This is a genomic window from Burkholderia sp. WP9 (genome assembly GCF_900104795.1).
Classification (GTDB): domain Bacteria; phylum Pseudomonadota; class Gammaproteobacteria; order Burkholderiales; family Burkholderiaceae; genus Paraburkholderia.
Genome location: NZ_FNTG01000002.1, coordinates 1,083,787 through 1,140,655, shown reverse-complemented (window position 1 = coordinate 1,140,655; position 56,869 = coordinate 1,083,787). Strand labels below are relative to the sequence as shown.

General features: G+C 61.4%; 53 protein-coding genes (2 of these 53 running past the window's edge). 30 read left to right on the top strand and 23 right to left on the bottom strand.

Annotation, left to right across the window (positions count from 1 at the left end; genetic code table 11):
* Together BLW71_RS26400 and BLW71_RS26395 are read right to left on the bottom strand one after the other, a co-directional pair.
* Window positions 1-449 carry the start of a GMC family oxidoreductase gene (locus BLW71_RS26400; protein WP_091803732.1) on the bottom strand. 1,324 nt of this gene lie to the left of the window's left edge, so only the first 449 of its 1,773 coding nucleotides appear in the window; the start codon lies at window positions 447-449; its stop codon lies off the left edge, out of view.
* Window positions 450-511: 62 nt separating this feature from the next.
* Entirely contained in the window at window positions 512-1,219 is a 708-nt protein-coding gene (locus tag BLW71_RS26395) for a gluconate 2-dehydrogenase subunit 3 family protein (RefSeq protein WP_091803729.1), read from the bottom strand.
* 210 nt (window positions 1,220-1,429) lie between these two features.
* On the opposite strand from BLW71_RS26395, the gene BLW71_RS26390 reads away from it, so the two are divergent.
* From BLW71_RS26390 to BLW71_RS26375, 4 genes are all read left to right on the top strand, one after another.
* Window positions 1,430-2,152 carry a FadR/GntR family transcriptional regulator gene (locus tag BLW71_RS26390; protein ID WP_286162109.1) on the top strand — a complete coding sequence of 241 codons (723 nt, stop codon included), beginning with the start codon at window positions 1,430-1,432 and terminating at the stop codon, window positions 2,150-2,152.
* Window positions 2,153-2,261: 109 nt separating this feature from the next.
* Complete coding sequence (locus tag BLW71_RS26385; RefSeq protein WP_091803725.1) at window positions 2,262-3,029, top strand: SDR family oxidoreductase; 768 nt, start codon at window positions 2,262-2,264, stop codon at window positions 3,027-3,029.
* Window positions 3,030-3,126: 97 nt separating this feature from the next.
* Entirely contained in the window at window positions 3,127-4,419 is a 1,293-nt protein-coding gene (locus tag BLW71_RS26380; protein WP_091803722.1) for an MFS transporter, read from the top strand.
* A 53-nt stretch (window positions 4,420-4,472) separates the two neighbouring features.
* Window positions 4,473-5,720 carry an enolase C-terminal domain-like protein gene (locus BLW71_RS26375; protein WP_091803719.1) on the top strand — a complete coding sequence of 416 codons (1,248 nt, stop codon included), beginning with the start codon at window positions 4,473-4,475 and terminating at the stop codon, window positions 5,718-5,720.
* Window positions 5,721-5,743: 23 nt separating this feature from the next.
* Here BLW71_RS26375 and BLW71_RS26370 read toward each other — a convergent pair whose 3' ends face one another.
* Window positions 5,744-6,052 (bottom strand): hypothetical protein, encoded by a 309-nt coding sequence (locus BLW71_RS26370; protein WP_091803715.1) that lies wholly within the window; start codon window positions 6,050-6,052, stop codon window positions 5,744-5,746.
* 347 nt (window positions 6,053-6,399) lie between these two features.
* Entirely contained in the window at window positions 6,400-7,383 is a 984-nt protein-coding gene (locus BLW71_RS26365; RefSeq protein ID WP_091803712.1) for a GlxA family transcriptional regulator, read from the bottom strand.
* 1,071 nt (window positions 7,384-8,454) lie between these two features.
* Here BLW71_RS26365 and BLW71_RS26360 point away from each other — a divergent pair.
* On the top strand, window positions 8,455-8,640 hold the full coding sequence (locus BLW71_RS26360) for a hypothetical protein (RefSeq protein WP_091803709.1): 186 nt from the start codon (window positions 8,455-8,457) through the stop codon (window positions 8,638-8,640).
* Between the two features lie 109 nt (window positions 8,641-8,749).
* Here BLW71_RS26360 and BLW71_RS26355 read toward each other — a convergent pair whose 3' ends face one another.
* Window positions 8,750-8,947, bottom strand: a complete 198-nt coding sequence (locus BLW71_RS26355) for a hypothetical protein (RefSeq protein ID WP_091803705.1) — start codon at window positions 8,945-8,947, stop codon at window positions 8,750-8,752.
* Between the two features lie 556 nt (window positions 8,948-9,503).
* Between BLW71_RS26355 and BLW71_RS26350 the strand changes: the two genes are divergently transcribed.
* Window positions 9,504-10,037: a GNAT family N-acetyltransferase gene (locus tag BLW71_RS26350; RefSeq protein WP_091803702.1), complete on the top strand. Its 534-nt coding sequence runs from the start codon at window positions 9,504-9,506 to the stop codon at window positions 10,035-10,037.
* A 47-nt stretch (window positions 10,038-10,084) separates the two neighbouring features.
* On the opposite strand, the gene BLW71_RS26345 is transcribed toward BLW71_RS26350, so the two are convergent.
* Window positions 10,085-11,143: a response regulator gene (locus BLW71_RS26345; RefSeq protein ID WP_091803700.1), complete on the bottom strand. Its 1,059-nt coding sequence runs from the start codon at window positions 11,141-11,143 to the stop codon at window positions 10,085-10,087.
* The gene (locus tag BLW71_RS26340) at window positions 11,136-14,600 is read right to left on the bottom strand and encodes a hybrid sensor histidine kinase/response regulator (RefSeq protein ID WP_502686835.1); all 3,465 of its coding nucleotides are present in this window, start codon (window positions 14,598-14,600) and stop codon (window positions 11,136-11,138) included. The genes BLW71_RS26345 and BLW71_RS26340 overlap by 8 nt, the downstream gene beginning before the upstream one ends.
* Window positions 14,601-14,852: 252 nt before the next feature.
* Between BLW71_RS26340 and urtA the strand changes: the two genes are divergently transcribed.
* From urtA to BLW71_RS26305, 7 genes are all read left to right on the top strand, one after another.
* Window positions 14,853-16,118: an urea ABC transporter substrate-binding protein gene (urtA, locus tag BLW71_RS26335; RefSeq protein ID WP_091803694.1), complete on the top strand. Its 1,266-nt coding sequence runs from the start codon at window positions 14,853-14,855 to the stop codon at window positions 16,116-16,118.
* A gap of 74 nt (window positions 16,119-16,192) precedes the next feature.
* On the top strand, window positions 16,193-17,110 hold the full coding sequence (gene urtB / locus BLW71_RS26330) for an urea ABC transporter permease subunit UrtB (protein WP_091808902.1): 918 nt from the start codon (window positions 16,193-16,195) through the stop codon (window positions 17,108-17,110).
* A 60-nt stretch (window positions 17,111-17,170) separates the two neighbouring features.
* On the top strand, window positions 17,171-18,334 hold the full coding sequence (gene urtC / locus BLW71_RS26325) for an urea ABC transporter permease subunit UrtC (RefSeq protein WP_091803692.1): 1,164 nt from the start codon (window positions 17,171-17,173) through the stop codon (window positions 18,332-18,334).
* On the top strand, window positions 18,331-19,074 hold the full coding sequence (urtD, locus tag BLW71_RS26320) for an urea ABC transporter ATP-binding protein UrtD (protein WP_091803689.1): 744 nt from the start codon (window positions 18,331-18,333) through the stop codon (window positions 19,072-19,074). The genes urtC and urtD overlap by 4 nt, the downstream gene beginning before the upstream one ends.
* 72 nt (window positions 19,075-19,146) lie before the next feature.
* Complete coding sequence (gene urtE / locus BLW71_RS26315; protein WP_091803686.1) at window positions 19,147-19,836, top strand: urea ABC transporter ATP-binding subunit UrtE; 690 nt, start codon at window positions 19,147-19,149, stop codon at window positions 19,834-19,836.
* Window positions 19,837-19,872: 36 nt separating this feature from the next.
* Window positions 19,873-21,105: a formamidase gene (gene fmdA / locus BLW71_RS26310; RefSeq protein WP_091803684.1), complete on the top strand. Its 1,233-nt coding sequence runs from the start codon at window positions 19,873-19,875 to the stop codon at window positions 21,103-21,105.
* A 118-nt stretch (window positions 21,106-21,223) separates the two neighbouring features.
* Window positions 21,224-21,553, top strand: coding sequence for a zinc ribbon domain-containing protein (locus tag BLW71_RS26305; RefSeq protein WP_091808900.1), 330 nt, complete (start codon window positions 21,224-21,226; stop codon window positions 21,551-21,553).
* A gap of 41 nt (window positions 21,554-21,594) precedes the next feature.
* On the opposite strand, the gene BLW71_RS26300 is transcribed toward BLW71_RS26305, so the two are convergent.
* The gene (locus BLW71_RS26300; protein ID WP_091803681.1) at window positions 21,595-23,559 is read right to left on the bottom strand and encodes a sigma-54-dependent Fis family transcriptional regulator; all 1,965 of its coding nucleotides are present in this window, start codon (window positions 23,557-23,559) and stop codon (window positions 21,595-21,597) included.
* 440 nt (window positions 23,560-23,999) lie between these two features.
* On the opposite strand from BLW71_RS26300, the gene BLW71_RS26295 reads away from it, so the two are divergent.
* From BLW71_RS26295 to BLW71_RS26240, 12 genes are all read left to right on the top strand, one after another.
* Window positions 24,000-25,064, top strand: coding sequence for an ATP-NAD kinase family protein (locus tag BLW71_RS26295; protein ID WP_091803679.1), 1,065 nt, complete (start codon window positions 24,000-24,002; stop codon window positions 25,062-25,064).
* A gap of 40 nt (window positions 25,065-25,104) precedes the next feature.
* A complete protein-coding gene (locus BLW71_RS26290; protein ID WP_091803676.1) occupies window positions 25,105-26,088 on the top strand; it encodes a thiamine pyrophosphate-dependent dehydrogenase E1 component subunit alpha in 984 nt (327 codons plus the stop codon).
* A gap of 89 nt (window positions 26,089-26,177) precedes the next feature.
* Window positions 26,178-27,182 (top strand): alpha-ketoacid dehydrogenase subunit beta, encoded by a 1,005-nt coding sequence (locus BLW71_RS26285; protein WP_091803674.1) that lies wholly within the window; start codon window positions 26,178-26,180, stop codon window positions 27,180-27,182.
* 3 nt (window positions 27,183-27,185) lie between these two features.
* Window positions 27,186-28,298 (top strand): acetoin dehydrogenase dihydrolipoyllysine-residue acetyltransferase subunit, encoded by a 1,113-nt coding sequence (locus BLW71_RS26280; RefSeq protein WP_091803671.1) that lies wholly within the window; start codon window positions 27,186-27,188, stop codon window positions 28,296-28,298.
* Between the two features lies 1 nt (window position 28,299).
* Complete coding sequence (gene lipA / locus BLW71_RS26275; RefSeq protein ID WP_091803668.1) at window positions 28,300-29,298, top strand: lipoyl synthase; 999 nt, start codon at window positions 28,300-28,302, stop codon at window positions 29,296-29,298.
* A 107-nt stretch (window positions 29,299-29,405) separates the two neighbouring features.
* Window positions 29,406-29,852, top strand: coding sequence for an SRPBCC family protein (locus tag BLW71_RS26270; protein WP_091803666.1), 447 nt, complete (start codon window positions 29,406-29,408; stop codon window positions 29,850-29,852).
* A gap of 786 nt (window positions 29,853-30,638) precedes the next feature.
* Window positions 30,639-32,027, top strand: coding sequence for a class I SAM-dependent methyltransferase (locus tag BLW71_RS26265; protein ID WP_091803662.1), 1,389 nt, complete (start codon window positions 30,639-30,641; stop codon window positions 32,025-32,027).
* Window positions 32,028-32,048: 21 nt separating this feature from the next.
* Complete coding sequence (locus BLW71_RS26260) at window positions 32,049-33,383, top strand: sensor histidine kinase (RefSeq protein WP_091803660.1); 1,335 nt, start codon at window positions 32,049-32,051, stop codon at window positions 33,381-33,383.
* Window positions 33,384-33,390: 7 nt separating this feature from the next.
* Window positions 33,391-34,512: a hybrid sensor histidine kinase/response regulator gene (locus tag BLW71_RS26255; protein ID WP_091803656.1), complete on the top strand. Its 1,122-nt coding sequence runs from the start codon at window positions 33,391-33,393 to the stop codon at window positions 34,510-34,512.
* The gene (locus BLW71_RS26250; RefSeq protein ID WP_091803654.1) at window positions 34,512-35,513 is read left to right on the top strand and encodes a response regulator; all 1,002 of its coding nucleotides are present in this window, start codon (window positions 34,512-34,514) and stop codon (window positions 35,511-35,513) included. The genes BLW71_RS26255 and BLW71_RS26250 overlap by 1 nt, the downstream gene beginning before the upstream one ends.
* 763 nt (window positions 35,514-36,276) lie before the next feature.
* On the top strand, window positions 36,277-37,095 hold the full coding sequence (locus BLW71_RS26245; RefSeq protein WP_143048399.1) for a Solitary outer membrane autotransporter beta-barrel domain: 819 nt from the start codon (window positions 36,277-36,279) through the stop codon (window positions 37,093-37,095).
* 250 nt (window positions 37,096-37,345) lie between these two features.
* The gene (locus BLW71_RS26240) at window positions 37,346-37,846 is read left to right on the top strand and encodes a hypothetical protein (protein WP_091803649.1); all 501 of its coding nucleotides are present in this window, start codon (window positions 37,346-37,348) and stop codon (window positions 37,844-37,846) included.
* 327 nt (window positions 37,847-38,173) lie between these two features.
* Here the strand turns inward: BLW71_RS26240 and hutG are convergent, their stop codons facing one another.
* From hutG to BLW71_RS26215, 5 genes are all read right to left on the bottom strand, one after another.
* Window positions 38,174-39,142: a formimidoylglutamase gene (gene hutG, locus BLW71_RS26235; protein ID WP_091803647.1), complete on the bottom strand. Its 969-nt coding sequence runs from the start codon at window positions 39,140-39,142 to the stop codon at window positions 38,174-38,176.
* Window positions 39,139-39,915, bottom strand: a complete 777-nt coding sequence (locus BLW71_RS26230) for an amino acid ABC transporter ATP-binding protein (protein ID WP_091803645.1) — start codon at window positions 39,913-39,915, stop codon at window positions 39,139-39,141. Before BLW71_RS26230 ends, hutG begins: the two co-directional genes overlap by 4 nt.
* A complete protein-coding gene (locus tag BLW71_RS26225) occupies window positions 39,912-40,580 on the bottom strand; it encodes an amino acid ABC transporter permease (protein ID WP_091803642.1) in 669 nt (222 codons plus the stop codon). The genes BLW71_RS26230 and BLW71_RS26225 overlap by 4 nt, the downstream gene beginning before the upstream one ends.
* Before the next feature lie 17 nt (window positions 40,581-40,597).
* Complete coding sequence (locus BLW71_RS26220; protein WP_091803640.1) at window positions 40,598-41,353, bottom strand: transporter substrate-binding domain-containing protein; 756 nt, start codon at window positions 41,351-41,353, stop codon at window positions 40,598-40,600.
* Window positions 41,354-41,437: 84 nt separating this feature from the next.
* Window positions 41,438-42,187, bottom strand: coding sequence for an IclR family transcriptional regulator (locus BLW71_RS26215; protein ID WP_091808898.1), 750 nt, complete (start codon window positions 42,185-42,187; stop codon window positions 41,438-41,440).
* A 549-nt stretch (window positions 42,188-42,736) separates the two neighbouring features.
* On the opposite strand from BLW71_RS26215, the gene BLW71_RS26210 reads away from it, so the two are divergent.
* The 3 genes from BLW71_RS26210 (at window position 42,737) to BLW71_RS42355 (ending at window position 45,217) form a co-directional block, all read left to right on the top strand.
* Window positions 42,737-42,922: a hypothetical protein gene (locus BLW71_RS26210; protein WP_047897880.1), complete on the top strand. Its 186-nt coding sequence runs from the start codon at window positions 42,737-42,739 to the stop codon at window positions 42,920-42,922.
* 637 nt (window positions 42,923-43,559) lie between these two features.
* Window positions 43,560-44,030, top strand: coding sequence for a GFA family protein (locus tag BLW71_RS26205; protein ID WP_091803637.1), 471 nt, complete (start codon window positions 43,560-43,562; stop codon window positions 44,028-44,030).
* Window positions 44,031-44,251: 221 nt separating this feature from the next.
* Complete coding sequence (locus tag BLW71_RS42355) at window positions 44,252-45,217, top strand: bifunctional GNAT family N-acetyltransferase/NUDIX hydrolase (RefSeq protein WP_286162108.1); 966 nt, start codon at window positions 44,252-44,254, stop codon at window positions 45,215-45,217.
* A 299-nt stretch (window positions 45,218-45,516) separates the two neighbouring features.
* Here the strand turns inward: BLW71_RS42355 and gph are convergent, their stop codons facing one another.
* The 5 genes from gph to BLW71_RS26170 form a co-directional block, all read right to left on the bottom strand.
* Window positions 45,517-46,245, bottom strand: a complete 729-nt coding sequence (gph, locus tag BLW71_RS26190; RefSeq protein ID WP_286162107.1) for a phosphoglycolate phosphatase — start codon at window positions 46,243-46,245, stop codon at window positions 45,517-45,519.
* Between the two features lie 2 nt (window positions 46,246-46,247).
* Complete coding sequence (locus tag BLW71_RS26185; RefSeq protein WP_091803634.1) at window positions 46,248-47,012, bottom strand: HAD family hydrolase; 765 nt, start codon at window positions 47,010-47,012, stop codon at window positions 46,248-46,250.
* Between the two features lie 175 nt (window positions 47,013-47,187).
* Window positions 47,188-47,610 (bottom strand): ExbD/TolR family protein, encoded by a 423-nt coding sequence (locus BLW71_RS26180; RefSeq protein WP_091803631.1) that lies wholly within the window; start codon window positions 47,608-47,610, stop codon window positions 47,188-47,190.
* Entirely contained in the window at window positions 47,601-48,404 is an 804-nt protein-coding gene (locus tag BLW71_RS26175; protein WP_091803627.1) for a MotA/TolQ/ExbB proton channel family protein, read from the bottom strand. Before BLW71_RS26175 ends, BLW71_RS26180 begins: the two co-directional genes overlap by 10 nt.
* Window positions 48,405-48,431: 27 nt before the next feature.
* The gene (locus BLW71_RS26170; protein ID WP_286162106.1) at window positions 48,432-49,211 is read right to left on the bottom strand and encodes an energy transducer TonB; all 780 of its coding nucleotides are present in this window, start codon (window positions 49,209-49,211) and stop codon (window positions 48,432-48,434) included.
* A gap of 200 nt (window positions 49,212-49,411) precedes the next feature.
* On the opposite strand from BLW71_RS26170, the gene BLW71_RS26165 reads away from it, so the two are divergent.
* Window positions 49,412-50,542, top strand: a complete 1,131-nt coding sequence (locus BLW71_RS26165; RefSeq protein WP_091803622.1) for a YVTN family beta-propeller repeat protein — start codon at window positions 49,412-49,414, stop codon at window positions 50,540-50,542.
* A gap of 53 nt (window positions 50,543-50,595) precedes the next feature.
* On the opposite strand, the gene BLW71_RS26160 is transcribed toward BLW71_RS26165, so the two are convergent.
* Complete coding sequence (locus tag BLW71_RS26160) at window positions 50,596-52,968, bottom strand: TonB-dependent receptor (RefSeq protein WP_091803619.1); 2,373 nt, start codon at window positions 52,966-52,968, stop codon at window positions 50,596-50,598.
* Between the two features lie 219 nt (window positions 52,969-53,187).
* On the opposite strand from BLW71_RS26160, the gene BLW71_RS26155 reads away from it, so the two are divergent.
* Window positions 53,188-54,198 carry a histidine kinase gene (locus BLW71_RS26155; protein WP_091803615.1) on the top strand — a complete coding sequence of 337 codons (1,011 nt, stop codon included), beginning with the start codon at window positions 53,188-53,190 and terminating at the stop codon, window positions 54,196-54,198.
* Here BLW71_RS26155 and BLW71_RS26150 read toward each other — a convergent pair.
* The 4 genes in view from BLW71_RS26150 to pqqC are tightly spaced (at most 4 nt apart) and all read right to left on the bottom strand, a layout consistent with a single transcriptional unit that may run on beyond the window.
* Entirely contained in the window at window positions 54,168-54,830 is a 663-nt protein-coding gene (locus BLW71_RS26150; protein WP_091803612.1) for a response regulator, read from the bottom strand. The two genes, BLW71_RS26155 and BLW71_RS26150, sit on opposite strands and share 31 nt — an antisense overlap.
* 2 nt (window positions 54,831-54,832) lie before the next feature.
* Window positions 54,833-56,047: a pyrroloquinoline quinone biosynthesis protein PqqE gene (gene pqqE, locus BLW71_RS26145; RefSeq protein ID WP_091803609.1), complete on the bottom strand. Its 1,215-nt coding sequence runs from the start codon at window positions 56,045-56,047 to the stop codon at window positions 54,833-54,835.
* A 4-nt stretch (window positions 56,048-56,051) separates the two neighbouring features.
* On the bottom strand, window positions 56,052-56,342 hold the full coding sequence (gene pqqD / locus BLW71_RS26140) for a pyrroloquinoline quinone biosynthesis peptide chaperone PqqD (RefSeq protein ID WP_408302580.1): 291 nt from the start codon (window positions 56,340-56,342) through the stop codon (window positions 56,052-56,054).
* Window positions 56,339-56,869: the 3' portion of a pyrroloquinoline-quinone synthase PqqC gene (pqqC, locus tag BLW71_RS26135; RefSeq protein WP_091803606.1), read on the bottom strand. The gene runs 222 nt beyond the window's last position; 531 of the gene's 753 nt are visible here — the last part of the coding sequence; the start codon falls outside the window, past its right edge; the stop codon is at window positions 56,339-56,341. The genes pqqD and pqqC overlap by 4 nt, the downstream gene beginning before the upstream one ends.

The window sequence follows — 56,869 nt, the reverse complement described above, 5'->3', positions numbered from 1 at the left end:
TCGAGGTCGGCGTACGTTACGCCCCAATCCTGCACCTGCATGCCTTCGAGGAATTTGCTCTTGCCGTAACGCTCGACCGTGTTCGTATAGGTCTGGAAGTCGTTCGGCAGGAAGCGCCACGTCATGCCATTCCAGTGCGTACCGGCACCGCCCACGCCGATACCGAACTGGTAGGTGTTCCAGTCGCGCAGCGGCAGCGCGGTCTGATCCGACGTGTTGCGGAACGTCAGCGTTTCGACAGCGGGCGGCTGCATGAGCGCGCGGCGCGTGGCGAAGCGCAGTTCGTCGGTGTCGACCGTGGTGGGGAAATCGCTGCTGGTATCGCGCCATGCGCCGCGTTCGATCGCGACCACGTTCAGACCTGCCTGGGTCAATTCGTTCGCCATGAGCGAACCGGCCCAGCCGAGACCGACGATTACGGCGTCGGCCTTAGCACGTTTGAGTGCCATGTAATTCTCCGCTTGTTGCAGTGGGGTGCAGTGATGCAGTGATGCAATTGGATCCGCGCGCGTCAGCTCTTGCGGCTGATGAGGCTGATCGGAATGATCTTCAGGTCTTCGCCCTGACGGCCGATCACGTCGCGGAAATCGTATTGCGCGCCGGGGAAGCCGAGCATCTTCCAGCCGGCCATGTCCTTGTTGCCGCCGTAGATCGGATCGGCGAAGAACCCTTCGCGCACGTTCTGCAGAACCAGATTGAAGAAGGCCTTTGAATCGACTCTGCCGAGCGCGAGCGCGCCGGCTTCGAGCTGTTTGAGAAGACCATCCTGCTGCTCGGGCGAAAGCGCATTGAAGGCCTTGCCGCTGAAATTCTGCTTGCAGTGGTCGTCGAGCGACTTCAGGCCCGCGCGATAGCGCTCGGCGGGCGTGTCCTTGATCTGCGGACCCTGGCTCGGCGTGCCCGGCTTGAATTCTCCCAGCCGGTATTGCGTGGCTGCACGGCCGTAGTCGCCGCTCAACTGGCGATCGATGAAGAGCGCGCAGCCCGCTTCCTTGCCGCCGATGCTCAATTCGTCCGACGGAATCAGCCGGTCGGCGATTGCTTCGACAGCGGCTACCTCTTGAGCTGTGAAGAACTTCCAGCCGTCCGCCACCACTGGCTCCGGCAGCACCACCGGATCCTTGAACCACGGCATGCCGCCGAAAATCACACGGGCCTTGGCGACTGCGATGCCCGCAGCCATCAGGACCATTGACGATAAAAACTTACGGCGTAACACGTCGTTTTCCCCAGAAAATCATCGCAAATGCGAACAAAAATAGAAGGCTCGTGACTCGTCCCGAATCTCCGATTCCAATATATTCTAACTGGTTAGTTAAAATTGAGTCAAAACGTGGTCAGGGCGGAACGCACCCCGAGGGTCATCCCTGGTTGCAATGGAACCGATGCACGCCTATCTTCTACATCATACGTATGACCTAGAGAGTGAATGGTGGCGACGCTACATAGGCAGGTCCTGAACCAGATGGGCGAACAGATCTGTTCAGGCAAGTTCATGCCCGGCGATATCCTTCCCGCCGAGCCGATTCTGGCCGAGCAGATGCAGGTGAGCCGCATCACCATCCGCGAGACGATGAAGTCGCTCTCGGCCAAGGGCATGCTGCAGGTGCGCCGCCGCTACGGCACGATCGTGCTGCCGCGCTCGCAGTGGCAACTGTTCGATCCCGACGTGATCACCTGGCGCGCGCGCGCCGGCACGGTCGAGCCGGGTCTGATCGAAGACCTGATGGAATTGCGCCTGATCATCGAACCGAACGCTGCCAAACTCGCCGCCAAACGCGCAACGCCGGAAGATCGCGTGGCGGTGCGCCGTGCCTTCAAGGCGATGGAGCGCGCGGTGGCTGGCCACGGCGAGTACGTTCCCGCCGACCTCGCGTTTCACGGCGCGATCCTGGCGGCCTGTCACAACCAGTTCGTCCAGCAGATGCAGAACGCGCTGTCGGCGATTCTCCGCACGAGCTTCGAGCTCAGCTCGGAAATCGCCGGTGGTCCGGCCCGTTCACTGCCCATGCACGAGGCGCTGTGCATCGCGATCGAGCAGGGCGATCCGGAGGCCGCTGAACAGGCCGTACTCACGCTCATCAAACGCGCCGAGCAGGATTTCGAAGACCGCGCGGCATTGAACGACACCGCCAACGATCAACCGGCCTGACGCAAGCCTCTCTCGCGGACGGCCACCCCATGAACTTGAAACGCGACGCGCAGCGCCGTCGCGATGGGCGTACTCGCGCCTTTTCTCCCGATTGCACAGAGGATCCAGCATGACCCAACTATTCGATCTCACCGGCCGCACGGCGCTCGTCACCGGTTCCGCGCGCGGCATTGGCTTTGCGCTGGCCGAGGGGCTGGCCGCGGCGGGCGCGCGCGTCGTGCTCAACGGCACGCGCGCGGATACGGTTGCCGAGTCGGTCGGCAAACTTTCCGGCAAGGGTTACCAGGCACTGGGTCGCGCATTCGACGTCACCGACGAGACCGCTGTCGCCGAGGCTTTCGCGCAGTGGGACAAAGACGGCGTGCAGATCGACATTGTCGTGAATAACGCGGGCATCCAGTTTCGCAAGCCGCTCGTCGATCTCGAACTGAGCGACTGGCAGCGCGTGATCGACACCAACCTGACGAGCGCATTCATCGTCGCGAAGCAGGCTGCGCGACGCATGATCGCGCGCGGCACGGGCGGCAAGATCATCAACATCGGTTCGCTCACGAGCGAAGCAGGCCGCGCGACAGTCGGCGCTTACACCGCGGCGAAGGGCGGCATCAAGATGCTGACCCGCGCGATGAGCGCCGAGTGGGCCGCCTCGGATATCCAGGCGAACGCGATCGGCCCTGGCTACATCCTCACCGACATGAACAAACCGCTGATCGAGAACGCCGCTTTCGACGCATGGGTGAAAAGCAGCAACCCCTCGAAACGCTGGGGCAAACCGGAAGAACTCGTCGGCACGGCGGTCTTTCTCGCGTCGCCTGCGTCGAGCTATGTGAACGGCCAGATCATTTACGTGGACGGCGGATGGCTGGCCGTACTCTGAAACTTTATTGAATGCAGGTCCGCGCGAGTACAGCAGAACAAACAAACGACTCGCGCGCAGTCAACCGTTGTATGCGCCGTACCGATCCGGAGACATCATGGAAAGCGTCAAGCCCGTAGCAACTCAAAGATGGTGGTATCTGATGCCCATCATCTTCATTACATACAGCCTCGCCTATCTCGATCGCGCCAATTACGGCTTTGCCGCCGCTGCCGGGATCGACAGGGATCTCGGGATCACGCACGGCACGTCCTCGCTGATCGGCTCGCTGTTCTTTCTCGGCTACTGCCTGTTCCAGGTGCCCGGCGCGATCTACGCGCAGCGCAACAGCGTGAAGAAGCTGATCTTCTTCAGCCTGATTCTGTGGGGACTGTGCGCGGCCGCAACCGGCATGGTCAGCAATATTCCGATGCTGATGGTGCTGCGCTTTACGCTCGGCGTGGTGGAAGCCGCCGTCATGCCGTCGATGCTGATGTACATCAGCCGCTGGTTCACCCGCACCGAGCGCTCGCGCGCCAATACCTTCCTGATTCTCGGCAATCCGGTGACGGTCTTGTGGATGTCGGTGGTATCGGGCTATCTGGTGCGCAGTTTCGGCTGGCGTGAAATGTTTGTTATTGAAGGTGCGCCGGCGCTCATCTGGGCGGTGGTGTGGTGGTTCACGGTCAAGGATCGTCCGGCCGACGCGCCGTGGATGAGCGAAGCCGAAAAGACCGAACTTACCGCGCGCCTCAAAGCCGAGCAGGCCGACATTGCGCCGGTGCGCGACTACAAGACGGCGTTGCGTTCGTCGATCGTGATGAAGTTCTGCGCGATCCACGCGCTCTGGAGCATCGGCGTGTACGGCTTCATCATGTGGTTGCCGTCGATCCTCAAGGCAGCGTCCACGATCGATATCGTTTCGGTCGGCTGGCTCGCCGCCGTGCCGTACCTCGCGGCGATCATCCTCATGCTGCTCGCCTCGTGGCTCTCGGACAAGACACGCAATCGCAAGCTGTTCGTATGGCCGTTGCTGCTGGTGGGCACGGTAGCGTTCGTCGCGTCGTATCTGATCGGCGGCTCGCATTTCTGGATCTCGTTCGCGCTGCTGGTCGTGGCGGGCGCAACGATGTACGCGCCGTACGGTCCGTTCTTCGCGCTGGTGCCCGAGTTGATTCCGAGCAACGTGCTCGGCGGCGCGATCGGTCTCATCAACGCATGCGGCGCGCTCGGTGCTTTCGCGGGCTCGTGGGTGGTGGGCTATCTGAACGGCGCGACCGGCAGCCCGGCGGCTTCGTACATTTTCATGGCGGGCGGCTTGCTGCTCTCCGTGATCCTGATGATGACCGTGCCCGCGCATTCCGATCAGCGTGCGAAGCGTGAAGCGCCGCTCTCGTTGAATCGCACGTAATCCGCTGACCGTGCCGACTGGTTCTCTCTGATTCGTTTCTGGCAGGCTGAAAAATGGCAACTTTGATTACCGATGTAAAGGTCATTCTGACCGCGCCGGAAGGCATCAACCTGATCGTCGTGAAGGTGGAGACCAACCAGCCGGGTCTGGTCGGATTCGGCTGCGCGACATTTGCTTACCGCCACGTAGCGGTCAAATGTCTGATCGAGGAATATTTGCGGCCGCTGCTGATTGGACGCGACGCCGAGGCGATCGAGGAAATCTGGCAATTGATGCATCAGAACGCTTACTGGCGCAATGGGCCGATCGAGAACAACGCGATCTCCGGCATCGATATGGCGTTGTGGGATATCAAGGGCAAGCAGGCCAATATGCCGTTGTATCAGTTGTTCGGCGGCAAGTGCCGTGAAGGCGTGCCGATTTACCGGCATGCCGACGGCCGCGACCTCAATGAACTTTGCGAGAACATCCAGAAGTATCGCGAGCAGGGCATCACGCATATTCGCTGCCAGAGCGGCGGCTATGGCGGGGGCGGCTATGGCAGGGCGCCGTCGAGTGCGCCTTCGGGGTCGGCGGACGGTGTGTATCTGGACAGCAGAAAGTACATGCGCGAAACCCTCAAGCTGTTCGACGGCATTCGCAGCAAGATCGGTTTCGACGTCGCGTTGTGCCACGACGTGCACGAACGTCTCAAACCGGTTGAAGCGATCCGCTTTGCGTGCGAACTGGAGCAATACGATCTGTTCTTTCTCGAAGATGCGATCGCGCTCGAAGAGGGCGAATGGATGCGGCAATTACGCGCGAAGACCACCACGCCGTTGGCTCAGGGTGAGCTATTCAACAATCCGTACGAATGGCGCTTTCTGATCACCGAACGTCTCGTCGACTATATTCGCGTGCATTTGAGCCAGATCGGGGGCATCACGGCCGGGCGCAAGCTGCAGATTTTCGCCGAGCAGTTTGGCGTAAGGACGGCGTGGCACGGACCGGGTGACATGTCGCCAATGGCGCATGCGGCGAATATCCATATCGATCTGGCCGCGCGCAATTTCGGCGTGCAGGAGTGGTCCGGCACCGAGCCGCCCAACTTCGTGATCCAGGACCTCAAAGGTCCGCGGGCTGCGTTGCTCGACGTTTTCCCAGGGCTTCCCGAGTTCAGGGATGGCTACGTCTATGCGAATGACAAACCCGGTCTCGGCGTGGATCTCGATGAAGCCGAGGCGGCGAAATATCCGTGCGAGAACAGCGTTACGACGTGGACTCAGACAAGGTTGAAAGACGGGACGTTGCAGACGCCGTGAAGGGCCGAAAACTTGAAGGGCAACTATTCGTAGCCGAGCCTGTGACTCAGAATGGGGGCGAAAAAGAGGGCAATCGCAGAGCCGGCTGCTTTACCCTCGAGTTCCGCGGCCGCAGTCGCGGCCTGCATTCCATACGAGTACACGAACAGATCGAATAGCTGGGGAAGGCAGTAAAGCGCTGCGATCGCAATGCAATAAGCTTGCACGACGGATATGCGCCATCCCTTCTCGAAGGCGACGGCAGCGCAGACAATGCGCATAATGGCGAACAGAACGAGCGCACCCACCGCCGCCTGTTCGCGGATCAGATACTCTGGAATGAACTCGCCCATACTCCTATGCACTCGCTACGTTGAACCGTCGGAATAAAAAGCCATTCATTCAAACTTTGGGATCGAATGGCCAGTTGGTTGGGGCGATCGTCCTTGCGCATTGAAGAACGAATCGACAGGTTTGAATGTTACTGAAGCTCTATTAGCGCAACGAAAGCTCGGCTGAATGAACCACAATCTTGGCCGATAGAGTCAAGGGTCGCCGTCCGTCAAGCGGTTGCCCGGACCCGTCTTCGCAAGACTCGCAGTCTGTTAGCCGGGTCTGCGACTCATACGCCAGCACCTGTTCGTGGGCGAGGAGCGATTGAATCGCATCCCGTTGACCCCGCACCTTCGTGGGGAGACTTTTACGGTGCCACCTGGTTGCGCATCCGGTAATCAGTCGGTGTTGTCGCCAGATATTTTCTGAACAGCTTCGACAACTGCCCGCCGCTGCCAATACCGCAACGGCGCGCGATCTTGTCGACCGGCAGACGCGATTCGACCAGCATCCGGCAACTCATATTCAAACGCGCGCGAAGCAGATAGTCGGAGGGTGTGATGCCGATCTCGCTCTTGAAGCGGCGTAGGAAGTTGCGCTCGCTCATCGCCGCGACCTGCGCCGCGTCGTCGATTGAGATGGGACGATCGACGTTCGCTTCCAGCCAACGCGCCGACGCCAGAATTTTTTCGCTGATCTGGGGCGTCGCGCCAAGTGTGAGCGACGCGTTGAAGGGCGCTTTCGGCTGAGGCGCGATCGACCCGGCGACCTGTTGTGCCAGATCGGCGCCGAGATCCTCTTCGACGATGCGCAGCGCCGTCATGACGGCACTCGGCGCTTCTGTCAGCGATCGCGCCGGATGCAGGCCGTGGGCTTCGCTGCCTCCATAAAGAAGCGGACAGTAGCGACTAGGTAGCCCGGCCGCCGCGAGCAGCAACTGCCCTTCCGCGATCGGATGCACGATCTCGCTGAACGGATGCCTGCGGCGCAGCCAGTCACTCAATCGCTCGTCGCGACACGCCTGCTGCACGCCCGGACCGCCTGCAATGAACAACAGGTGTGACTCGTTCGTGCCTCGGTGCGACTGGACGTCGTCGGTCCAGACGAATACCGATGACGAACTGGCAATGCGCCCACCCGCCGCGGAGAGCAACGAGACGTCGTAGCGTGCGCGGCCCGATCGCTGTGTCGCGGCGAGCGAGTTAGCCTTCTGAAAAATCTCGATGATTGCAGCGACCTTAGGCAATGCGAAACCATTGAACAGTGCGATGTCGACGCGAGTCAGAGCGCTGGTTTGCATCGGCACGGCACTTTGCCGTGAATTGCGCGGCAGAGTATGTACCAAATCCATTTATTTTTCCCCGGAAATTTGTGGTCTGCAAAGTCTTCTCCCCAAGACCCTGTCTTTTTCTTATTGGCTCATGCTATACGTTTGATTCTGACGACAATATTTCATGGCTGAATTGGCCAACACGTTGGCTGTTTACGACACGGAATAGTCAGGTGGTCCACAGCCTTGCTGGGCGTCTGATTCGTCCCGGCAGGCGGGTAATGTTTCGAAATTGCCGGTGCAATTTTCAACAGAAGCGAGACGGAATGTATAGCGCATATATTTTTTCATTTATCAGCGATGCGGAATTATTGCTGTCCGATATTGGCGAAATGGCCAATATGGGCGAAATATATCGCGAGGAATGTATTTGCGGTTAGGTTTATCTCACTTGGGTGCTTCCGCTTCGTCGCGTGGTGCACTGTCACGAATGTCTGCCATTGGTATCGGGAAGTGGGTGCCTCAGCTCCTCGCGCATGGCGTCCCGAGGTTTGGTCTTCTCGGACAGAAGCTTTCCGATAACCGCCGCAAAGTGGTGCAACACATCGGGAGCGTTAGAATGACGTCCGGTCGGTCAGGCCGTGCGCTTGGAGATGGGACCATATAGGTCGTCGCCCGTCGCCGGCACTGTCCATCTGCCGAGGATGCTGCAACTCGATACGTCCCAGGAAACGACCACCTTCACATTTGTTCAATGTGACACCCTCGCAAGCCGACTCTCCCGTCACTGCGGAGCCTGGTCATCACGAGTCGGTGCGTTCGGCATCGGTCCGGGCACGAGCGTTGAGCGTGTCGATTTCCTTCCGGATCAACCAGAGCTACGAATTCGCGCCGGCTGCCCGCCTGGCAGTCTTTCCGGCGTGTGCGGCCTGTCGGTGTTCAGCAGGCGTGGCTTCGCGATCCGCGCGGGTTTTCGAGTAAGGAGTTTCCTGTCTCCTTGCGCACGGAACGCGCTTGTATCATGTGGAGCGCTATCTTCAACTCGTTCACCGCACATGCATCGTCTTGCGGCCGGGTCGAGGTGGAAAAAATTTTTAGCAAACGATTGCGCCTCAGGCTAAATAAGCTCTACGCGTGACCGTTAACGGATTCATGCACAAACAAGACATTCAGACAATTGTTTCCGCAGCTCGCGAAACGGCCAATTCCATTGTTGGTGCGCGCGAGTGGAAAACGGCCGAAGATGCCAGCGCAATGCGCGACGTGATCTTCTGGGACATGCTCGCCAAGCGATTGCCTGACGCTGACATTGCAGAACTGCTGTCAATGTTCGATTAGACCGCGGCGTCGGCACGGCGGCGTGTGCTCCCATTCGGCGCGCTTCGGAGCTATTGCCCAGCGAGACGTCACGCGCACGATCGCGGACGTGTCTGACACATCACGTCGGCTAAGGGTCCCCAAGGCCGATCACAGAGAAAATCTTGACAACCGATCCTTGCTTCGGTTGACGCTCGCCCTGTTGCTGAATGAAGACTTGCATCGCGCGCGCCATCTCCTGCCCTGAAAGTTTGCGATAGGCGCAGATGTTGTAGGTGACGCCGTGTTGCCAATCCTTGATGAAATTATCTACGTGCGGTAGTTGCATGCTTTCCTCGAAAGCGTCATGCGGTTTTGCAACTGGAGCGGGTCGTCTTTCACCCGATGGTGAGGCCGGCAGTCGTCATGCGTACGGCCTGATATTGAAGAGGTCCACGAAAAAGAGCCTGCCGCCCGAGGGAGCGGCAGGCCGAAAAATCGAGGGGTGGGGTTCGCTTGAGAGAAGCCCCCTCGAAAGACCGAAGCCCAGTTTAGTCGCTCGAAGGGGGCGGCGGACGCACACGGCGGATGAAGTCACGCTCTTGACCGAACAGGACATATGAAAGAGCTGATTCAGGCGGAATCGGTCCAAACATGCAATGGCGATGCCAAGGTTTCGCCCCAATCGGGGGGGCACAACTTTTGTTTTTGACCATCGGCCGGGAATAAAATCGCTTGAAGAGCTTTAGCAGAAAGTTGTTCTTTCAACAGGCGCTTGAAGCACTGAGGCACAACGGCTGATTACGGTACGGGCCATGCATACAGCCATGAATCGACAGTCGACGCAGGTTTCTGATTCCTCGACAATCGTAGACATATAGACGACGCTCAAAGGGTGGCGGCAGATGGTGCAGCGACAGACGGATATTTGGCTTGAATCAGCGCGGCTCTCGATCAGGCCGTTTTCGGTCGACGATGCGGACGCCGCCTTCATGTGCATCACCCCCTCGCTGACCCGCTACATGGGGTGGGAGCCTCCCGCTTCCCGGCATGATTTCAATGTTGTTTGGCGGTCCTGGATACCGAAGATAGACGAAGGATCGGACTACGTCTTCGTGGTGCGTCAACGCGCTGACGGGAGTTTTCTCGGATTGGCAGGGCTTCATCACGTAGGGACCGAGGCTCCGGAACTCGGCATCTGGATTCGTGAAGATCGCCATCGGCAGGGCTTTGGCCGTGAAGCTGTAACTTTGGTTGCACAATGGGCAACGCGCGCAATAGGCTGTAAGAGCTTTACGTATCCGGTTGCCGAGGAAAACCGACCCAGCCGCCGCATTGCCGAATCTCTTGGCGGTGTCATCGTGGAAGGCCGTGTAACGCCAAAGTACAAGTCTGTCGTGTACCGTATTCCTGGCCAATCGCCCACAAGCAAGGGATAGACAATTCTGGCCGGTGCGTCGACGGAACCCGCCGTTTTCCAGTTGCGTCAATACCGCGTGCTCGCCTTCGCCGCAATCGCTGCGGCAGCAGCGCGCGTCTCAACATGCAGCTTGCCGAACACATGTTCGAGGTGCTTGTTCACCGTGCGTGGCGCCATGCCGAGAATGTCGCCGATATCCCGGTTCGTTTTGCCGCGCGAGAGCCACAGCAGCACCTCCGCTTCTCGCGCCGTCAGGCCGAATTGGGAGGCGAGGGCGCTGGTATGAGCGGCGTCGTCGAATTCTTCCAGCAGGATCACCCATTCGCCGCGCGTCGCGGGTCCCAGTACACGCGCCACGCGGCGCACGCGGTCGGCGGCGGTCTCGAAGGCGGCTTGCAGGTCGCAGCCGGCTTCGATCCAGCGCGCGAGCCATTGCGCCAGCACGGCAGGCAGCCGCGGGCCGGCTTCGACGAGCGGGTGATGCAACAGCCTGGCTTCGTCGGCACGGCTGGGTGTCAACGAAGCCGAAACCAGGCAGCCTCCGTCATCATTTCCCCCTTCTGTCAGCTTGCGGCCCGTCTCATACCACGCGAGCCGTTGCCGCGCCAGATCGCTCTGCCATCTGATTTCGCCGCTCGCCGCCGCGATCAGCGCCGCGCGCATTCCGATCTCCAGCACCCTGTCCGCCTGACGCTGCTGGCGCGAACGCTGCACGTGCGCGGCAATCCGCGCGCTGACCTCGCTTGGCTTGACCGGCTTGGTGACGTAATCGATACCGCCCACGCGAAATCCCTGCACCACATGTTCGCTATCGGTCAGTGCGGTCATGAAGATCACGGGCAGATGCCGGTTGCGCGGATCGGCCTTGATCTGCCGGCAGGTCTCGAAGCCGTCGAGGCCAGGCATCAACGCGTCGAGCAGAACGGCGTCGGGCGTAATGCGCGCGAGGCGTTGCAGCGCGGATTGACCATCGAGCGCCACCAGTACCGCGTAGCCGGACGCCTGCAGCGTATCGGAGAGCAGAGCGAGATTGTCGGGCGTGTCGTCGACGATCAGCACCACCGGTTTGCCGTCGGGCAAGTCCGGTTGCGTGTCGGGCGGCAGGAGCAAAGTGTCGTCATGCATCGGGATTGACCTGCTGGGTAGGCGCGAGCAGATGCGCGAGTTCGGTCAGCCGGAAGCGGCGCGCAAGCGCGCGCAACGGTTCGAGCACGCTGGCGAGTTCCGGTGCGCCATGCTCGGCGGCGTCGAGTTGTTCGATAAAGCCCTGCACGTAGCCCATTTCCAGTTGCGCATGCAGTTTCTCGCGCAACGTGGCGGGCAGGCTCGCCGTTACGTCCGCGCGTGCAACGGGGGAGGCGCTCGCAGCGGTTTCGGTCGGCTCGACAATCCAGTGCAACTGCAGCAGCGCGGCCAGTTTGTCGAGCAGGAGCGGAATGTAGAGCGGCTTGGCGAGGTAGTCGTCGCAACCGGCTGCGGCGCCTTTGTCGCGATCGTCCGCGAATGCGTTGGCCGACAGGATCAGAACCGGCGCGGCCGACAGATGGTTGTCGCGAATCAGGCGGCTTGCCTCGAAGCCGTCCATGTCCGGCATCGACACATCCATCACGATCAGATCCGCGGACGCGGTCCCGAGCCATTGCAGCGCCTCCGGTCCGCTGGCGGCTTCCACGACGTGAAAGCCCAGCGGCGTTAGCGTCTGCACGACAATGCGGCGTTGCTCCGCGAGATCGTCCACGACCAGCACCGTGCGGCGCGGCCCATCGTAACCCTTCACGTTGAGCGGGCCGCTCGCCAGCAACTGCGGCGCACGCACTTCAGGCGCGAACAGCTTGACGATAAAGCGCGTGCCTTTGCCCACTTCGCTTTGCACTTCCAGGTTGCCGCCCATCAACTCCGTGAGCATCCGGCAGATGGTCAATCCCAGCCCGGCGCCATGATCGTGTTCGCGCGCCGCCGTGCCGCGCTCGAACGGCAGGAACAGCCGTTCCAGCTCGGTGGCCGGCATGCCGGGGCCGGTATCGGCGATTTCGAAGGTAATGGTCTCCCACGCATAGCTCGCGCGTACCTTCACCGAACCGTGAGAGGTAAAGCGGATCGCATTGCCGATCAGGTTGATGAGAATCTGCCGCACGCGCTTTTCGTCGATGCGCACCACCTCCGCCATGCGCCCGCCCGTCTGGAATTCGAACTGCAGTCCTTTGTCGGTGGCCTGCGGTTCCAGCATCGCCGAAAGTTGCGTGACGAAATCGGGCAGCGAAATCTCGGTTACGTTCAACTGCAGTTTGCCGGCCTCGATCCGCGCAACGTCGAGCAGCCCGTCCACCAGCGCCAGCAGATGCCCGCCGCTGCGATAGATGGTCTCCACGGCATTGCGCCGAGCCGGGGGCAGTTCGTCGGTGCCTTGCAGCAGCAGTTGCGCGTAACCGAGGATGCTGTTGAGCGGCGTGCGCAGTTCGTGACTCAGACCCGTCACATAGCGGCTCTTGGCACGGTTGGCGGATTCGGCCGCGGCGCTTGCGCGCTGAAGCGCGGCGTCGGTCTTGCGGTGCGCTTCGATTTCCTGCATCAGCAATTCGGCTTGCCGTTGCGATTCTTCCTGCGTGACCTTGCGGTTTTCGTTGGCGAGCACGAGCCACCACGCCGCAATACATCCGACCAGCGCCAGCGCGAAAAACGCCTTCAGATAGCCCTGCAGCAGCACCTCGTGGACGGTCGTGTCGAGATCGGGCAGGGTGCGCACGCTCTGATACCACTGCACCGCCAGCACGCCGCCGAGTAGCGTCAGCACGGCGATCAGCAACCCGGCGTACTGCGCGAGCCGCAAGCCCGCCGGCCCGAGCTTGAGCTTGGGAAAGAGCGTGCGCATCGAGCTGCCGAATTGCGCGGGCAGCCGCGCGTGCGGTTTGCAGGAGTCGTTGCAGCGGGAATCGAGCGAGCAGCACAGCGAACAGATCGAACCGGCGTAAGCCGGGCAGTGCGCCATGTCCTCGCGTTCGAAGGTGTTCTCGCAGATCACGCAGCGCAGTATCGCGCCCTGTTCGAGGTCGCGGCCGTCGCGCGCCAGATAGAAGCGACCGCGTGTGGCGATGGCCAGCAGCGGCGCGCAGATGAACGCGACCAGCAACGCAATGAACGACGACAGCGCTTCAGCCGTGGCGCCGAAGACACCCGCATGCGAGAGCGCGGCCATCAGCGAAGCGATCAGCATGGCGCCCACGCCGACCGGGTTGACGTCGTACAGGTGCGCGCGTTTGAACTCGACATGGCGCGGGCTATACCCGAGCGGCTTGTTGATGACGAGATCGCCCACCACCGCGCCAATCCAGGCAATCGCCACGTTGGCGTACAGAGCAAGCACCTTGCTGATGGCTTCGAACACGCCCATTTCAACGAGCAGCAGCGCAATCAGCACGTTGAACACGAGCCACACCACGCGCCCCGGATGGCTGTGCGTGAGCCGTGCAAAGAAATTCGACCACGCGAGCGAACCGGCGTACGCGTTGGTTACGTTGATCTTCAGTTGCGACACGATGACGAATAGCGTCATCGCGGCGAGCGCGCCTTCGGGTGAGTGGAACACGTACTGATACGCGACCAGATACATCTGCGTGGGCTCGACGGCCTTGACCGGATCGATCTCGTGCTGGATGGCGAGAAAGGCGAGAAACGCGCCTCCCAGCATTTTCATCGCGCCGGGCACGATCCAGCCGGGGCCGGCCGCGATCAGCGCGGCCCACCAGCGAAAGCGATTGGCGCGCGTGCGCGGCGGCAAAAAGCGCAGATAGTCGACCTGCTCGCCAATCTGCACGATCAGCGAAAACACCACGGTGCAGCCCGCGCCGAACGCGACGAGATTGAACTCGTGGCCGTTGCCCGAAACGCCGCGAAACGTCACCCATTGCGCGAGCACATGCGGCTCACGCCACAACACCACGACGTACGGTACGACCAGCAGCACGAGCCACAACGGCTGGGTCCAGCCCTGCAGACGGTTGATGAACGTAATGCCGAAGGTCACGACCGGAATGATCACGAGCGCGCTGATCACGTAAGCCACGGAAAGCGGCACCTTCAGATACAGCTCCAGCGCGAGCGACATGATGGCCGCTTCCAGCGCGAAAAAAACGAAAGTGAAGACCGCATAGATCAGCGAGGTCAGCGTCGAGCCCATATACCCGAAGCCCGCGCCGCGCGTGAGCAGGTCCATGTCGACGCCGTTGCGTGCGGCGTAATAGCTGATCGGAATGCCCGTCAGGAAGATCAGCAGCGAGACGGCGAGGATCGCGCAGAGCGCGTTGGTGAAACCGTAGTTCACCACCAGCGCGCCACCAATCGCTTCGAGCACCAGAAACGACACCGCGCCGATCGCCGTATTGGCGACGCGGAATTCCGACCAGCGCCGGAACGTGCGCGGCGTGAAACGCAGCGCGTAGTCCTCGAGCGTCTCGTCGCCGACCCACGCGTTGTAGTCGCGGCGGATCTTGACGATGCGCTGCGTGCCGCCTGCGGGCGGGCGCGATGCCCCAGCTTGGGTGGAGGGACCGGCGGGCAGAGGGTTCTGTGGTTGCGTTTGGTGCATCGAGGCCTTTCGTCGGCGGATTCCGTGGCTAGCGGTGCGGCCATGCAAATTGCATTCCATTCGCGCTCGCCTCCTTCCCCTCGCGCCATTGGGCACGCCACGCCGCCGCGATTATAGGGAGCGGATTTTCGTCGCGCCCTACGTCAACTGACGTATTGGGCCGCGCAAATTGGCTACCTACCTTTCGTGGCGTCGACACCGCCATCCGGTTCCCAGCGCGGGTCGCCCGATCACGACTACAAGGAGAATTCGATGTCACACGATGATCAGAACGAGTCCGGCATGCCCTCGGCGCTGCGCCGCAAACTGCTGATGGGGCTCGCTGCCGCGCCCGCGCTGGCCATGTCCGGCATCGCGCGGGCCCAGCAGTATCCGACCGCGAAGGTCAACACCACGCACCTTGCCGTCACCGATACCGAAGTGACGGTGGGGCAGTTGCACTCGGCGACCGGCACGATGGCGATCTCCGAAACCGGCTCGATTCAGGCCGAGCGGCTGGCGATCGAACAGATCAATTCTGCGGGCGGCATTCTTGGCCGCCAGATCAAGGTCATTCAGGAAGACGGTGCATCCGACTGGCCCACCTTCGCTGAAAAGTCGAAGAAGCTGCTGGAGAACGATCACGTCGCCGCCGTGTTCGGCTGCTGGACGTCGGCCTCGCGCAAGGCCGTGTTGCCGATCTTCGAACGCGACAACGGCCTGCTCTATTACCCGACCTTCTACGAAGGCCTTGAGCAGTCGCACAACGTGTTCTACACCGGCCAGGAAGCGACGCAACAGATTCTCTGGGGGCTGAACTGGGCGAACCAGACAAAGAAGGCCAAGAGCTTCTTCCTGATCGGCTCGGATTACATCTGGCCGCGCACCTCGAACAAGATTGCGCGCAAGCACATCGAGCAGCATCTGACCGGCTGCAAGGTGGTGGGCGAGGAGTACTACCCGCTCGGCACCACCAACTTCAATTCGCTGATCAACAAGATCAAGATCGCCAAGCCGGATTGCATCTACGCGATCATCGTCGGCGGTTCGAACGTGGCGTTCTACAAGCAGCTCAAAGCGGCCGGCATCACCGCGGACAAGCAGTTCCTGCTGACCATCTCGGTAACGGAAGACGAAGTGCTCGGCATTGGCGGCGAAAACTTCGCGGGCTTCTATTCGGCGATGAAGTATTTCGAATCGCTCGAGAACGACAACAACAAGAAATTCGTTGCGGCATTCAAGGCGAAATACGGACCGAAATCCGTGATCGGCGATGTGACCCAGGCGGCCTACCTCGGGCCATGGCTCTGGAAAGCGGCGGTGGAGAAGGCCGGCAGCTTCGACGTCGACAAGGTGGTGGCGGCCTCGCCCGGCATTGAATTGAAGACCGCGCCGGAAGGCTACGTGAAGATTCACGCGAACCATCACCTGTGGAGCCGCACGCGGATCGGTCAGGCGCAGGCCGACGGCCAGTTCAAGGTGGTCGCGGAATCGCCGGATCTGATCGAGCCCAATCCGTTCCCGAAGGGCTACCAGTAATCACCGCGGCAAGCCACGAGTGCAGCGCGCCCGCCGCAGTGCGAGCGCGCGCCGATCAATTCGAGGAGAGCGACATGTCGGCTTCGGACATTCTTAACATCACGCTGATGCAGGGTTTCGCGGGCTTGAGCCTTTTCAGCGTGCTGCTGCTGATGGGGCTGGGGCTGGCGGTGATCTTCGGCCAGATGGGCGTCATCAATATGGCGCACGGCGAATTCATGACGATCGGCGCGTACACGATCTATATGTTTTCGCAGCTGGCCGACAACTATTGGCACGGCTTCGCGCCCGTGTATTTCCCGCTCGCCATTTGTGCGGCTTTCGCGCTGGCGTTCGCGGCAGGCTGGGTCGCGGAGTGGGCGTTGATCCGTCATCTATACCGGCGCCCGCTCGACACCTTGCTGGCCACCTGGGGGCTGAGCCTCGGCATGCAGCAGGTATTCCGCTCGGTGTTCGGTCCGAAAGAAGTGAGCCCGACTTTGCCCGACTGGCTGATGGGCTCATGGTCGCCGAAGCCTGGCCTCGACATTCCGATCAACGGCCTCTTCGTGATGAGCCTCGCCGTGCTGATGACAGGCGGCGTGCTGCTGGCGCTATACCGCTCGCGCTGGGGCCTGCGTGTGCGGGCCACGGTGGCGAACCGGCAGATGGCGAATGCCGCGGGCATCGACACACGCAAGACCGACCGGTTGACCTTTGCGATCGGCTGCGGCATGGCGGGCGTCGCGGGCGCGGCGTTCACCGCGATCGGTTCCACCGGGCCGACTAGCGGCTCGCTCTACATCGTCGATTCATTCCTCGTGGTGACGTTCGGCGGCGCCGCGAGCCTGCTCGGCACGGTGGCGTCCGCGTTCGGCATTGCGCAGATGCAGTCGATCAGCGAGTTCTTCATGACGGGTTCGTCGGCGCGCGTGGTGACGCTGTTGACCATCGTGATCGTGCTGATGCTCCGGCCGCAAGGACTTTTCGCGTCGAAGGTGCGCCGTGCGTGATCTTTCATTGGGTGCGCCTCTGAACCGACCTATCAATTGCTTCAGCCCGGAGAAACGCATATGGACCCGCTGAACCCTTCCGCCGGCGTGCCCGCCTCGCCGGATCATGCAGCCGGGCGCGCCGGCCTGCGGCCCGCGCTGTGGCGCTGGCTGACGACCGATGGCTACGGCAGCATCGCCGTGCTGGCGGCGCTGATTCTCGTGGTGTTTCCGCTCGCGCTCGACGTGTTCCGTCTGAACCTGATGGGCAAGTATCTGACCTACGCGTTCGTCGCGGTCGGCCTCGTGATGGCATGGGGCTACGGCGGCGTGCTGAGCCTCGGGCAAGGCGTGTTCTTCGGCCTCGGCGGCTACTGCATGGCCATGTTCCTGAAGCTCGAAGCCTCCGACCCGGTCAGCACGAAAATCCAGTCGACGCCCGGCATTCCCGACTTCATGGACTGGAACCAGCTCACCGCTTTGCCGTTCTGGTGGAAGCCGTTTCATTCGCTGCCGTTCGCGCTTGCGGCGGTGGTGGTCGTGCCGTGCGCGCTGGCGTTCGTGGTGGGCTTTGCCATGTTCAAGCGGCGCGTGGGCGGCGTGTACTTCGCCATCATCACGCAGGCGGTGGCGTTGATTCTTTCGGTGCTGATCATCGGCCAGCAAGGGTATACGGGCGGCGTGAACGGCATTACGGATTTGCGCACGCTGCTCGGATGGGACATTCGCGGCGACGGTGCGAAGCTGATCCTGTACTTCGTCAATGCGGTCCTGCTGCTGGTGGCGATTCTCTGTTGCCGGCAAATCCAGCGCAGCAAGCTCGGCACGCTGCTGCTCGCCATGCGCGACAAGGAAGACCGCGTGCGTTTTTCGGGCTACGACGTGGCCATGTTCAAAGTGTTCGCGTTCTGCGTCGCCGCGATACTGGCCGCGATCGGTGGCGCGATGTTCACGTTGCAGGTGGGTTTCATGTCACCGTCGTTCGTGGGGATCGTGCCTTCCATTGAAATGGTGATCTATGCCGCTGTCGGCGGACGCATGTCGCTGGTCGGTGCGGTCTACGGCGCGGTGCTCGTCAATCTCGGCAAGACGTGGTTTTCGGAGAGCTTTCCGAACCTGTGGCTATTCCTGATGGCTGCGCTCTTCATTGGCGTGGTGATGGCATTTCCGAACGGGCTCGCCGGTCTCTACGACAGTCATGTGAAGCCGTGGCTCGCGCGCCGCGGCGCAAGGAGCGCCTCATGAGCAATACCGATTTCGTGCTGGCTGTGGAAGAGCTGAGCGTCTCGTTCGACGGCTTCAAGGCGATCGATTCGCTCAACCTGTATGTGGATCGCGGCGAGCTGCGCGTGGTGATCGGACCGAACGGCGCGGGCAAGACCACGCTGCTCGATCTCATCTGCGGCAAGACGCGTGCGACCCACGGCAGCATCAAGTTCCGCAACGAAGAGATGACGCAGTTGCCGGAGTTTCGCCGTGTGCGCAAAGGGATAGGCCGCAAGTTCCAGACACCGTCGATCTACGAAAACCTCTCCGTGTTTCAGAACCTCGAAGTGTCGTTCCCGCGAGGACGTGGCGTGTTCGGTGCGCTGGCGTTTCGCCGCACCGACGACGTGATGGACCGCGTGAGAAGCGTGGCTGGTGAGATCGGCCTCGCCAGTCAGCTCGATCTCGAAGCCGGCTTGCTGTCGCACGGGCAGAAACAGTGGCTGGAAATCGGCATGTTGCTGATGCAGGAGCCCGAACTGTTGATGCTCGACGAGCCGATCGCCGGTATGAGCGTGCGCGAGCGCGAGGTCACGGCCGAGCTGCTCAAACGGATCTGCCAGAACCGTTCGATGATCGTTATCGAACATGACATGGCTTTCGTCGAGCAGATCGCCCACAAGGTCACGGTAATGCACCAGGGAAAGATTCTCGCCGAGGGCGCGATGGAGCAGGTGCAAAACGACCCGCGCGTGATTGATGTCTATCTGGGCCACTGAGTCGTGTACGAAGTCGAACGAACCCCGAGTTAAACAGGAGGCGGCCGTGAAACGAGCAACGAGGAGCCCAGCATGTTGAATGTCGACGACGTATTCGTCAGTTATGGCCAGAGCGAAGCCTTGCACGGCATCAGCTTCAACGCCGCCCGCAACGAGACCGTGGCGATCATGGGACGCAACGGTATGGGCAAGACCACGCTGTTCAAGTCGCTGATCGGCATTTTGCCGCTCAAGGCGGGTTCGGTGCAGGTGGATGGAGAAGAGGTCTCGCGCGATGAAAGTTTCCGGCGCGTCGCCAAAGGTATCGCGTACGTGCCACAGGGGCGGCAGATTTTCTCCACCTTGAGCGTGGAGGAGAACATCCAGACCGGTCTGGAGAACTCGCCCACGAAGCGCGTGCCCGAAGAGATCTATGCGCTCTTTCCGGTGCTCTATGAGATGCGCTCTCGCAAGGGCGGCAACCTGTCCGGCGGTCAGCAGCAACAACTGGCGATTGCCCGCGCGCTGGTGACGGAGCCCAAGGTGCTGTTGCTCGACGAGCCCACCGAGGGCATTCAGCCGTCCATCATTAAGGACATTGCGCGCGCGCTGAATGAGATCCGCAAGTTGCGGGACATCACGATTGTCGTGTCCGAGCAGGTCCTGAGTTTCGCACTCGATGTGGCTGACCGGCTCTTCGTTATCGAAGGCGGGCGCCTCGTGCATGAGAGCACGCGCAGCGACGCCGACACCGCGAAGATTCGCGAGTATCTGTCGGTGTGAGCCGACTGTCTGCAATTTCCAAGAGGAGAGTTTGCAATGGCTGAAACGCTAATCAAGGTCGATCTGAACCAGTCGGCCTACGACAACGAGAACGTCCACAACCGCTGGCATCCGGATATTCCGATGGCCTGCTGGGTCAATCCGGGCGACGATTTCATTCTGGAGACCTACGACTGGACCGGGGGCTTCATCAAGAACAACGACAGTGCCGACGACGTGCGCGATATCGATCTCTCCATCGTGCACTTCCTCTCGGGACCGGTGGGCGTGAAGGGCGCGGAGCCGGGCGATCTGCTGGTGGTGGACCTGCTCGACATTGGCGCGAAGCAGGAGAGCCAATGGGGCTTCAACGGCTTCTTCTCGAAGAAGAATGGCGGTGGTTTCCTGACCGACCATTTTCCGCAAGCACAAAAGTCGATCTGGGATTTTCATGGTCTCTACACGAGTTCGCGCCATATTCCCGGCGTGAATTTCGCGGGCCTGATTCACCCGGGGCTGATCGGCTGCCTGCCTGATCCGAAGATGCTGGCCACCTGGAACGAGCGCGAAGCCGGGTTGATCGCCACCGACCCGCAACGCGTTCCCGGCCTCGCCAATCCGCCGTTCGCCGCCACGGCGCACATGGGGCGCCTCGCCGGAGACGCGCGCGACAACGCCGCCGCCGAAGGCGCGCGCACCGTGCCGCCGCGCGAGCATGGCGGCAATTGCGATATCAAGGACCTGTCGCGCGGTTCGAAGGTGTATTTCCCGGTGTACGTGGACGGCGCGGGTCTTTCCGTCGGCGATCTGCACTTCAGCCAGGGCGACGGTGAAATCACCTTCTGCGGCGCCATTGAAATGGCCGGCTGGGTGCATATGAAGGTGGAGTTGATCAAAGGCGGCATGGAGAAATACGGGATCAAGAATCCGATTTTCAAACCAAGCCCGATCACACCCAACTATAACGACTACCTGATCTTCGAAGGCATTTCCGTCGACGAGCAGGGCAAGCAGCACTATCTGGACGTGCATATCGCCTACCGTCAGGCGTGCCTGAATGCGATCGAGTACCTGAAGAAGTTTGGTTACTCCGGCGCGCAGGCTTACTCGATTCTGGGCACGGCGCCGGTGCAGGGGCATATCAGCGGCGTCGTGGATGTGCCTAACGCGTGCGCGACGCTCTGGTTGCCGACGCAGATTTTCGACTTCGATATCCAGCCGACTTCCGCAGGGCCCGTCAAGCACATTACCGGCGGCGTGGATCTGCCTTTGTCACCGGATCTGGTCTGACGTAGGCGGCTGTTGAAACACCCGAACGGGTTGTGGCTGGAAGACCGCCGTGCTGAGTTTGTTCATGGCGCGGCGGTCGTTGGAGATAGAACGAATCAAGGTACTCAAGGACCATACCATGCCGACATATGATTACCGTTGCGAGAACTGCGGCCCATTCGCGGCGATCCGCCGCGTGGCCGAGCGCGACATGCCTTGCGCATGCCCCACCTGTGACACGCCGGCGCAACGCACCTTGAGCTTGCCTTCGTTGTCGTTGATGGCGGCGAGCGCGCGCGCCGGGCATCAGGTCAACGAGCGTTCGGCGCATGCGCCGCAACGCTCGGCCGAGTACAAGCACCGGCATGGGCCGGGTTGTGGATGCGGATCGGGCAGCATCAAGGGCGCGACGACCGCGGGCGGCCTCAAGACCAATCCCGCGGGCAGGCCATGGATGATCAGCCACTAACCGGTGGTGCCGTTGGATTATCGGCGCCAGCGGAAAAAGCATTAGCAGCGATGCGGCCCGACGATCCCCAGTTTCGCGATACGCCGGTATAAGGTCGCGCGCGACATGCCCAGTGATTGCGCCGCGGCGTTGGGCCGCCATTGATGTTGCGTCAGCGCTTCGACAATGCGCGTACGCTCGTCGCGCGGGTCCTGCTGCGCGAACGCCGACGCCAATGCGCGATTGCCCGCGCCCTCGGGTGCCAGCAATGCCGCGACGTCCGGCGCGATATGCCGCAATTTAACGCGGGCGGAATCGCACATCGCGCAGGCGTAACGCAGTACGTTGCGCAACTGGCGAATGTTGCCCGGCCATGCAAAGGCCGCGAGGCATTCGGCGAGGCGTGGGTCGAGGGTGAGGACATGTCCGGCCATTTGCGCTTCTTCGTCGAATACGGCCGCGATCATGTCGCCGATATCCGCGCGTTCGCGCAACGGCGGCATCGGCAAGCTGGCGCCGCTCAAGCGGTAATAGAGATCTTCGCGGAACGATCCTTCCGCCACCATCTGCGCGAGATCGCGGTGCGTGGCGCATATCACGTCGATATCGACGCGCACGGGCGCATCGCCACCGAGCGGCATCACCTCGCCTTCCGCCAGCACACGCAGCAGCCGTGTCTGCAGATTGAGCGGCATATCGCCGATTTCGTCGAGAAACAACGTGCCGGTATGCGCCTGCGCGATCTTGCCGCGAGCGCCGCGGCTGCGTGCGCCGGTAAAGGCGCCGGGCGCGTAGCCGAATAGTTCGCTCTCGATCAGCGATTCGGGAATCGCCCCGCAATTCACGGCGATAAATGGCCGTGTACGTCTCGCGCCCGAATCATGCACGGCGTGCGCGAAGACTTCCTTGCCGACGCCGGTCTCGCCGAGAATCAGAATCGGCAGCCGTTTGCCGATGATGCGCAATGCCACCGACGCGTTGTGCGCGATGCGTGCATCGGCGCTTTTCAGAAAACGGCCCAATGCGCCGACTTGCAGATCGTCCTGAGTCCCGCCGTGCGATTGCCGCGCGGCACCGGCCGCCGCGCCGGTTGTCGCACGCGAAGCGCGTTTGAGCGGCGCACGAATGCGCGCGTACAAAGTGGCGCCCGTCGCGCGCAGGCGCAAGCAGACAATCGCATCGGTACGCGCGACGTCGTGCAGGTGCACGTCGGCCGTGTCGAATATCTCGTCGATGTGGCGTGGACCGTTCAACGCGGGAATGCACTCGCGCGCCTTGCGATTGGCGGCGACCAGATTGCCGCATTCGTCGAACGCGATCAGCACTTCGGGTTGCGCCTCGACGAAGTTGCGGCTCGAATGACCGAACAGGATCCAGTGCTGCGCGGTTTGATTGAGGAAATAGCCGTCCTCGATCAGGCCGGCACTTTGACGCACCAGTTGGAACACCAACCGCTGACTGTCGCGGTTATCCGGCGAGCGCACGGCGGAGGCGTCGAGCACGCCGATCATCTCGCCGGTCGGCGCGAAAATCGGCGCGGCGCTGCAGGTCAAGGTCGTGAAGGCGGCGCGAAAGTGATCGGTCTTATGCACCGTGATCGGCGCGAGATCGGTCAGTACGCTCGCCACGCCACACGTGCCTTCTTCCCGTTCGGACCAGCATGATCCGATATACAGTCCCGCGTGCTTGAAATCGCTGCGGCGTTCCCGCTCGATCCGGTAGTCGATCGTGATGCCGTGCGCATCCGTGAGCATCACGCAATAGTCGGCGACGCGAATCATGTCGTGCAGGCGGCTCAGGCACTGGCCCGAGGCACGCAGGAAAGCCTCCTCTTTTCCCTGCACTTCGCGCAATTCGGCAGACGTCAGGACGCGTGGGCCGATCGCCGCCCCGGGATCGAGCCGATATTGTTCGAACGAGCGTTGCCACGACGATACGAGGCGCGTGGAATCGGCCGGCGCGGGAAGCCGTCCTTCGATGGCGCCGCGCACGCGTTCGACGTGCTGGTTTTGCGAAACGTAAGGCATGGTCGGCTCCGGTCGAGCGACACGCAGTCAGGTCAGGCTGTTCTTGTAGCACATCCCGCCGCATCAATCACATTGCAATGCAGCACGCGAGACGCGTGAGACGTTTGTCTCAACTCGGGATGAGACGCCGTCTCGCATCGCCTCGATGCAGGTGGCACAAGCGTTTGCACGACTCAATGCGCAAGTGATGCCAGCCGCTGCACGTCGCACACGCGGTACGTGAGACGCGCCGCGCGTTGCGGCGCACGGCGCGACCAACCCGCCTCGCAACGTGTTCGAGGCGCAAGACCCTTTAAACAAGGCACGTTCGCCTGGTCTGACGCTCGCGCGGTGAAATTGGCACACCCCTTGCAGTGTTCTGCTCATGACAAAAGCGTCGTCGCTCGAAGACGGCGCTCCAGGTATGAGTCCGCGCAAGACGCGGGCAGGAGACAAGCCCAGTGCCATCGCCAGTGACCGTCGGCGTGATCGCGAACCCCGCGTCGGGTCGTGACATTCGCCGCCTTACCTCCTACGCATCGGTGTTTCCGACAGCCGAGAAAGCCAACATGGTCGTTCGTCTGTTGGCGGGCTTGGGCGTGCTCGGCGTGGATCGTGTGCTGACCTTGCGCGACCGGACCGGCGTTGCCGCGTTGCTGCTGCGCGCGCTCGATACGCATGCCGCGGTCGCCGCGCAGCAACGCTGGCCCGCGGTCGATTTCATCGAACAGCCGATCACCGATAGCGCCGTGGACACGCATGCGGGTGTCGCCGCCATGCTGCAGGCCGGCGTCGAACTGATTGCGGTGCTGGGCGGCGACGGCACGCATCGCGCGGTGGCCGCGCATTGCGGCAGGGTGCCGTTGCTGACCTTGTCGACGGGCACGAACAACGCGTTTCCCGATCTGCGCGAGGCGACGGTCGCCGGTCTCGCCGGCGCTCTGGCAGCGTCCGGCGCGGTGCCGCCAGAAGTGGCGTTCACGCGTAACAAACGCCTTGTGGTGCGCTGCGTGGCCGGTCCGAACCGCGGCCGTGAAGAGATCGCCTTAGTGGATGTGTGCGTGAGCCGGCAACGCTTCGTCGGTGCTCGCGCCGTATCCGATCCGGCCGATATCGACACGCTCTTTCTCACCTTCGCGTCGCCGGACGGCATCGGGCTCTCGTCGATCGGCGGCGCGTGGGCGCCCGTCGAGCGCACGGCGTCGCACGGTTTGCATCTGCGCTTTGCGCGGCCCGGCGAATCCGGCGTGCCGCTGGTCGCGCCGATTGCACCGGGGCGCGTCGAGCGGGTCTTCATGCGGACCTGCGAGCGTTTCGAAGTCGGCAACTGGACGCCGCTCGATGCCGAACACGGCACGCTCGCGTTCGACGGCGAGCGCGAAATCGAACTGGAGCGCGGCGATCAATACGAAATCTCGCTGGATTGGGACGGGCCGCTCACCGTCGATGTCGAACGCACGCTGCGCTACTCGGCGTCGCGGCAACTGGTTCGTGAAGTGGCAAATGTGGTTGCGCATCAAACGTAGGTTGTAGGCAAGCAGTGCATTCATTCCAAGGAGACACACCATGTCGGTTTCAACTGAGTTGAGCAAGGACGAACTGCTGAAGGCGTATCGCATGATGCGCACGATCCGCGAGTTCGAGGAGCGCCTGCACGTGGAATTCGCGACCGGCGAAATACCCGGTTTCGTGCACCTGTATGCGGGCGAGGAAGCGTCCGCGGTCGGCACGATGCTGCATCTGAACGACGCGGACTACGTGGCGACCACGCACCGCGGTCATGGCCACTGCATCGCCAAAGGTGTCGACGTGCGCGGTATGATGGCCGAAATCTATGGCCGCAAGACCGGTGTATGCCACGGCAAAGGCGGCTCGATGCATATCGCCGATCTGTCGAAGGGCATGCTCGGCGCGAACGGTATTGTCGGCGCGGGCGGCCCGCTGATTTGCGGAGCGGCGCTCGCGGCAAAGTACAAGAACTCGGGCGGCGTGGGCGTGTGTTTCTTCGGCGATGGCGCGTCGAATCAGGGTGTGATCTTCGAATCGATGAATCTTGCGTCCGTATGGCGCTTGCCGGTGATCTTCGTCGCGGAGAACAACGGTTATGCGGAAGCGACTTCTTCGACGTGGTCCGTTGCGACCGACAACATTGCCGATCGCGCGAGCGGTTTCGGCATGCCAGGCGTAATCGTGGACGGCTTCGATTTCTTCGCGGTGCATGAGGCGCTTGGCGAGGCGATCGAACGGGCGCGTCACGGCGGCGGACCGACGCTCGTCGAAGTGAAATTCTCGCGCTACTTCGGCCACTTCGAAGGCGATGCGCAAACCTATCGCGCGCCGGGCGAAGTGCAGAAACTGCGGGACGAGAAAGACTGCCTGAAGCGTTTCGAGGAACGCGTGGTGCGCTCAGAGATGCTCAGCGCGGATCAATTGCGCGGCGTCGATGCGGAAGTCAAGGTGTTGATCGATAGCGCCGTGACCGAGGCCAAGGCCGCTCCGCTGCCAACCGCAGAAGACCTGTTGAGCGACGTCTACGTGTCCTATCCGTAACGCGCCCGCGGCAAACCCGAACGATTCGCAAACTTTCACGGAACCGAAGTCGGCGCGACAGCGCTAACGCCGGTCGCCAGGAGACAGACATGGCACGCAAGATCACATTTTCTCAGGCAATCAACGAAGCACTGAGTCAGGAAATGGCCCGCGATGAAACCGTCATCGTGATGGGCGAGGACAACGCGGGCGGCGCAGGCTCGCCAGGCGAACAGGACGCGTGGGGCGGCGTACTCGGCGTCACGAAAGGCCTGTTTCACAAGTATCCGGGCCGCGTGCTCGATACGCCGCTTTCCGAAGGCGGCTATATCGGCGCGGCGGTGGGCGCGGCCGCGTGCGGCATGCGGCCGGTGGCCGAGTTGATGTTCATCGATTTCATGGGGGTGTGCTTCGACCAGATTTTCAATCAGGCCGCCAAGTTCCGCTACATGTTCGGCGGCAAGGCGGTGACGCCGGTCGTGATACGTGCAATGCAGGGCGCTGGTTTGCGCGCGGCCGCCCAGCACTCGCAGATGCTGACCTCGCTGTTTACGCACATACCCGGACTGAAAGTGGTGTGTCCGTCCACACCGTACGACGCGAAAGGGCTGCTGATCCAGGCGATTCGTGACAACGACCCGGTGATTTTCTGCGAGCACAAGCTGCTATACAGCCGCGAAGGCGACGTGCCCGAAGAGTCGTATGCGATTCCGTTCGGCGAAGCGAACATCGTACGGGACGGGGACGACGCCACGATCGTCACGTACGGCCGCATGGTGCATTACGCCACCGAGGCCGCGGAAAAACTCGCGAAAGACGGCATAGAGGTCGAGGTGATCGATCTGCGCACCACCTCGCCGTTGGACGAAGAGACCATTCTCGAAAGCGCGAGGCGCACTGGCCGCGTCGTGGTCGTGGACGAAGCGAATCCGCGCTGCTCGATGGCCACGGATATCTCCGCACTCATCGCACAACGCGCATTTCACTCGCTGAAGGCGCCGATCGAAATGGTGACCGCGCCGCATACGCCCACGCCGTTCGCCGGTGTGCTCGAAGATATGTATATCCCGTCGGCCAGGCAGATCGCTGACGCCGTGTTGAAAGTGAGAGGTTAAGCGATGCCGATCCATATGATTACGATGCCCAAGTGGGGCCTTTCGATGGAGCAGGGGCAGGTCAACGGCTGGCTCAAGGCGATCGGCGACAAGGTCACCAAAGGCGAGGAAATACTCGACGTGGAGACGGACAAGATTTCGTCCGGCGTCGAGTGCGCGTTCGACGGCATCTTGCGGCGGCAGATCGCGCAGGAGGGCGACACGCTGCCGATCGGCGCGTTGCTTGCCGTGGTGGCCGACGCGGAAGCGGCGGATGCGGAGATCGACGCGGCGGTCGAAGCATTTCAGCGCGACTTCGTGCCGGCCAGCGCCGAGGCTGGCGAATCCGGACCCCAGCCGGAAAAAGCGCAGATCGGCGGGCGCACCGTGCGCTATCTGAAACTGGGCGATGGCGGCACGCCCGCGGTGCTGATTCACGGCTTTGGCGGCGACCTCAACAACTGGCTTTTCAATCATGCCGATCTCGCCGCGCATCGCACCGTGTGGGCGCTGGATTTGCCCGGCCACGGCGAATCGGGCAAAGCGGTCGAGACCGGCAGTGCGGAAGAACTGGCGGACAGCGTGATCGCGTTCATGGACGACCGCGGTATCGGCAACGCTCATCTGGTCGGTCATTCGATGGGCGCGCTGGTGGCCATGACGGTGGCCGCCAGAGCGCCTGCGCGCGTCGCGTCGCTTTCGCTGATCGCGGGCGCGGGGCTCGGCAATGAAATCAATGGCGGGTACATCAGCGGATTCACGGAGGGCAGCAATCGCAACGCGCTCAAGCCGCACCTGGCGAAGCTGTTTGCCGACCCCACGCTCGTGACGCGCCAACTCGTGGAGGACATCGTCAAGTACAAGCGGCTCGAAGGCGTGCAGGACACGCTACGCAAGATTGCCGCGTCTGCTTTCGATGGCGACGTCCAACGCGCGGGCTATCGCGACCGGCTTGCGGAGTTGGTGCCTCGCGCGTTGGTGATCTGGGGTGCTCAGGATCAAATCATTCCGGCTTCGCACGCACAGGAACTCCAGGGCGATATCCGAGTTCATGTGCTCGAAGGAAAGGGGCATATGGTGCAGATGGAGGCGGCCTCGGAGGTGAACCGCCTGCTCAACGACTTCCTGGGGCGTTGAGATGGACGCCGCCCTGCATGGCGATAGCGTCACTGCACTTGGCCAGCACGGCAAGCGCAGTGGCGACAAACTCGCGCGAATTCCGGTGAAGATCGTGCCGCTCGCCGGCGGCGAAGCCTTGCCGAAGCCGCCGTGGCTGCATGCGCGGCCGATGATGAGCGAGACGGTTGCCGGCGTGGCGGCGATTCTGCGCGAGCATCGATTGCATTCGGTGTGCGAGGAGGCGATGTGTCCGAACATCGGCGAATGTTTTGCACAGCGCACCGCCACGTTCATGATCATGGGCGGTATCTGTACGCGGCGTTGTGCGTTCTGCGACGTCGCGCACGGCCGGCCGGAGCCATTGGACGATGGCGAGCCGCGCAGGCTCGCCGAAGCCGTGGCGGCGCTCGGTCTTCGCTATGTGGTGGTGACCTCGGTGGATCGTGATGATCTGCGCGACGGCGGCGCCGCACATTTCGCAAGTTGCATCGCGTTGCTGCGCGAGCGTGTACCGGGCATCCGGGTCGAAGTGCTGACGCCGGATTTTAGGGGGCGCGTGGAGCGGGCCTTGTCCGAACTCTCGCAGGCGTGGCCCGACGTGCTCAATCACAACATCGAAACGGTGCCGTCGCTGTATCGGGCCGCGCGTGCCGGCGCGGACTATCGCGGCTCGCTCGCGTTGCTCGCGCGCGTCAAGCAGGCGAATGGGGCCGTATTGACGAAGTCGGGATTGATGGTCGGACTTGGCGAGTCCGACCAGGAATTAATCGACACCATGCGCGATTTGCGCGCGCATGATGTCGATATCCTCACCATCGGCCAGTATCTTGCGCCGTCGCGCTTTCATATGCCGGTGCGTCGATACGTCGAGCCGGGACAGTTTGCTTCGTGGCGCGACGAAGGTTTGAAAATGGGCTTTCGCGAGGTGGTAGCGGGGCCGCTGGTGCGTTCGTCGTATCACGCGGATCATGCCGCCGATGTGGTGACGGCCGCAGGCCGGAGGAACGGTCACGGGTGAAGTCCGTTGGTGTCTACGGGTTTTCCCGAGTCATTGCCATGTCGATATTGCTGGCGCCGGTTCGTCGTAGGAGTATGTCCAACTCTTTAGTGAAAGGCGAACACACCATGACTACCGGAACCGTCAACCTTCATCGGATCCTGCGCGCTACTCCTGAGCGCGTTTACCGGGCATTCCTCGAAGCCGATGCGCTGGCAAAATGGCTTCCTCCTTACGGATTTACCTGTCAGGTTCACCACATGGACGCGCGGGTGGGCGGTACGTTCAAGATGTCCTTTCGTAACTTCGGCACCGGCAACGGTCACTCGTTCGGCGGCGAATACCTCGAGCTGGTGCCGTCCGAGAAGATCCGCTATACGGACCGGTTCGACGATCCGAACCTGCCCGGCCAGATGATCACCACCATTTCACTGCGGCAGGTGTCTTGCGGGACCGAACTCGCCGTCGTGCAGGAGGGCGTGCCCGAGGTCATTCCTGTCGAGATGTGCTACCTCGGCTGGCAAGAGTCGCTGGTTCAACTGGCCAAGCTGGTCGAGCCCGAGATTCCAGGCTGACTGCGGCGGCATAGACGTGGGCGCGGTACTGTCCTTCATACCGCGATTCACTGCTTATGCCGAACTGCGGTCTATGAGGTGCTTACACGCGCGTTCCTGCCGGCGCATGCTGTCCAATTGGATAGATGCGCCGTAGGGCTGGCAAAGGCATTCGTATTTCGAAGCACATCGGGCCCAAGAGCGCGGCAAAGCCAATAGCTAACAATTTTGCAATTGGACGTTATACGGTTGGCAAAGGTCAAATCAAGATGCTATTTGCGTAATTCACCCGCGCGCGCAGGCGCCTTTTAACACGTAATAAAACGGAAAGCTAAAGCTATTTGGGTCAATTCCCGGAAGCTCAATCCGAGCGAACCGCCAGAGCCCTTGTGCCGGCTTCGGAATAGCGCGGTGAGTCACGCCCACATTCGTAGACCCAGCGCGGCTGAGCGTCGCTATTGCGTAGCGGACTAATTCGCGCTATAGCAATCATCTTCCTGTCCACAGTGGCGGCCATTGAGAAAGACGGCTCGTCAACACTCCAATTCCAACGCGTGTAGGCGCTCGTAAGGCAAACTTGCCGACGTGCTTCCCCGCTAATTTGGCGTGGTTCAGAATTAACCGGTGTTGGTGTTACACTGCGACTCGCCGGAGGCCAGCTTCTGGCAAAGGGTTTTATTGTTGCCCGCGCAACACTGGTTTGATCCACGTCCACGGCTCGTATCCCATGTCGTAAGTGCGGCAGCCAATCACTGGACTTCATCCAACACCCAACTGCGTTTTCCAGATTCCTCAGGTTCTTATACCGTGTACTCTCAAACGCAAATCGATCCGGTAGTCAGCTTCCGCAACTCGCAACGCGAGCACGTGCGTGGGACGATCATTAACCTCCAGAGAAAGTCTTTGGTGATGGAGGTCTATAACCCCTACTCGATCGTGCAGGTCAGCGAGGTGTTAAGCGAGCTGAGCGTGCGGATGGGTAGCAAGAACGCCTATCTGGGCAAGGCCGTGGTCGTCAGTCTGGTGAACACCGGCCTCACGGCGGTGGTATCGCTGGCGCTGATCGACGAATGGCGCGAACTGAGCGTCCTGTCCAATGAACCCAGGTCGGTCGGGCGAGAAGCCGAACTCTTCATCAGCGACTGGGATGCGCGCTTCAATATCCGGCGCGGCTACCAGATCGTGGTCAACGAGATGCGCGCGTTCCTCTCGGAAGTGTCGCGCTGGGTCGAGCAGGTCGATCTCACCGAGAGCCTGCCAAAGACCGACGGCAGGCTGCGCGAGGATCTGTTCTACGAGCTCGCCACGCCGATCATGCACAAGGTCAAGTCCTACCTCGTGCGGCTCGAAGAAGAGGCCGGACTCGTCGACGTAGACAGTGCCCCCGTGCATCGTACGTACGCGCAAGCGGCACTGCATCCGTTGCTGCTGCGAGCCCCTTTCGTTTACCGGACGTTTACGAAGCCGCTGGGCTATGCCGGCGACTACGAGATGGTCAACCAGATCCTGAACGATCCGCAACAGGGACCGACCACCTACTTCCAGATCGTCAATACGGCTTTCCTCAAGGCCGCCGTGGCGACCGCGCACCGGAACCGGATCACGCTGCTGATCGACTTTCTGACGCGTCAGGCCGAAGCGGCGCGCGTTGCCGGCAGACCGTTCCGGATACTCAACGTCGGCTGCGGACCGGCTTTCGAGATCCAGCGCTTCGTGCGCGAATACGCGCGTCCCGATCTGCTGTCGTTCCAGTTGGTGGACTTCAGCGAGGAAACACTGGCTTTCACGAAGGCCGCCATCGAAAGCGCGGCGGCCGAGGCCGGAAAAACGGTTTCGGTGGAGACGGTGCATCAATCGGTGCACGATTTGCTGAAACGCAAAATTACACCCGATGCGTCTCTGCGGGAATTCGACGCCGTGTACTGTGCGGGCCTGTTCGACTATCTATCGGACAAGGTGTGCGCGCGCCTGTTGAGTTATTTCGCTGCGCGTACGCGACCTGGCGGGCAACTGCTCGTCACCAACGTCCACTCGGCGAACCCCGAGAAGTTCGGCATGGAGCATCTGCTCGAGTGGTATCTGATCTATCGGGACGAGAGCGGCATGCGCTCGCTGCTGCCCGCACAGTCCACCGAACAGAAGCTCTATGTCGACGAGACCGGGGTGAATGTGTTCGCTGAAGCCACGATCCTCTGAAACGTCAGCAGACACCCACCCATGAGTATCAGTCAACTGCACACAGGCTATCAGACCGAGCTGGCGGACTTCCGCGTGACGTTCAGCCGCGGCGGCGCGTATACGGCCATTGTGCTCGTCCTGCTGGGCGTGGGGCTGGATCACGCGCAGTATCCGCAACTGCAGACGTCGTTCGCCGCCGCGCGTCTGCTCGTCTCGCTGCTGATCGGTGGCATCGTGATCATGCTGGGCACCGCATGGGGCCGACGCATGTCCCCATGGTTGACGCTCTCCTGGCTGCTGCTGCCGCAGGCCATGATTTCGTGGATGATCTGGCAGACCGACGGTGTTCAGTCGCCCTACTATATGGGTCTGAATCTTGCCATCTTCGCTTCCGGGATCGCGTTGCCATTCGGGCTGTGGCAGAACCTGGTTTTCGGGGTGCTGTCCTGCGTCCTGTACCTGCTTGCCTGCCTGCTGCCTCCGCATGGCGCCGTGCTGGTCGGCACGATGACCGTCAACGTACTGCTTCTTCTGTTCGCCGCTGCCGCCAGTGCTGTCTACACTTTCTTCAATGAGCGGGTGCGCTTCATGTTGTTCCGCCTGAAGACCGAAGTGTCGGAAAAGAATGCCCAGCTCGAAGAAACCAACAGCAAGTTGCTCGACATCAAAGGCCAACTGCTGCAGCAGGAAAAAATGGCAGCGGTCGGTACGCTGGCCGCGGGCCTGTTGCATGAAGTCAACAACCCGGTGAATTTTTGCCTGATGGCGATCGAGGTCGCGTTGGAGGAGCCCGTGACCAAAACGGAACCGACGCTGCAGGAATGCCTTGTCGACGCGAGGCAGGGCATGCAGCGGATCCAGCACATCGTGTCGGACCTCAAGACCTTCGCTTACCGCCGGCCCGGCGCCGAGGCGGAGGCAGGCACGCCTTTCCTGTTCGAAAAGGCACTCGATTCGGCAATCCGGCTCATCGCGCATGAATTGCGCGGTGTAGCCGTGACGCGTGACCTTCCCGCGGATACGCTCGTGCTGGGCGACGAAGCGGCCATTATCGGCGTGTTGATCAACCTGCTTTCCAATTCAGTGCTGGCCATGCGCAATGCGGGCACCGCCGGGCCGACGATTCACATCTCGGTGAAGTGGTCGGAGCAACGCCTGCATGTGACGGTGCGGGACAACGGGCCGGGCATCGCGGATGAGCATCTGGCGCGCGTGTTCGAGCCGTTCTTCACCACGCGTGATGTCGGGCAGGGCCTTGGCCTGGGTCTGTCGATCAGTTATGCCGTTATCGAACGCCATGGCGGCCTGCTGTACGCTGAGAGCGAACTGGGAAGTTGGGCATCGTTCAGTTTCGATCTGTCGCGCGCCCCGTGAGAACCCCATGAACGACATCAGGCAGACGCAGCCCACTATTCTCTACGTCGACGACGAAGAGTTGGCGGGCAAATATTTTGCACGCGCGGTCGATGCGGATTATGAGGTCCTGCTCGCGAAAAGCAGTGACGAAGCAATTGCTATCCTGCAACAGGACAACGCCCGCATTGCCGTGCTGGTGACGGATTTCCGCATGCCTGGCCGCGATGGCGGCGACCTGTTGCGACAGGTGGCGCAGGAATACCCGCACATCGTTCGTATTCTGGTCACCGCTTACGCAGACGTGGACGTGCTGCTACAAACGGTGAATACCGGCGAAGTTTTCCGCATCCTCGAAAAACCGCTTAAGCCCGCTTCCGTGCGCGAGACGCTGCAAATGGCGATCGAGCGCTATCGCGAGCGCGCCATTCAGAACCAGCGGTTGATGGCGATAGACGAGACGCTCGCCTTTCTGGCGCACGAACTGAACACGCCGCTCGCTTCCATCGCGTTGAACGCGAGCAGCATCGAAAATCGCGACGACAGGGAGCACGATTCGCCGCTCGAGATCACCGGGGCCGTTAGAGCGATGCGCGAGAGCGCACAATACTGCATTGCGGTGGTCTCGTCCTTCTGGCGATCGGTTCACAATGGGCACCGGAAAATGGCGGAGGGCGATGCCCGTACCGAGATAACAGCACATGGACTGATCTCGGCTTTGCTCGACACCTATCCGTTTGCGGCGGCGCAGCGCTCGTGGGTGCAGGTTGAGATCATCGGCGACTTTCCCGTCGTGACGCAGCCCAATTGCGTGGCGCTCGTGCTCTCTTCGCTATTGTCGAATGCGCTGCGCGCGCTGGCGGATGTGCCTTCTCCGTCGGTGCGCTTTACCGTGACAGCAGAGCCCGGCCCCGGCATTCGCATTAGCGACAACGGGCCAGGAATTCCGCCCGAGATAAAGGCCCGCCTGTTGACGGACCCGATTACAACGCACGCGAAATCCGGCGGGAACGGCTTGGGCCTGATTCTGTGCAATCGCGTCATGCAGTCCTGTGGCGGCGGACTCCAGATCGAGTCCACGTCGGGGGTTGGCACCACCGTCATGCTGGATTTCCCCCCTATCAAAGGTCAAACGCACAGGAGTTGTTGATGAACGAAGCGAAAGCCACACAGGAGTCGTCGGCGGCGATCATCTTCGTCGATGACGAGGCCACGGCCGTGAAATACTTCCAGCGTGCCATCGGAAGCCTGGCGCCAGTCCTGACTGGCAACTCGGTGGAAGAGGGCAAAGCGTTACTGGACGCACACGGTGACACGGTGGGCGTCCTTGTCTCCGACCAGCGCATGCCGGGCGAGTTCGGCAACGAGTTGCTCCGCTATGCAAGCGAGCGCTATCCGCATGTCGTGCGGATACTGACTACCGCTTATTCGGAGATCGACCAGACTGTTGCCGCCGTCAACCTCGGTCATATCCACCGCTACATCAAAAAGCCGTGGGACATTGCAGCGTTGCGCATGGAACTGAAACAGGCGCTCGAACTGTCCGAACTGCGCAAGGAGCGGGACCATTTGCAGCGCGAGAAACTCGGCGTGCTGCAAAAGCAGACTCTCGCCACTCGGATCGGTCTGATTCGCGCGCTGTCCGCCACGCTGATCGGGCCCGAGCGCTTCCAGCCGGTGGAGACGTACCTCGCGGCCGCACTGCTCGCCGACGTGCACAATGCCGAGCCGGACTGGCTGTTGCTGGACTACTCGGATCTGGTCGCGGCCGAAAGTAGCCGGAGCGGGGCGTTTGGCAACATGGTGTCGGCGAAGCTCGCGGAGTTGCGTAACCGACGTGCCGTTTCTGGCGGTGGCGACGCTGTGGCGGCGCTGGCTGACACGTTGGAGGAGGCGGGCATCAGGGTCAGGCGCGAAGCGGATGCTCTGGTGTGGGACGAGCTTGCGGCGCTTACCGAATTTCTGGGAGAACCGGCAAACCAGGCCGTATCGAGCCGGCACGCTGCATGGTTGGCAAGCCTGCTTTGGCTGGACGCGAACGACCTCGCGCTCCAGCCGGTACGTGAAGGCAACGCCGTCGCGTTTCGGCCTACCCAATATAAAACAGAGTTTTCTGCCGATCGCCTCGCGACGTGGATCGAGCAGTTCTGAGCGCCGCTGCGGGTGGGAGTGGGAGTGGCGTTGTTCGTCCATTGCTGACAGTGGCGCCCACCTCGGGCAGACCATTCCGATATGTGTGGGCGAGAAGTCGTGAATCAGCCGGCGGCGCGCTAATGCCAAAAGAGACTCAATGGCGACGCTGCTCTTCCGTTTGGCTCACGCAAATAAATACAAGTAAATCGCGGCGATGCCAGTAGACCATTTAGCGACGCAAAGCAAAGCGGATATCGAGCCTAAAGTCCGCCATAGAAAAGCCGAGATCACGCAAGGAACAGGGAGAGGATTGCCGCACACGCGAAATAAGCGTGATTTGATGGTCATTGCTTAAAACGTAACGCATCCGATTGATTCAACAGCCTGCTGGATGGTGATTGAGGTTGCGGGAACTCGCCGAGTCCATTTTCCCCGCGAATCAGCTCTCAGACTTGAAATACCTTCGGCATGACTGAAGCACATATGAGCCGAGTGCGCCGTCCCGGTGAACGCGCCGTTTTCTAGTTCAATGACTTCGCCCGGATCCATGCGGTACATTGCATGCGGTACATTGAATACCTAGCGCGTATTCATTCGCCACACGGAGAGAACCCCGCATGCGATCTTCGGCTCAAACCCAATGTAGCGTTGCGCCGGTCTGTGTGGCCCAGTTTCTCTTCGTTTTTTCCGTTGTCACCAGCGCGGCCCCTGCCGTTGCGCAGTCCACCCGGGACCTCATCGGCGCTGCACGTCTCGGTTCGGGTATTCGCAAATCGTCAATTTGAGCGCGACCCCGGACATCAGCTCCGCGCACCTCGACATTTCGGACGGTGCCGTTCCGCAATCGCTTACTGTCACCCGAATCCCCTACGAGGGCAGTCTGCTCACTTTTTCCGATCGCAACAGTATTGGCTGGCGAGTGTCCGGTGGTTACTTTCATGAAAAAGCTGATTTCATGATCAATGCGCCAAACGGCGCGGCAGGGAGCATCGTAAGCAGGTGGTCGGCCTTCAGCGCGACGGGCGGTCTGTTCCTGAAAAGCAAACTCGGCTATGGGTTTACATTCGAGCCCGGCCTCGACCTCAGCGTCGCCAGGCTGCTCAATGACGCTTCGTATGCAGGCGCGGCCACTAGCTTGAAACCCGCTACCGACGGACCCCTGCTTAACTGGCACGAAAATGCATGGCTGATCACGCCGAATGCAGCGCTCGAATGGACGGCGAATATAGCGCAGGCACAGACGCTGACTATTCGCGGGCATATTGCATGGTCGTGGGTCTCCAGCTTTGACGAGTCGGATCCTTTACTCCGGTTCAGGGAAACAGCGGGTTCATGGTCGATCCAGTCGTCTTACTCGGGGCCGACGGGTGCCCGGCTATTTGCGCGCCCGCTGAATTACGTTGTCAATGCGGGATATGGCGGATTTTTCGGACCCAATTACGGCGCGCTGGGTTTTTCAACACTAGCCAACGTCGGGGGCGGATTTGAAGTTCCTCTTTCGAGCCAGGACGCACAGTCGAAACGCCTGCGAGTTGGCGCAGCCTATGTGTTTGGTCACCACGTTAAAGGATGGGCAGTCAGCTTGGGTCTCGCATATTGATCGTTGGACGGACCTTCGTGGCGAGTGTGCTGCATGTCCGCCACGTCAGGGACGAATTGCAAGGCGGTTGCATCCGCGCACGCTGGTGGCCGGAACGATAATTCGTGAGGCGCGGGTTTGGTCCGCGGGTTTGGCCCCATTGTCAGGCCCATCCGTTCCGCCTCTACAATCAGCCCTCGTCGCCGCGCCGTTCAGGAGTCGATGGAACACGGCATGGACCACTCACTTGCAATTCAAGGGAGCCAAAAGAATGAAGTTACTTTTGCGGTTCTTTACGATCGTTCATGGGCTGATGGCGGCTCTCTTCACCTGCGCGGCGCTGATGTTGATTGCGATTGCCGCTCGCGTCGGATTGAGTGCATTTGCGAGTCAATGGGACGAGGCAAGCGCGCTATCCGTCATTGAAGCTTTGGGGCTGCTGGCTGGGGCCGTTGTCGCCTTGCAGATCGCCGAGACGATCGTAGAGGAAGAGGTCATACGCGAGGCCGACGTGAGCGCGCCGACGCGGGTACGGCGTTTCATGTCGCGATTCCTGGTGGTTGTCGTCGTCGCGCTTGCCATTGAAGGGCTCGTGGCAACGTTCAAAGCGCTGCACCAGGATCCCTCGCAGCTTCGGTATGCGGCCTGGCTGATTGCTTCGACAGCCTTGCTGCTTGCGTCATGGGGCGTGTTCGTCCACCTGAATCGGTCGGCGGAAGAGTTGGAGCCGGAGGCCATGGCGGAGGCTAAACGTGAAGACAAGAAAGTGTGATGGCGTTGTGGCGGATGTGCTGCGCGGATAGCTGGCGTGACATGTAGCGGTTGATCCGTATGGAAAAGCTTCGTCAGGATGAGGCTGGTTTGTCGGGTGAGGGTGCTGGGCAGTGCGGTAGCGATCGGCCATGAGGGGTCGTTCGACATCAGGCCCAAGATCGCTAACAATCGATCAGTTCCTCGCCCGGCTCACGTTCATCGAGCCGCAAATTAACCGATTTTCAACTGTGACCATCAACGCAAGCGGCAGAACTTGCTAAATTCAGTTCAGGGATCCGGCGACGTCTGTACTACTCACGCGATACGGTGAGCGTGATGACGTGATTTAAAGCAACCGGTACGCCAGTCGCGCGGCCGCTTTCGCGGTGCGCCTGTCCTGATCGAACGTGGGGTTGTACTCCGCGATATCCGCCGCGCGCAGCTTGCCCGAAGCCCGCACGCGCAGCACCATCGCTTCGATCACCGACAGCGGTACGCCCAGCGCAGCGGGCGCCGACACACCCGGCGCCGTGGCGGCCGGCAAGACGTCGAGATCGATCGTCAGATAGACGTCGTCCGCCGCGTCCAGCAACTTCTGAAGCTCTTTCAGACGCTGCGGCAGTTGCGTTTCCTGCATATCGACGTCGAACACGTAGTGCACGCCGAGTCGCTCCGCATGCGCGAACAGCGAAGCTGTATTGCTGAGATCGCTGATGCCGAAGCACGCATAGTTGAACGGCACCCCTCGTTGCTCACAGTCAAGCGCGATCTGATCGAACGGCGTGCCGGAATTCGCGGGACGCTTCTGACGCAGATCGAAGTGAGCGTCGAAGTTGATGATCAGCAGCTTGCGCGATATGAGCAGCGTGGCCTCATTCTCGGCTTCACGCTGCTGATGCAGCCGCAAACCGCTATACGTGCCCCACGCGACCTCATGACCGCCGCCAAACACCAGCGGGCGTCCGCCGCCCGCCAGCACCTCACTGACCACATGGGCCAGTTCCGCCTGCGCGGCTTCGAGGTCGCCGTCGTCGCACACCACGTCGCCTGCGTCGGCAAGTGCCGCCATCGCCGTTTTGGCTGGCAAGCCGGCCAGCGCACGGCGCAATTCGATGGGCGCATGCGCTGCGCCGATCCGGCCTTGATTGCGGCGCACGCCTTCATCGGAGCAGAAGCCTACGATTACCGGCGCATCGCGCTGCACCTGCACCGCGCTGCCGAACGGCGTCACCTGATTGAAAACACGCCGCGTGTCGCCGGGCTCGCCGTCGTCGGAACGGCCCGCCCACACCTTGTCGTCGAATGGAACTCTCATGCGCGTGACAACACCGCCTGCAGGAATGCGCGTGTGCGCGGCTGTGAGGGCGCTGAGAAAATCTCCGTGGGCGGCCCCGCTTCGACGATCACACCGCCATCCATGACTACGACCACATCGGCCACTTCCTTCGCGAAGCCCATTTCGTGTGTGACCACCACCATCGTCATGCCTTCGCTTGCGAGCAGCTTCATCACTTGCAGCACTTCGCCGACCAGTTCGGGATCGAGGGCGGACGTCGGCTCGTCGAACAGCATCACCCGCGGCTGCATCGCTAGCGCGCGGGCAATCGCAACCCGTTGCTTCTGACCGCCCGACAGACTCGCCGGCATCACATGCGCCTTGTGCGCGAGCCCGACTTTCTCCAGCAACGCCATCGCAGCCGATTCGGCCTGCGCCTTGCTGGCGCCACGCAACATGCGCGGCCCCACGGTGATGTTATGCAGCACCGACAGGTGCGGAAACAGATTGAACGACTGAAACACCATGCCGACTTCGGTGCGCAGCGCATTGAGCGAACGCTCCTTGAGCATCTCGCCCTGGTCGACTAGCCGATGCCCACATATGTCGATCGTGCCGCCTTCTGCTTGTTCGAGTCCATTACAGCAGCGTAGAAATGTACTCTTGCCCGAGCCGCTCGGCCCGATCACCACCACGACCTGCTGCGGTTGAATATCGAAATCGATGCCGTTGAGCACGGTATGCGAGCCGAACGATTTCGTCAGACCGCGAATGCTGACGATAGGCTCATTGACTTTGGCCACGGTATTCATTGCACCATTCCTCCCACACGCAAACGACGTTCGACGCGATGCAGCGCGTAATTGGTCGCCTGCGTCAACACGAGGTACACCAGCGCGATAGCGAGATACACTTCGAGCGAACGATAGGACACGCTGATGATCTTCTGGCCTTCATGCATCAGATCGTCGATCGTCAGCAGCGACACCAGCGCCGAATTCTTGATCAACGCGATGAATTCGTTGCCAAGCGGCGGGATCATCCGCACGATAGCCTGCGGCAGAATGATCGCGCGCATCGCCTGCCCCGGCGACATCCCAATCGAACGCGCCGCTTCCATCTGGCCGCGATCGACGGACTGAATTGCGCCGCGCACGATCTCCGATACGTAAGCCGCCGAATACAGGCCGAGCCCCAGCATGCCGCACAAAAACGCCGGCAGCAGAATGCCGAATTGCGGTAGGCCGAAGAACAGCAGGAAGAGTTGCACAAGCAACGGCGTGCCGCGGAAGAACGTCAGGTACGCGGTGCAGAAGCCGTACACGATGCGCCGCTGCGGCGTCAGGCGGCCGATGCCGATCAACAGGCCAAGTACGCAACTGAGCGCGAGCGACGCGGCGGTCACTTCGACCGTCACCAACGCGCCGTGCATGATGTCCGGCCAACCGGCAATCACTGGCGAGAAGTCAAGTTCCATTTCGTTTGCCCGGCCGTTTATTGCGCACTCGCGCCGAACCACTTCTTGACGATCGCCGCATACGTGCCGTCAGCCTTGATCTTGGCGAGCGCGGTGTTGAAGGAGGTCTTCAATTGCGGCTCGTCTTTGCGCACGGCGATGCCGTAGGCTTCGGTGGTCAGCGTTTTGTCGAGTACGCGGAAGCCGGTACGCGTTTTCGCGACTTGATACGCGGCCGGCTTACCCGTCACAGCAGCGTCGGCACGACCGATCCCCACCAGGTCGAACATTTCCTGGTTCTTCTCGACCTCGACGCGATTGATCTGCGGAAAGTTATCGCGCAGGAAGCTCACTGACTTCGTGCCTACCTGGACCGAGACTTTCTTGCCGTTCAGATCGGTCACCGTCTTGATCGGTGAATCGCTCTTGACCAGCACGGCCAGACCGCCCGCGTAGTACGAATCGGTGAAGTCGACCACTTTCGCGCGCTCGTCGGTAATGTAGATGCCAGAAATCGCAGCGTCGAAGCGATGCGCGATCAAACCTGGAATCAGACCTTTGAAGTCAATGTCGGTCCATTGCACGCGTTTACCCATCGCTTTCGCGAGCGCATTCATGAGGTCGACGTCGAAGCCGGTGCGCGCGCCGTTCTCGGTGTACTCCATCGGCGGGAAAGTGGCGTCGGTGGCGACGTTCAGCACATCCGGCGTTTGTGCTGATGCCGCGCCGGAAAATCCGCCCAACGTCACGGCGAACGTGACGCATGCGAGGGACAACAGTCGTTGCAGCTTCATGGGGTAGGCTCCTTGTGGTTCTTTCAAGTCATGCGGTTAATTCGGATCCCGAATTGCAGGATGAAATTGAAAAGCTTCGTCCCGTTACTCGGTTTGCATATGCTCGGAAATGGCGCGGGCCGTACGTAGCGTCCCGTCGATGAATTGGCTTTCTCGTCCGATGGCGCGCGTTGATGGCGCCATCAACGTGATCGACGCGCTGCTGCCGGCGCCGCGTCCACTGTGATGAAAGATCGGGGCGCTGACGCCCCACACGCCGGGGTCGACTTCGCTGTCGCTAACGGCGTAGCCCTGGGCTCGAATCTGTTGAAGCTCTGCTTCGATCGCGGCACGGCCGACGGGGTCGTTGTCGAACACACTGTCGAGCACTTCGGCGCGCGCCCTGTCGGCCATGAATGCCAATAGGGATTTCGCCGAGGCGCCCGCCTTGAGCGGCACGGCGCGGCCTTTCTCGAACGAGCAGCGCAACGAATGCTGGCTGTCGACCATCTCAAGGCACATCACCTGATGCCTGACCGCGACCACCAGTCCAATGCTTTCCTGCGACACACGCGCGAGCTGCTGCATCTCACTGCGGCTCGCTTCGACGAGCAGCGAATTCACATCGAAGCCAAGCGCGAGTTGCAAGCTGATCGGACCGGGCGCGTAGTATCCGGCGTTTTCGGCGACAAAACCCCAACGCTTGAGCAGCGCGATCTGACGGTACAGCGTGCTTTGCGCAAGCCCGGTCACGGCTAGCAGATCTTTGACCGACATCGCCTTGCCATGACTGGCGAGCGCAGCCAGCACCAGCAACACCCGTTCGGCCCCTGTCACACCCTGTTCCACGTTCACGATCACGCCACCCACAATCCATCAAGAACTCAGAATGCCAGACGATTCTCGGATTTCAAAAAACATATTCCCATTAGATGGGAATAAAAGGGGAGGGATTTCCCGAGGAAGGGGCGTCGGCGGCGCGGGATAGTCCTGACGCTTGACTGCCCGTGGCATTGAAAAGGAAACGATATCCAGAATGGACCGGGTCATTGCCCGAACTCTTTTTCGACCGGGGTAACTATGCGGCGCGCCCGGCTTCGATCGGCTTCTAAGCCTCGAGGAAATCGTACAAACACGGGATACGTAAGCGAACCGCATGTGTCGCGATCTTACTCACAGCGCCAGACGAACAGTTGGGTCCGAACCACCGACCGCCGCGCGCACCTCTGTCTACCATTCGCACTAGTCGCCATTAAAAATTTAATATTTTCAAGTGGTTGTGTGATCGCTTGGCGAGGTGCCACCGGATGGCACGCCCTTTGCCTTAATCCTCATCAAGGAGTGCCGACACCCTCAAAGTCACTCTGACATCCTGACTGACTAACTTACGCTTGGAGAATTGAAATGAACACGCTAGTAATCAAGGACCTCCCCGTCGCCGTTGAGATGGATCGTACTGCCATGACCGCCGTCAGCGGCGGCAGGTTGCCGCAGCAGATCGTGAACATCATCCAGGCCGTTTCCGACTACGCAAATGACGCTCCTACCCAGCACAGTTTTACTGGCAGTGGGGCTTCTGTGACGTACTAACAGAAACACGGTGATTTCGTACCTCATGGCCCCCGCCAACGAGGGGCCTCCTTGAATTCGCTTCCGGTGACTTTAACTGCGCTGCACCGATACCGACCGTTCAGCCTCAACTCGACGGCGTGTCGTGAGCGTGAGCATTCTTTCTGAGGGCCATTGCGAGCGTTTGCTCGTCCACGATCGATGAGGTAACCGGGCTTGCGATTCCTCACCACGCGTGCTCAACTTTTTTCCTCGCAAGACAAGTGGCAGAAAATGTCTTTGTTTAGAATTCCGAACAGAGCGTGAATGAGGGAAATGACGTGGGACGGGTCACCAAGATTCTTTTTATCGCGGCGCTAATCGTATTTACAGCTTGCCTCGTAGTTGGGGCGCGGACATTCGTATGGCAGGGCATTAATTACGAATTTGCTCAGAAATGGATAAACCTTCAGCACTGAGCACCTTTTTATCGACGGTTGGTCAGCTTGCGGCGGTGTGAGATTCGCGCAGTCCATGCCGCTCGCATGGGGCAGTGATCGGCCCAGAAGTGAGCGTTCGACAATTGTCAACGGATCGTCGACAATTCGTCGCCGGCTCATGTACATACCGGGCTAACAAAACTCACCGATTCCAACCCGCGGCATCTAGGAGCCCTCGTATGCCCGCACCCTACATCGGCGGCTGCCTCTGTGGTCAGATTAAGTTTGAGCTCAGGCATGAGCCGCTCACTTTTTATGTTTGCCATTGCACTATATGTCAGCACAGAACAGGCGGCGCTGCGCTACCTGTGATGTGGGTCCGTCGAGCCGATTTGCATGTTGTAGAAGGTGAGCCGATCATGCTGATATTTGACTTTGGTCGTGGGCAGCGGCGTAGCAAGGCATGTCCGCGCTGTGACACCCGGCTTTGGGCAGAGCCAAATGATCAGCCCCATTTGGCGATAGTCAGACCGGGGACATTAATGAATCAAAGCGAATTTACCCCTATAGCGCACATATTTACGCGTAGCAAACAGCCATGGTTTTTGATTCCAGACGGCGTTCCCACTTTTGAAGGGCGGGTCGGCGACCAAGAGGAGTTGCTCCGGTTATGGCGTGAAAGGAAAGTGGACGGTAAACAAACGCAGTAGTGATGCAGGGTCACCAGTGACCGGGCCACGCGGCGACTCACACGTCGACGTCGACTTAATCTAATCACCTTCGGGCTGAGTTCTGCCCACACATGGAGACGTCCGGCACCGTCGCCTGGGTCGGCGACAGTCGATCGCCGACCACTTCGCTACCTGGGATTCGACAGATCTGGCGACGGCGATCGAATTGACCAACTTCACAACGGATGGAGCCCTAAACGATGACCTCAAAAAACATCCGCAGAGCAACAGCCGATGACGTACCGGCTGTTACACAGATCCGGAACGACGCGCATGCGAAAAAGGTGGCTCACGGCGACTATGCATGGGGCAAGGAAGGAGATGGCTTTTCCGAAGGATGGGTGCTAAACAGTCTCTCACGCAGAGCGGTGTATGTTGTGGAGCAGGACCGCATGCCCGTGGGGACGTTTTCTCTGGATTGGGATGATGAAGTGTACTGGGGACCTCAAGAGCCAATCGCGGGTTACGTGCATGGACTTTCTGTAAGAAAAGGCTTTAACGGCCTTGGACTTGGGAGTTTCATGATCGATTGGTGCGCTAACCAAGTCAGCATTCTGAACCGACATTTTGTTCGACTTGGTTGCGACGCGAGAAACACCGCGCTATGTGCCTACTATGAGTCGCTTGGCTTCGTCCGCGTAGGAGTCAAGCCAATGTCCGGGCATGGCGGCTATATTGATTCTCTGTACGAGAAATCCGTGAAATCTATGCGCGGGCGGCCCTCGGCCAGGCTTCTGATCACCACCCCAGAGCGGCGCGTGTTGTTGTTCCGTTTCGCGCATAAGTCTGGGGCGCTCGCTGGAAAGGCCTACTGGGCAACCCCGGGTGGCGGTGTCGAGCACGGCGAGACGTTTGCGGACGCAGCGATACGAGAGCTCCGTGAGGAAACAGGCATTCGCAATGCGCAAGTATCCCACCCGGTCGGCCGGCGCGAAGTGCCCTTGCAATTACCGGACGGCGAGCATGTGCTCGCGGTCGAACAGTATTTCGTCGTCAACGCTGAAACGGAATCCATTTCACGCGACGGTTGGACTGCGGAAGAGATGGAAGTCATGGCGGATCACAAATGGTGGAGCCGGGAGGAACTGTCTAGCACCAGCGAGACTATCTATCCGGAAGGACTAGTCGAGATGCTAGATGGGGCGGGCGTCTTTGGCACCGAATGACCGCTTTGAAGCAAAACGGATGACCGCTTCGGGTCGCGTGCTGCCGATCGCGACTACGCGAGAGTCGGGCAGTCTATACCGGTTGCATGAGGCAGTAATCGACCCACTTTCTACCGCTCGACTACAGTCTGAGCGCGAAGCGCTCGAACACCACGCCCACCGCTTTGACCAGGCGGCAGGCATTCACACGAATCCCTGCCGCCCCTCTTTTGGGGCGACACAGTGTGCGAAAGCGGGAAATAAATCTTGCCGACGCATTATATTAAGATGCCTAACGAATTCACCGAATCTAAATCCATTCAAGTTTCTCCCCGACGACCTTGACCCCTACCACCCACACCCCACGACGCCAGAATCGCGGGCATCGCCATCAGCGAATCGATCAAACCATCACACTCCAGCGCCGCCGACCCCGCCGGCCCGGCATAGCCATAGCTTACGATGAACACCGGCAGACCGGCCGCTCGCGCGGCACTCACATCGACCGGCGAATCACCAACCAATACGCTGTGCTCAGGTTCCACGTCGAGCAGCCGGCACGCGTGCCACAGCGGTTCGGGATCGGGCTTCATTTTGTCGATAGAATCCCCCGCAACCACCACATCGAGGTAGCGGGCGAGCCCCGTTGCGAGCAGCAGTGGCGCGGCGAGTTCCTTCGGCTTGTTGGTCACGCAGGCAAGCCGGTATCCAAGCCGCTGCAACTCGCGGAGCCCACTCCCCACATCGGGGAAAACGCGGCCAAGGCGTCCATTGGTCTGCGCGTAGTGGCGATGGAACACATTCACCGCATGTTCGGCGTCGACGCGCCGAGCCAAGCCAGCCGCTTCCAGCGAGCGTCGAACCAGATTGGGCACGCCCTTGCCGATAAAGCCGCTGACAGTCGCGAATGGCAAAGGCGCCGAACGGAACTCCTCGAGCATCTGGCTGACTGCTTCGACGATGTCCGGCGCGGTGTCGACCATCGTGCCGTCGAGATCGATCAGTACGGCTTTGGGTCGCATGCCTTTCACGAGAAGTTCCTGATGCATGTTCAGGCCGACTCGGTCAGCGCGTGGCGATGCCAATGACGCAAGGTGGCCAGATCGACCCAGCGAGCCTCTTCATTCGGGACCAACGAAGGAATCGGCGCGTGCGGCTCACCCAAGTCGGGCAGCACGGCCAATGCGCCGTCGAAGTCATCCTGCGACGTGTACGCGGTCGGTGTCACGATCGTAGGAACGCCGGCCGCGCGTGCCGCGCGCAGACCATTCGATGAGTCCTCGAAGGCAACGCAGTCCGAACCTTTGAGCCCGAGTTGCCGAAGCACGCCGAGGTAGACCTCGGGCGAGGGCTTCTTCTCGTGGGTCGTGCCGGCATCGCAGATTGCGGCGAAGCGGGTCCGCCACGCGGGTCCGAACGGTGTTTGCAGTAGTGCATCGAGGTTTGCGGGGGTCGTGGTCGTGGCGATCGCCACTGGAATAGCGGCAGCATGCGCCTCGGCAATCAGACGTGCAATGCCTGGCCGCAACGGCAAACCGCCATTGCGCACGCGCGCTGCGTAATGGCGCGTCTTGATCGCATGCACGGCGTCGATCACGTCGCTCACGCGCGTGCCGTCCGCTTCTTCCAGATCGGCGACGTGCCAGTAATGCAGCAGGCGCTCCTTACCGCCCGCCACCTTCAAAAGGCGCGTGTAAAGGGGCTCGTCCCAAAACCAGTCGAGACCCGCTTCGGCGAATGCGGCATTGAAGGCCTGCAAATGAGCGGTCTCGGTATCGGCAAGCGTGCCGTCGACGTCGAAGATCAAGGCTTGCATGGTCCGGTGCTCCTGGTTTCATGCAGCCACGATAGCGGAGCCGGATGCCGATTTGAATTCAGAGATTCTTTGGACTTCGTTAAGGCATCCTTTATGTGAACGTGGCATGCGCCGCGCGGCGGCGCGAACGCAAGACAGCGCAAGGCAGCGCAAGGCAGCGCAAGTGCGGTGGTCTTCACTTCTTCGCCCGGGGATCAGTCACGAAGCCGATTTTCGTCAGCCCTCCGGCCTGTGCAGCCGACATCACGTCGGCGACGCGCTCGTAGGGCACTTTGCGGTCGGCCCGTAAATGCAGTTCGGGTTGAGGTTTTGCGCGAGCAGCCTCGGCGATCCTCGCGCGCAAAACATCGTCCGCCACGGCATGGCCGTCCCAGAGAATCGAGCCGTCCGCCTGCACGGCGACGTCGAGATGCGCGGGTTTGACATTGTCCGGCTGGCTGCTCGCTTGCGGAAGATCGATTTTCACCGCGTGCTGCATGGCCGGAATGGTGACGAGAAAGATGATCAGCAGCACCAGCATCACGTCGACAAGCGGCGTCATGTTGATTTCGCTCATCAGGCCGCTTTCGTCGTCGTCGGAGAACGGGGTCATTGCCATTTGAGCGCTCCATCGCGTGTGTCGTCGCTCGTGCCGTCATTCGCTCCGCTCGCCGCCGGGGGCGCACCGCGCGGCACGATACGCATGTCAGGGCCGGTACTCGACGGCAGTTGCGAACCGGTCACGAAATACGCGTGCAGTCCATGCGCGAAACGCTTGAGTCTCGTCACGATCGACTTGTTCGCGCGGGTCAGGCCGTTATATCCCAGCACCGCCGGTATCGCCACGAACAGGCCGAAGGCCGTCATGATCAGCGACTCGCCGACCGGTCCGGCGACATGATCGATCGACGTCTGTCCCGTCTCGCCAATCAGGATCAACGCGTGATAAATGCCCCAGACGGTCCCGAACAGCCCCACGAAGGGCGCGGTGCTGCCGATCGACGCCAACACCGCGAGGCCGCTTTGCATGCGTGCAATGGCGTCGTCCATCGTGTCCTGCAGGCGGCGCGTAATCCAGTCGGATACGTCGATGCGGTCGTGCAGATGCGATTGCGTCTGCTGATGGTGGGCAGCGGCTTCCTCGCCGGCGAGAGCGAGCGCGAGAAGCGGATTGTCGCGGGGAGTCGACCCGGATGCGTGCGCACCGAGGCTGCGCAATCCGTCTTCGAAACGATCGGCTTTCCAGAATTGCGCTTCGGCCTGGCGCGTCACGCGCTTGATCCGCATGATGGTCCATAGCTTGATGAGGATCACCGTCCACGACAGGACCGACATGATGAGCAGCGCGCTCAGAATGCAGCGTGTGATGATATCGCCGTTTTCCCAGACATTCGCGAGGCCATAGTGTTGCATGGTGTTTTCCTTTGACTCGGAGACAGGCTACTCGGCCAATCCGAAGATGAACGATTCCGAATAAGCGGCACGCACCGCTTCGCCGTTTTCCCTGTAGGGTTGGCACGCTCCCGCATGGATCGCAGCGAGCGCCGCGTCGTCGAGCCGGGGATAGCCGCTGCTCCTTTGAACTTGAGCGGTTTCGATGTGGCCGCTCAGGCCTACTACGAATCGGACGATCGCAGTGCCGCTTTCACCGCGGCGCTTCGATACCTCGGGATAGTCCGGCTTGGGAATAGCGCAGTCGACGTGCGACACGCTCCTTGGGGTACTCGATGCAGGCACGGTGCGCTCGCCAGCGGTTGCAGAAGCATTCGCCGCCGGCGCTGCGGGGGATGGCGCAGCGGCAATGGGCGCAGCCACCGGTGCAGGCGAGCGCGAGGAATCACCGGATGGCGACGGCACGCTCGGCGCAGGTGCTGCGCTCGCGCGCGGCGGCTTGGGATGAGGCTGCGGCAGGAGTTTGCTCCGTACTGCGGGCTGCGCGGCTTGCGGCGCGGCAACCGCAGCGGCCGCGGCGGGCACGGCAGGCTGAACAGGTTCGACAGGTTCGACAGGTGCAAGGACTTGCGAGTCATCCCTCAACAGCATTGCGACGATGGGCGTCGCTTCGACCGTTCGCTCGACTGTGCGGTCTCGCGTCGCCAACACCCACCCAAGCAAGCCCGCATGAGCGGCGATGACGGCGCCCAGCGCCATGACGATACGACGCCGCGATGCCGTATCGATCGCGGTATATCCAGCCGTCGCCATTGCACGTTCGAGCATTGCGGTCGAGGCCTCGCATTGGCCACCTCCGCGCTTATTTTCCACCCCTACAGCGCGTTTTAGTACTGCCGCTGGTCTCACCGAGTCAATTCGGGAAAATCTCCCGCCCGATGTGCGTTGTCAAACGATCCTCCGATGAACTACTTTGCTTGAATGGCGCGAGCTTTCGCGGCGTAGCGATTTCACTACGGAGTACAACAATGCTGGAGACAAGCTTTCGTATCACAACACCAGGACGGTCCCTCGCTTTCGCTGTCACCACCCTGGCCACCGCCGTTGCGGCGCTTGCGCTCGCCGCGAGTACGGCCTACGCGGCGGCCCCAATAGCCTACGTGACCAGCGAGAAGGCCGGTGTCGGCGTGATCGATCTGGACCAGATGACGTTGACGAAGACGTTTCCGGTCGGCGCCGACGGCCCGCGCGGCCTGAGTCTGAATGCGGATGGCACACGGCTTCTCGTGGCCAACAAGAATACCGGTGACCTGGCGGTGATCGACACGGCTTCGGGTCAGGTCGTCCAGCGTGTGAAGATCGGCAAGAACCCGGAATTTGTGCGCGTGCACAACGGCTACGCATACGTGACCTACGAACCCGGCGAAGACGGCGGCCCACCCGCCGCCAAAGGCAAGCCAGGTGCTGATAGCCCGCCCGCCGCCAACGGCAAGCCGGGCGCCGACGACGATGACGCCAACAAGCCGCCCGCTGAAATCGCGATCGTCGATATGAAGACCTGGCGCGTGATTCGTTCGGTCACGAGCGGCCACGAAACCGAGGGGATCGAATTTTCGCGCGACGGCAACACCATGCTTGTCACCAATGAGGGCGACGATACGGTCTCGGTCTATCACGTCCGCACGGGCGCGCCGGTCCGGACCGTGAAGCTCGCGGCAGGCGGCCGGCCGCGCGGCATCCGCCTGTCACCCGACGGCAAGGACTATGTCGTCACGCTCGAATCGCTGAGCAAGTTCGTGGTGATCGACGCGCGCACATTCCAGGTCGTGAAGACTGTCGATACGAAGCTCGGCCCGTACGGCGTAGCGTTCGGACCGGATGGCAAGCGGCTGTTCGTCGCCGCGGCGCGCGACAAGACGGTGCAGGTGTTCGACGGCCACAGCTACGAGCATGTCGCCGACGTGCCGGTGGGCCAGCGTTGCTGGCACTTCAGCTTCACGCCGGACGGCGCGAAACTGCTGGTGGCATGTGGCCGCTCCGATGCGGTCTATGTGCTCGACGCGCAAAATTATCAGCCGATCAAGCAGATCGGCGAACTGCCGTTGGCGTGGGGCATCGTCACGTATCCGCATAGCGACGGCTCGATCGAATCGCATTGAGCGCGTTGCCTGAGAGCCGATCGACGCGTCGGTCGGCTCACGCGCATTACGCGTTACTTCCACGCGTAGTGCAGCCCGACCCAGAAACCGCGCGGCGCGCCCGGCCCGACGAACTGCTCGTTGATCGGGTTGGCGCCGTCGAACGTATGGTTCGGGCCGTTGAAGAAGTTCTCGCCGAGCGCGCCGAAGCTCGCATAGCGTTTGTCCAGCAGGTTCGTGATGCTCGCGAAGACCTGAAGCTGTTTGGTCACCTGGTACGAGGTGTCCAGATCGATCAGCAGGTAGCCCGCGATCTTGCCGTTCACATCCTGGTTGTTCTCGTCGCCCTGCGCATAGACGCTGCCGCGCCAGGTCAGGTTCGTGCCGATGTTCCACTTCGCGGTGGCCGCGTAGTCGAGTTGCAGCTTGACGGTGTTCGCCGGGATACTGGGAATATGATCACCCGACTTGACGGTGATGTTGCCGTTCTGATCCGCACTGGAATTGCTCGGACTGCTTTCGGTCCAGCTCGACCGGTAGGTCGCGTCGACGTAGCTGTAGCTGGCCGTGACGGCGAGCGGCCCGAGTTGGCTGTGTCCTGAGAGTTCGAGGCCCTGCCGGCGCGTGCGGCCGACATTCTGAAAGAAGCCCTGGTTGCTGGTAGCGCCATTGGTGCTGATGAACTCGATATCGTTGTCGAGTGTCGTGCTGTAGACGGCGGCGCTCCAGGTCGTCGCCTGGCCTATCCGTCCACGGGCGCCGATCTCAAAGGTCTTCGAGATCACCGGCTGGAGCGACGGATCCGACACGAAGTCGTTCGGCAGTGAGCAGGGCGCGGACGGATCCGCACAGGCCAGTTCGATGGCGGTCGGCGAACGCATGCCTTCGTTATAGGTGGCATAGGCCGTGAATGCGGAAGTCGGATTCCAGTTGATGCCGATCGCCGGATTGAAGCGGGAAAATGTATGGTGGCCGTCGAGCTGAGGCTGCGTGCCGCTCGAGTCGCCGATCGTGGCGTCTGCCCAGTTATAGCGTCCGGCGAGCGTCAGCGTCCATTGCTTCGTAAGCGACAAGGTATCCTGCAGATAGATTCCGTAGTTTCCGTTATGCGTTTTTGCCGCGGTTTCCTGCTCGAAATCGCCGATGCCGATGGTCGCGCGTGAAGCGGTGAACACCGCATTCTGGGAAGACTGGGTGTACCGGGAGTTGGCGATATCCGCGGATATACCCGCGACGAACTGGTTCTCCATCCCACCGAGCTTGCCGAGCAGCGTGAGTTGCAGGCTCGCGCCATAGCTGTCGGTCGAGACGATCGATCTTTCGTTGGTCGCCTGGGTCGTATCGACGTTGCCGTCGTCGTCCACCGCGCCGAAATTCGGATTGGTGTTGCTGCTGACGTTGTCGTTGCGGAAGTGCCGGTAATAGACGTTGCCGCTCAGCTCGACATGATCGTTGAAGTAATGATCGCCCGACAGCGTCGCGTAGGCGGCGCTGTTCAGATTCTGGTCGGGATAGGTATAGGGCTGCTTTGGATTGCCGAGGAATGAGCGCGGAATGGTCTGCGTGCCGTGCAGATCGTTGTCCGCGCCGCCGCCCGAGAACGACAGCGTCGTATCCGCGTCGGTATAGCGCAGCTTGCCGAATGCCTGCCGCACGCGGCTGGAATTCTGCTCCGCCCAGCCGTTGTCGTTGGTCGCGTTGCCGGTCACGTAGTAATCGAGATTCTGACCGATGGTGCCGCCCTGTTCGATCTGGGCGGACTTGCGGCCCCAGGAGCCCACTTGCACCTCGGCCTCGCCGCCGGGGCTCGTCTTGCCGTTCTTCGTCGTGATCGCGATGGCGCCGCCCAGCGTGTTGAGACCGTAGGTCGGGTTCGAACCGGGAATCAGCTGGATCGTATCGATCGCCTGTTGCGGCAGCAGGTCCCAGTTGACCACGTCGCCGAACGGCTCGTTCACGCGCACGCCGTCGACGAACACGGAAAGGCCTTGCGGCGTGCCGAGCAAAGGCGACGCGGTGAAGCCGCGATAATTGACGTTGACCTGATACGAATTGCCTTGCGCGTCGGCGATATCGACACTCGGCAGGTTCTTCGCGAAGTAATCGGTGAGCGTGCTGCGGTGCTGTTGTTCGAGATCCGGTGCGTGAACGGTCTGCACATTGGCCGGCACTTGCGAGAGCGGCGTGCCGATACCGAGGAGCGGCGTGGTGCCGACGATGACGATCGGCGCGAGCTTCACCGCATCAGCCTCCGGATTCACGCCGGCCGGCGCGGCGGCGGCCGCCGCCGCCGCCGCTGAGGGCGTAGCCCCTTCCGTCTGGGCCCACGCCGAAACGGACAAACTCGCGAGGGCGCCGCCGAAGCAGAGCGTGAGACCGGCCCGCCGGCGCAAACGTGGCAAGTCCGGTAAGCGAGATGCGCGGTGCGCGCTGGATGGCGTGTTCATCGTTCTGTCTCCGGCCGGATCGACGCTATCTTCATGAGCGCCACCGCGTTGCGGCGTGCGTAGCGCTTTCTTTCTGTGTGTGCAAAGCTTCGCATACGCCGGCGCGCGAAACCCGGGAGCTTTTCCCGATATCGCGGGGAAGCGTTCCCAAACGCGCTGCAACACAGCGCTGTGTGCAATCGGTCTGAGTAGAATGCAAACGTGACGAATGCAAACGTGATGGCAAGCGACCCCTCGAACCCTTCTTCAGTGCGCTCCGTACCACCGCATTCGGCGGTGTGGCGCGACCTTGCGTGGGTGTTTGCGCTGTCGGTGCTCGCCGCCGTGCTGAGCGCGAGGTTCGATTTCAGCGAGCACGCTTACCGCTGGACGCGGGGCCTCGAGCGCTTCCAGCTCGACGAATTGCCGGGTACGCTGTGCGTGCTCTCTATCGGCCTCGCGTGGTTTGCATGGCGCCGTTACCGCGACGCGCGCCGCGAACTGAGCCGGCGCTGCGCACTGGAAGAGCAGGCTGAGCGCCTGCTCGCCGACAACCGGCGTCTCGCCAATCAGGCGCTGCAAGCGGAGGAACTGGAGCGCCGCCATCTGGCGCGCGAGCTGCACGATGAGCTAGGCCAGTACCTCAACGCAATCTCGCTCGACGCCGCGCGCATCCGCGATCTGTCCAGCACACGCGAGCCGGAGATACATCGCGTCTCGCTCGGCCTCATGCAGAGCGCGAGCCACGTCTATCGGCAGATTGGCGGCATGATCCGGCGACTGCGGCCGATCGGCCTGGACGAGTTTGGTTTGCCGAGCGCGCTGGAGCATTGCGTCGACGGCTGGCGTGAGCGTCTGCCGGACGCGTCGTTCTCGCTGACGATCGAAGGGGACTTTGCCGGTCTGAGCGACGCGCTGACCATCACGCTTTACCGGCTCGTGCAGGAAGGGCTGACCAATGTGTCGAAGTTTGCCCGCACTGCACGCGTGGAAGTGTTCATGGTGCGTGCCCCACGCGAGTCGCACGAAGGGCATGACGCCGGGCCCATCGATGAAATCGTCGTCACCATGGCCGACGACGGCCCCGGCGTCGACCTCGACAAGCCGCGCGGCGGGCTCGGCCTGATCGGCATGCGCGAGCGGGTCGAGGCGCTAGGCGGCGAGTTTCACGTGGCGAGCAAGCCGGAAGGCGGTTTCCTGTTCTGCGCGCGGGTGCCCGCTCACGCAGGGCTTGCCGAACCGGTGAACTGAAGCCCGAGGCGGCTTGCCATCTGGGCGAGCTGCACGCCATTGTCGGCGCCGAATTTCTGCCGGATCACGGACTGATGATTCGCCACGGTCTTCTGGCTCAACCCCAGCTTCTCGGCAATGCTCGGCAGCGTATAACCTTGCACGAGCAGTCGCAGCACTTCGAACTCACGCGCCGACAACTGCCGTCCTGGCGGACCTTCGCTGAACGCGTTGCGCAGCGCGAGCGCCTGCGAGATATCCGGGCTCAGATAACCGGCGCGCCGGGCGATGGTGCGCACCGCCTCCACCAGCACGTCGGGGGCGCTGGCCTTGGTCACGTAGCCGAGAGCGCCCGCATCGAGCGCGCGGCGCACGAAAATCGCGTCCTCATGCACGCTGAAGATCAGCACGCGAGCGTCCGGCTCGCGCGCGAGCATACGGCGCATCGCTTCGATGCCGCTGGCGCCCGGCAACGATACGTCCATTACCACCACGTCCGGGCGCAGCGCGCAGAAACGCTGATAGGCCTGACTGGCGTCGGCGGCCTCGCCGCACACATGCACGTCGGCATTCTGTTCGAGCAGACGCCGGTAGCCCTCGCGCACCACCGCGTGATCGTCGACGAGCAAGACGGAAATGTCTCCCGCTGTCATGGTCAGCCTCCTGTGCCGCCGTGTTCGCCGGTCTTCCCGCATGCCGCAACGGACGCCAGCTTGCGCGAATTGGCGTCGTTGCGAAACAGGATCGGCTGCTCGCGCGGTTCAACTGCGGCGGCCGCGCGCCGCGCCACGTTCACCACCTTCAAGACCGTGTCATGCGACGGCGACTTGTCGCAGACGGGGTCGGCATTGGCCGCATCGCCGGTGAGTAGATACGCCTGGCAACGACAGCCGCCAAGGTCGCGTTCCTTTTCGTCGCAACTGCGGCACGGCTCTTTCATCCAGGCGAGGCCGCGAAAGCGGTTGAACGCGTCGCTCTCGTACCAGATCTCGCGCAGCGGCGTGTCTTTGACATTCGGCAGCACGAGTCCGGGCAGACTGCGTGCGGCGTGGCAGGGGAGCGCAGCGCCGTCTGGCGCAACGCCGAGAAACACTGCGCCCCAGCCGTTCATGCAGCGCTTCGGGCGTCGTTCGAAATAGTCCGGCACGACGAAGAAAATCTTGCAGCGCTCGCCCTGCGTGCGGCGGTAGCGTTCGACTACCGCTTCGGCTTCGTCGAGCTGTTCCTGAGTCGGCATCAACTGCGCTTCGTTCTGATGCGCCCAGCCGTAGTACTGCGTGTTGGCGAGCTCCAGGTATTCGGCGCCCATCGCGAGCGCCATCTCGATGATCTTGTCGACGTGCGGCAGGTTATAGCGATGCAGCACGCAGTTGAGCACCATCGGAAAGCCGTGCTGTTTGATCGATGCGGCGACGCGCTGTTTCAGATCGAAGGTGCGGGTGCTGCTCAGAAAGTCGTTCAGTTCCTGCGTCGAATCCTGGAACGATAACTGGATGTGGTCGAGGCCGGCCGCTTTCAGGTCGCCGAGCCGCTTATCGGTGAGACCGACGCCGGAGGTGATCAGATTCGTATAAAAGCCGAGCTTGCGCGCCTCGGCGACCAGCACTTCGAGATCATCCCGCACCAGCGGCTCGCCGCCTGAAAACCCCAGTTGCGCGGCGCCGAGCGCGCGTGCCTCGCGCAGCACGCCGATCCATTGTTCGGTGCTCAACTCGCGGCTGTGATCCGTATAGTCGACCGGGTTGTAGCAGAACGCGCAGTGCAGCGGGCAGCGATAAGTCAGTTCCGCGAGCAGCCAGAGCGGCGGCGCCACACCGTCCGGCGTTGCTTGAGGTTGCGCCGCGGCAGCAGGTTGTGAGAGATCGGTCATCGCGCTACTCCAGCCAGCCGCGCAACTGCGCGTCGGCAACGAACGCCCGCACGTCCGGACCCAGCCCGGTCGTGTTGAACGCCTGCTCCAGGTCGGCGATCAGAGCGTTCATATCGCGCGTGCCGTCGCAACGTTTGAGGATTTCCGCCGCGCTCTGATTGAGCTTCACCATCCCTTCCGGGTAGAGCAGAACGTGCGCGTTCTGAGCGGGCTCCCATTGCAGACGAAAGAGCTTGTTGATGGTCGGACGATCGGCGGTTTGCATGGCGCCGCCGGCGCGTGGCAGGTCGTTCATTGCGGAAAGGCCTTTTCGATCGAATCCAGCATGGTCCACAGGATATCGAGCTTGAATTGCAGGATCTCCAGCGCGCGTTCCTGTTGTTCGCGCCGTGTGAAATGATCGAGCGTGACCGCGAGCCCGTGCTCCACGTCGCGTTGCGCGAGCGAGATGCGCGAGCGGAAATACGCGAGGCCAGACGACTCGATCCACGGATAGTGTTCCGGCCAGGTCGCGAGCCGGTCGCGATGAACCTGCGGCGCGAACATTTCCGTGAGCGACGAACAGACCGATTCCTGCCACGGCGCGCGGCGCGCGAAATTGACATAGGCGTCCACGGCGAACCGCACGCCGGGCGTCACCCGTTTCAGCGACCACAGGTCGTCGCGCGAGAGGCCGACCGCGTCGCCCAGGCGCGCCCATGTTTCGATGCCGCCTTCCTGATCGCCATAGCCGTCGTGGTCGAGAATGCGCAGCACCCAGCGGCGGCGTGTCTCGCGATCGGGGCAATTCGACAACACGGCCGCATCCTTGAGCGGAATATT

What these genes read in the sequence shown, in the direction of transcription:
- BLW71_RS26230 (WP_091803645.1), bottom strand. Translation starts at nt 39,915, where the DNA reads ATGAATACCGTGGCCAAAGTCAATGAGCCTATCGTCAGCATTCGCGGT.
- BLW71_RS26375 (WP_091803719.1), top strand. Translation starts at nt 4,473, where the DNA reads ATGGCAACTTTGATTACCGATGTAAAGGTCATTCTGACCGCGCCGGAA.
- hutG (WP_091803647.1), bottom strand. Translation starts at nt 39,142, where the DNA reads ATGAGAGTTCCATTCGACGACAAGGTGTGGGCGGGCCGTTCCGACGAC.
- urtB (WP_091808902.1), top strand. Translation starts at nt 16,193, where the DNA reads ATGTCGGCTTCGGACATTCTTAACATCACGCTGATGCAGGGTTTCGCG.
- BLW71_RS26385 (WP_091803725.1), top strand. Translation starts at nt 2,262, where the DNA reads ATGACCCAACTATTCGATCTCACCGGCCGCACGGCGCTCGTCACCGGT.
- BLW71_RS26170 (WP_286162106.1), bottom strand. Translation starts at nt 49,211, where the DNA reads ATGCTCGAACGTGCAATGGCGACGGCTGGATATACCGCGATCGATACG.
- BLW71_RS26390 (WP_286162109.1), top strand. Translation starts at nt 1,430, where the DNA reads ATGGTGGCGACGCTACATAGGCAGGTCCTGAACCAGATGGGCGAACAG.
- BLW71_RS26300 (WP_091803681.1), bottom strand. Translation starts at nt 23,559, where the DNA reads ATGCCTTACGTTTCGCAAAACCAGCACGTCGAACGCGTGCGCGGCGCC.
- BLW71_RS26175 (WP_091803627.1), bottom strand. Translation starts at nt 48,404, where the DNA reads ATGCAACACTATGGCCTCGCGAATGTCTGGGAAAACGGCGATATCATC.
- BLW71_RS26365 (WP_091803712.1), bottom strand. Translation starts at nt 7,383, where the DNA reads ATGGATTTGGTACATACTCTGCCGCGCAATTCACGGCAAAGTGCCGTG.
- BLW71_RS26260 (WP_091803660.1), top strand. Translation starts at nt 32,049, where the DNA reads ATGAGTATCAGTCAACTGCACACAGGCTATCAGACCGAGCTGGCGGAC.
- BLW71_RS26270 (WP_091803666.1), top strand. Translation starts at nt 29,406, where the DNA reads ATGACTACCGGAACCGTCAACCTTCATCGGATCCTGCGCGCTACTCCT.
- BLW71_RS26305 (WP_091808900.1), top strand. Translation starts at nt 21,224, where the DNA reads ATGCCGACATATGATTACCGTTGCGAGAACTGCGGCCCATTCGCGGCG.
- fmdA (WP_091803684.1), top strand. Translation starts at nt 19,873, where the DNA reads ATGGCTGAAACGCTAATCAAGGTCGATCTGAACCAGTCGGCCTACGAC.
- BLW71_RS26285 (WP_091803674.1), top strand. Translation starts at nt 26,178, where the DNA reads ATGGCACGCAAGATCACATTTTCTCAGGCAATCAACGAAGCACTGAGT.
- BLW71_RS26340 (WP_502686835.1), bottom strand. Translation starts at nt 14,600, where the DNA reads ATGCACCAAACGCAACCACAGAACCCTCTGCCCGCCGGTCCCTCCACC.
- BLW71_RS26165 (WP_091803622.1), top strand. Translation starts at nt 49,412, where the DNA reads ATGCTGGAGACAAGCTTTCGTATCACAACACCAGGACGGTCCCTCGCT.
- BLW71_RS42355 (WP_286162108.1), top strand. Translation starts at nt 44,252, where the DNA reads ATGACCTCAAAAAACATCCGCAGAGCAACAGCCGATGACGTACCGGCT.
- BLW71_RS26280 (WP_091803671.1), top strand. Translation starts at nt 27,186, where the DNA reads ATGCCGATCCATATGATTACGATGCCCAAGTGGGGCCTTTCGATGGAG.
- urtA (WP_091803694.1), top strand. Translation starts at nt 14,853, where the DNA reads ATGTCACACGATGATCAGAACGAGTCCGGCATGCCCTCGGCGCTGCGC.
- BLW71_RS26350 (WP_091803702.1), top strand. Translation starts at nt 9,504, where the DNA reads ATGGTGCAGCGACAGACGGATATTTGGCTTGAATCAGCGCGGCTCTCG.
- urtD (WP_091803689.1), top strand. Translation starts at nt 18,331, where the DNA reads ATGAGCAATACCGATTTCGTGCTGGCTGTGGAAGAGCTGAGCGTCTCG.
- BLW71_RS26210 (WP_047897880.1), top strand. Translation starts at nt 42,737, where the DNA reads ATGAACACGCTAGTAATCAAGGACCTCCCCGTCGCCGTTGAGATGGAT.
- BLW71_RS26345 (WP_091803700.1), bottom strand. Translation starts at nt 11,143, where the DNA reads ATGCATGACGACACTTTGCTCCTGCCGCCCGACACGCAACCGGACTTG.
- BLW71_RS26240 (WP_091803649.1), top strand. Translation starts at nt 37,346, where the DNA reads ATGAAGTTACTTTTGCGGTTCTTTACGATCGTTCATGGGCTGATGGCG.
- pqqE (WP_091803609.1), bottom strand. Translation starts at nt 56,047, where the DNA reads ATGACCGATCTCTCACAACCTGCTGCCGCGGCGCAACCTCAAGCAACG.
- lipA (WP_091803668.1), top strand. Translation starts at nt 28,300, where the DNA reads ATGGACGCCGCCCTGCATGGCGATAGCGTCACTGCACTTGGCCAGCAC.
- BLW71_RS26250 (WP_091803654.1), top strand. Translation starts at nt 34,512, where the DNA reads ATGAACGAAGCGAAAGCCACACAGGAGTCGTCGGCGGCGATCATCTTC.
- BLW71_RS26380 (WP_091803722.1), top strand. Translation starts at nt 3,127, where the DNA reads ATGGAAAGCGTCAAGCCCGTAGCAACTCAAAGATGGTGGTATCTGATG.
- gph (WP_286162107.1), bottom strand. Translation starts at nt 46,245, where the DNA reads ATGCATCAGGAACTTCTCGTGAAAGGCATGCGACCCAAAGCCGTACTG.
- BLW71_RS26225 (WP_091803642.1), bottom strand. Translation starts at nt 40,580, where the DNA reads ATGGAACTTGACTTCTCGCCAGTGATTGCCGGTTGGCCGGACATCATG.
- BLW71_RS26150 (WP_091803612.1), bottom strand. Translation starts at nt 54,830, where the DNA reads ATGACAGCGGGAGACATTTCCGTCTTGCTCGTCGACGATCACGCGGTG.
- BLW71_RS26155 (WP_091803615.1), top strand. Translation starts at nt 53,188, where the DNA reads ATGGCAAGCGACCCCTCGAACCCTTCTTCAGTGCGCTCCGTACCACCG.
- BLW71_RS26355 (WP_091803705.1), bottom strand. Translation starts at nt 8,947, where the DNA reads ATGCAACTACCGCACGTAGATAATTTCATCAAGGATTGGCAACACGGC.
- BLW71_RS26360 (WP_091803709.1), top strand. Translation starts at nt 8,455, where the DNA reads ATGCACAAACAAGACATTCAGACAATTGTTTCCGCAGCTCGCGAAACG.
- BLW71_RS26255 (WP_091803656.1), top strand. Translation starts at nt 33,391, where the DNA reads ATGAACGACATCAGGCAGACGCAGCCCACTATTCTCTACGTCGACGAC.
- BLW71_RS26290 (WP_091803676.1), top strand. Translation starts at nt 25,105, where the DNA reads ATGTCGGTTTCAACTGAGTTGAGCAAGGACGAACTGCTGAAGGCGTAT.
- BLW71_RS26220 (WP_091803640.1), bottom strand. Translation starts at nt 41,353, where the DNA reads ATGAAGCTGCAACGACTGTTGTCCCTCGCATGCGTCACGTTCGCCGTG.
- BLW71_RS26180 (WP_091803631.1), bottom strand. Translation starts at nt 47,610, where the DNA reads ATGGCAATGACCCCGTTCTCCGACGACGACGAAAGCGGCCTGATGAGC.
- urtE (WP_091803686.1), top strand. Translation starts at nt 19,147, where the DNA reads ATGTTGAATGTCGACGACGTATTCGTCAGTTATGGCCAGAGCGAAGCC.
- BLW71_RS26370 (WP_091803715.1), bottom strand. Translation starts at nt 6,052, where the DNA reads ATGGGCGAGTTCATTCCAGAGTATCTGATCCGCGAACAGGCGGCGGTG.
- pqqD (WP_408302580.1), bottom strand. Translation starts at nt 56,342, where the DNA reads ATGAACGACCTGCCACGCGCCGGCGGCGCCATGCAAACCGCCGATCGT.
- BLW71_RS26185 (WP_091803634.1), bottom strand. Translation starts at nt 47,012, where the DNA reads ATGCAAGCCTTGATCTTCGACGTCGACGGCACGCTTGCCGATACCGAG.
- BLW71_RS26205 (WP_091803637.1), top strand. Translation starts at nt 43,560, where the DNA reads ATGCCCGCACCCTACATCGGCGGCTGCCTCTGTGGTCAGATTAAGTTT.
- urtC (WP_091803692.1), top strand. Translation starts at nt 17,171, where the DNA reads ATGGACCCGCTGAACCCTTCCGCCGGCGTGCCCGCCTCGCCGGATCAT.
- BLW71_RS26160 (WP_091803619.1), bottom strand. Translation starts at nt 52,968, where the DNA reads ATGAACACGCCATCCAGCGCGCACCGCGCATCTCGCTTACCGGACTTG.